The 57,671-nt window shown below is 62.1% G+C and carries 43 protein-coding genes and 2 pseudogenes (1 of these 45 running past the window's edge); 15 read left to right on the top strand and 30 right to left on the bottom strand.

Going from position 1 to position 57,671, the window contains the following annotated elements:
- Positions 1-27 precede the first annotated feature (27 nt).
- From cobJ to C480_RS16965, 6 genes are all read left to right on the top strand, one after another.
- On the top strand, positions 28-1,062 hold the full coding sequence (gene cobJ / locus C480_RS16940) for a precorrin-3B C(17)-methyltransferase (RefSeq protein ID WP_006666842.1): 1,035 nt from the start codon (positions 28-30) through the stop codon (positions 1,060-1,062).
- Positions 1,063-1,086: 24 nt separating this feature from the next.
- On the top strand, positions 1,087-1,398 hold the full coding sequence (locus tag C480_RS16945; RefSeq protein WP_006666843.1) for a ferredoxin: 312 nt from the start codon (positions 1,087-1,089) through the stop codon (positions 1,396-1,398).
- Positions 1,395-2,114 (top strand): hypothetical protein, encoded by a 720-nt coding sequence (locus C480_RS16950; protein WP_006666844.1) that lies wholly within the window; start codon positions 1,395-1,397, stop codon positions 2,112-2,114. The genes C480_RS16945 and C480_RS16950 overlap by 4 nt, the downstream gene beginning before the upstream one ends.
- A 68-nt stretch (positions 2,115-2,182) precedes the next feature.
- Positions 2,183-3,415 carry a CbiX/SirB N-terminal domain-containing protein gene (locus C480_RS16955; protein WP_006666845.1) on the top strand — a complete coding sequence of 411 codons (1,233 nt, stop codon included), beginning with the start codon at positions 2,183-2,185 and terminating at the stop codon, positions 3,413-3,415.
- Between the two features lie 34 nt (positions 3,416-3,449).
- The gene (locus C480_RS16960; RefSeq protein WP_006666846.1) at positions 3,450-3,818 is read left to right on the top strand and encodes a DUF3209 family protein; all 369 of its coding nucleotides are present in this window, start codon (positions 3,450-3,452) and stop codon (positions 3,816-3,818) included.
- A 71-nt stretch (positions 3,819-3,889) separates the two neighbouring features.
- Complete coding sequence (locus C480_RS16965) at positions 3,890-5,065, top strand: outer membrane protein assembly factor BamB family protein (protein WP_006666847.1); 1,176 nt, start codon at positions 3,890-3,892, stop codon at positions 5,063-5,065.
- Between the two features lie 66 nt (positions 5,066-5,131).
- On the opposite strand, the gene C480_RS16970 is transcribed toward C480_RS16965, so the two are convergent.
- The 5 genes from C480_RS16970 to C480_RS16990 all read right to left on the bottom strand — a co-directional run bounded on the left by C480_RS16970 (position 5,132) and on the right by C480_RS16990 (position 10,213).
- Positions 5,132-6,145, bottom strand: coding sequence for a C45 family autoproteolytic acyltransferase/hydolase (locus C480_RS16970; RefSeq protein WP_275040283.1), 1,014 nt, complete (start codon positions 6,143-6,145; stop codon positions 5,132-5,134).
- Positions 6,146-6,304: 159 nt separating this feature from the next.
- Positions 6,305-7,156 carry a VOC family protein gene (locus C480_RS16975; RefSeq protein WP_049903896.1) on the bottom strand — a complete coding sequence of 284 codons (852 nt, stop codon included), beginning with the start codon at positions 7,154-7,156 and terminating at the stop codon, positions 6,305-6,307.
- 118 nt (positions 7,157-7,274) lie between these two features.
- On the bottom strand, positions 7,275-8,417 hold the full coding sequence (locus tag C480_RS16980) for a CaiB/BaiF CoA transferase family protein (protein WP_006666850.1): 1,143 nt from the start codon (positions 8,415-8,417) through the stop codon (positions 7,275-7,277).
- 180 nt (positions 8,418-8,597) lie between these two features.
- Complete coding sequence (locus C480_RS16985) at positions 8,598-9,254, bottom strand: helix-turn-helix domain-containing protein (protein WP_006666851.1); 657 nt, start codon at positions 9,252-9,254, stop codon at positions 8,598-8,600.
- A gap of 248 nt (positions 9,255-9,502) precedes the next feature.
- Complete coding sequence (locus C480_RS16990) at positions 9,503-10,213, bottom strand: helix-turn-helix domain-containing protein (protein ID WP_455429541.1); 711 nt, start codon at positions 10,211-10,213, stop codon at positions 9,503-9,505.
- Between the two features lie 178 nt (positions 10,214-10,391).
- On the opposite strand from C480_RS16990, the gene C480_RS16995 reads away from it, so the two are divergent.
- Entirely contained in the window at positions 10,392-13,169 is a 2,778-nt protein-coding gene (locus C480_RS16995) for a PEP/pyruvate-binding domain-containing protein (RefSeq protein ID WP_006666853.1), read from the top strand.
- 181 nt (positions 13,170-13,350) lie between these two features.
- On the opposite strand, the gene C480_RS17000 is transcribed toward C480_RS16995, so the two are convergent.
- The 3 genes from C480_RS17000 to C480_RS17010 all read right to left on the bottom strand — a co-directional run bounded on the left by C480_RS17000 (position 13,351) and on the right by C480_RS17010 (position 15,683).
- Entirely contained in the window at positions 13,351-13,599 is a 249-nt protein-coding gene (locus C480_RS17000; RefSeq protein WP_006666854.1) for a hypothetical protein, read from the bottom strand.
- A gap of 478 nt (positions 13,600-14,077) precedes the next feature.
- On the bottom strand, positions 14,078-15,289 hold the full coding sequence (locus tag C480_RS17005) for a TIGR04347 family pseudo-SAM/SPASM protein (protein ID WP_006666855.1): 1,212 nt from the start codon (positions 15,287-15,289) through the stop codon (positions 14,078-14,080).
- Positions 15,290-15,296: 7 nt separating this feature from the next.
- A complete protein-coding gene (locus C480_RS17010; RefSeq protein WP_006666856.1) occupies positions 15,297-15,683 on the bottom strand; it encodes an Htur_1727 family rSAM-partnered candidate RiPP in 387 nt (128 codons plus the stop codon).
- A gap of 277 nt (positions 15,684-15,960) precedes the next feature.
- On the opposite strand from C480_RS17010, the gene C480_RS17015 reads away from it, so the two are divergent.
- A complete protein-coding gene (locus C480_RS17015) occupies positions 15,961-16,200 on the top strand; it encodes a DUF2249 domain-containing protein (RefSeq protein ID WP_006666857.1) in 240 nt (79 codons plus the stop codon).
- 96 nt (positions 16,201-16,296) lie between these two features.
- Here the strand turns inward: C480_RS17015 and C480_RS17020 are convergent, their stop codons facing one another.
- Together C480_RS17020 and C480_RS17025 are read right to left on the bottom strand one after the other, a co-directional pair.
- Entirely contained in the window at positions 16,297-17,388 is a 1,092-nt protein-coding gene (locus C480_RS17020) for a TIGR04053 family radical SAM/SPASM domain-containing protein (RefSeq protein ID WP_049903898.1), read from the bottom strand.
- A gap of 392 nt (positions 17,389-17,780) precedes the next feature.
- Positions 17,781-18,551, bottom strand: a complete 771-nt coding sequence (locus C480_RS17025; RefSeq protein WP_006666859.1) for an MOSC domain-containing protein — start codon at positions 18,549-18,551, stop codon at positions 17,781-17,783.
- Between the two features lie 246 nt (positions 18,552-18,797).
- Here C480_RS17025 and C480_RS17030 point away from each other — a divergent pair, with 246 nt between their 5' ends.
- On the top strand, positions 18,798-21,113 hold the full coding sequence (locus tag C480_RS17030; protein ID WP_006666860.1) for a nitric-oxide reductase large subunit: 2,316 nt from the start codon (positions 18,798-18,800) through the stop codon (positions 21,111-21,113).
- Positions 21,114-21,208: 95 nt separating this feature from the next.
- Here the strand turns inward: C480_RS17030 and C480_RS17035 are convergent, their stop codons facing one another.
- The 11 genes from C480_RS17035 to C480_RS17085 form a co-directional block, all read right to left on the bottom strand.
- Positions 21,209-22,180: a transcription initiation factor IIB gene (locus C480_RS17035; RefSeq protein WP_006666861.1), complete on the bottom strand. Its 972-nt coding sequence runs from the start codon at positions 22,178-22,180 to the stop codon at positions 21,209-21,211.
- 291 nt (positions 22,181-22,471) lie between these two features.
- Complete coding sequence (locus C480_RS17040; RefSeq protein WP_006666862.1) at positions 22,472-23,755, bottom strand: P-loop NTPase; 1,284 nt, start codon at positions 23,753-23,755, stop codon at positions 22,472-22,474.
- Position 23,756: 1 nt separating this feature from the next.
- On the bottom strand, positions 23,757-24,422 hold the full coding sequence (locus C480_RS17045) for a hypothetical protein (protein WP_006666863.1): 666 nt from the start codon (positions 24,420-24,422) through the stop codon (positions 23,757-23,759).
- Entirely contained in the window at positions 24,419-25,321 is a 903-nt protein-coding gene (locus tag C480_RS17050) for a HEAT repeat domain-containing protein (RefSeq protein WP_006666864.1), read from the bottom strand. The genes C480_RS17045 and C480_RS17050 overlap by 4 nt, the downstream gene beginning before the upstream one ends.
- Positions 25,318-26,358: an ethylbenzene dehydrogenase-related protein gene (locus tag C480_RS17055; protein ID WP_006666865.1), complete on the bottom strand. Its 1,041-nt coding sequence runs from the start codon at positions 26,356-26,358 to the stop codon at positions 25,318-25,320. Before C480_RS17055 ends, C480_RS17050 begins: the two co-directional genes overlap by 4 nt.
- Complete coding sequence (locus tag C480_RS17060; protein ID WP_006666866.1) at positions 26,355-27,053, bottom strand: TorD/DmsD family molecular chaperone; 699 nt, start codon at positions 27,051-27,053, stop codon at positions 26,355-26,357. The genes C480_RS17055 and C480_RS17060 overlap by 4 nt, the downstream gene beginning before the upstream one ends.
- A gap of 7 nt (positions 27,054-27,060) precedes the next feature.
- Positions 27,061-28,242: a 4Fe-4S dicluster domain-containing protein gene (locus C480_RS17065; protein ID WP_006666867.1), complete on the bottom strand. Its 1,182-nt coding sequence runs from the start codon at positions 28,240-28,242 to the stop codon at positions 27,061-27,063.
- Complete coding sequence (locus tag C480_RS17070; RefSeq protein ID WP_006666868.1) at positions 28,242-31,397, bottom strand: molybdopterin-containing oxidoreductase family protein; 3,156 nt, start codon at positions 31,395-31,397, stop codon at positions 28,242-28,244. Before C480_RS17070 ends, C480_RS17065 begins: the two co-directional genes overlap by 1 nt.
- 338 nt (positions 31,398-31,735) lie before the next feature.
- Complete coding sequence (gene hemL, locus C480_RS17075; RefSeq protein WP_006666869.1) at positions 31,736-33,100, bottom strand: glutamate-1-semialdehyde 2,1-aminomutase; 1,365 nt, start codon at positions 33,098-33,100, stop codon at positions 31,736-31,738.
- Between the two features lie 133 nt (positions 33,101-33,233).
- Positions 33,234-33,878, bottom strand: coding sequence for a hypothetical protein (locus tag C480_RS17080; protein ID WP_006666870.1), 645 nt, complete (start codon positions 33,876-33,878; stop codon positions 33,234-33,236).
- Positions 33,875-34,717, bottom strand: a complete 843-nt coding sequence (locus tag C480_RS17085) for a ParA family protein (protein ID WP_006666871.1) — start codon at positions 34,715-34,717, stop codon at positions 33,875-33,877. The genes C480_RS17080 and C480_RS17085 overlap by 4 nt, the downstream gene beginning before the upstream one ends.
- A gap of 1,040 nt (positions 34,718-35,757) precedes the next feature.
- Between C480_RS17085 and C480_RS17090 the strand changes: the two genes are divergently transcribed.
- Together C480_RS17090 and C480_RS17095 are read left to right on the top strand one after the other, a co-directional pair.
- On the top strand, positions 35,758-39,576 hold the full coding sequence (locus tag C480_RS17090) for a thermonuclease family protein (protein ID WP_241433853.1): 3,819 nt from the start codon (positions 35,758-35,760) through the stop codon (positions 39,574-39,576).
- Positions 39,573-40,922, top strand: coding sequence for a bactofilin family protein (locus C480_RS17095; protein ID WP_006666873.1), 1,350 nt, complete (start codon positions 39,573-39,575; stop codon positions 40,920-40,922). The genes C480_RS17090 and C480_RS17095 overlap by 4 nt, the downstream gene beginning before the upstream one ends.
- A 235-nt stretch (positions 40,923-41,157) precedes the next feature.
- Here C480_RS17095 and C480_RS17100 read toward each other — a convergent pair whose 3' ends face one another.
- On the bottom strand, positions 41,158-43,626 hold the full coding sequence (locus tag C480_RS17100) for a cbb3-type cytochrome c oxidase subunit I (protein ID WP_006666874.1): 2,469 nt from the start codon (positions 43,624-43,626) through the stop codon (positions 41,158-41,160).
- 2,500 nt (positions 43,627-46,126) lie between these two features.
- A complete protein-coding gene (locus tag C480_RS17120) occupies positions 46,127-46,600 on the bottom strand; it encodes a YbaK/EbsC family protein (RefSeq protein ID WP_006666879.1) in 474 nt (157 codons plus the stop codon).
- A 318-nt stretch (positions 46,601-46,918) separates the two neighbouring features.
- Between C480_RS17120 and C480_RS17125 the strand changes: the two are divergent.
- The 3 genes and pseudogenes from C480_RS17125 (at position 46,919) to C480_RS17135 (ending at position 49,891) form a co-directional block, all read left to right on the top strand.
- Positions 46,919-47,828 (top strand): annotated as a pseudogene (locus C480_RS17125) (transposase).
- A gap of 398 nt (positions 47,829-48,226) precedes the next feature.
- Positions 48,227-48,574 carry a hypothetical protein gene (locus tag C480_RS17130; protein ID WP_006666882.1) on the top strand — a complete coding sequence of 116 codons (348 nt, stop codon included), beginning with the start codon at positions 48,227-48,229 and terminating at the stop codon, positions 48,572-48,574.
- Between the two features lie 369 nt (positions 48,575-48,943).
- A complete protein-coding gene (locus C480_RS17135; RefSeq protein WP_006666883.1) occupies positions 48,944-49,891 on the top strand; it encodes a hypothetical protein in 948 nt (315 codons plus the stop codon).
- Between the two features lie 94 nt (positions 49,892-49,985).
- On the opposite strand, the gene C480_RS17140 is transcribed toward C480_RS17135, so the two are convergent.
- The 7 genes and pseudogenes from C480_RS17140 to C480_RS17170 form a co-directional block, all read right to left on the bottom strand.
- The gene (locus tag C480_RS17140) at positions 49,986-51,017 is read right to left on the bottom strand and encodes a phosphate signaling complex PhoU family protein (protein WP_006666884.1); all 1,032 of its coding nucleotides are present in this window, start codon (positions 51,015-51,017) and stop codon (positions 49,986-49,988) included.
- Between the two features lie 49 nt (positions 51,018-51,066).
- Positions 51,067-51,735 carry a phosphate signaling complex protein PhoU gene (gene phoU, locus C480_RS17145; RefSeq protein ID WP_006666885.1) on the bottom strand — a complete coding sequence of 223 codons (669 nt, stop codon included), beginning with the start codon at positions 51,733-51,735 and terminating at the stop codon, positions 51,067-51,069.
- 5 nt (positions 51,736-51,740) lie between these two features.
- On the bottom strand, positions 51,741-52,625 hold the full coding sequence (gene pstB, locus C480_RS17150; protein WP_006666886.1) for a phosphate ABC transporter ATP-binding protein PstB: 885 nt from the start codon (positions 52,623-52,625) through the stop codon (positions 51,741-51,743).
- Between the two features lie 32 nt (positions 52,626-52,657).
- Positions 52,658-54,226: a phosphate ABC transporter permease PstA gene (pstA, locus tag C480_RS17155; protein WP_006666887.1), complete on the bottom strand. Its 1,569-nt coding sequence runs from the start codon at positions 54,224-54,226 to the stop codon at positions 52,658-52,660.
- A complete protein-coding gene (gene pstC / locus C480_RS17160) occupies positions 54,226-55,359 on the bottom strand; it encodes a phosphate ABC transporter permease subunit PstC (protein WP_049903879.1) in 1,134 nt (377 codons plus the stop codon). The genes pstA and pstC overlap by 1 nt, the downstream gene beginning before the upstream one ends.
- 55 nt (positions 55,360-55,414) lie before the next feature.
- Complete coding sequence (locus tag C480_RS17165; protein WP_193787811.1) at positions 55,415-56,524, bottom strand: substrate-binding domain-containing protein; 1,110 nt, start codon at positions 56,522-56,524, stop codon at positions 55,415-55,417.
- Between the two features lie 194 nt (positions 56,525-56,718).
- Positions 56,719-56,877 (bottom strand): annotated as a pseudogene (locus tag C480_RS17170) (IS5/IS1182 family transposase); the annotation flags it as partial.
- Positions 56,878-57,003: 126 nt separating this feature from the next.
- Here C480_RS17170 and C480_RS17175 point away from each other — a divergent pair.
- On the top strand, positions 57,004-57,671 hold the 5' portion of the coding sequence (locus C480_RS17175; RefSeq protein ID WP_241433856.1) for a CPBP family intramembrane glutamic endopeptidase. 67 nt of this gene lie beyond the right edge of the window; only the first 668 of its 735 coding nucleotides appear in the window; the start codon lies at positions 57,004-57,006; the stop codon falls past the right edge of the window.

Genomic DNA, 57,671 nt, shown 5'->3' on the forward strand with positions numbered 1-57,671 from the left:
GACGTGGAGGATTTCTGATCGATACCAATGAGTTCAGAGACGAACGCGGACGCTGCGGAGGAATCGACATCGAAGTGTGGCGGCGTGACCGAGACGGAGTCCGCCTCGAGTTCGACGAGTTCGAGTTCGAACTGCGGTGCGTCGAGCGACGAGACGTCATCGAGCGATTCGGCGTGCGGGGCGTCGAGTTCCGATTCGAGTTCAGCATCGGAATCGTCGTGCGGTGCGTCGAGCGACGACGGCTCTACCGAACAGGAAGTCGGGGCGACGATCGAGGACTTCGACGCCGAACCCGGCCAACTGACGGCCGTCGGCCTCGGTCCCGGTCAGCCGGAGGGGATGACCGAACGCGCGAAGACGGCGCTGCTCGAGGCCGAGCACATCGTCGGGTACACGACCTACATCGACCTCATTCCGGACGAAATCACCGCCGCGGCCGACGAACTCTACGACACGCCGATGTGCGGCGAAGTTTCGCGGACGGAAGAGGCGATCGACCGCGCGCTGGCGGGCAACGACGTGGCGATCGTCGGCAGCGGCGATCCGAACGTCTACGCGCTGGCCGGTCTGGCGCTCGAGATTCTGGAGTCGAAGGGCGCGACTGCCTCGATGGTCGAGTTCGACGTGGTCCCGGGCGTCCCCGCGGCCCAGTCCTGTGCGGCCCGACTGGGTGCACCGCTGGTGAACGACACCGTCTCGGTCTCGCTGTCGGATCACCTCGTGCCGATGCCCGAGATCGAATCGCGCCTCCACGCGGTCGCCAGCGAGAACTTCACGATCACGATCTACAATCCATGGAGCCGCAAGCGCCGCGAAAACTTCCAGAAGTGCTGTGAAATTCTGCTGACCCACCGCGATCCCGAGACGCCGGTCGGCATCGTCCACGGTGCGGGTCGCGAGGACGAGCAGGTGATGATCACCGATCTCGCCGAACTCGAGGACCTTGGCGAAAGCGAGATCATCGATATGACGACGACGATCGTCGTCGGGACCGAAGATACCTACGTCTGGGACGACCGGATGGTCACCCCGCGCGGGTACGAGACGAAGTACGACTACTGAGCGGTGCGGTTCGATTCCACTACCATGCCACGATACGAAGTCACGATCGAAAAAGACGCCTGCGACGGCATCTTCGCCTGTCTGACCCGCGACCCGCGGTTCGTCGAAGGCGAGGACGGCCTCGCGACGGTCGATCCCGACGCGGACCCGGTCTACGACTGTGCGGGCGACGTTACCGACGCGGCCGACCGCGTCGTCGCGACGTTCGACGACGACCGGATCGACGAAGCCAAACAGGCTGCAGCGGCCTGTCCGACCGACGCCATCGTCGTCGAGGCTGTCGATGGAGCCGAGTCGTCTGAGCCGTCCGAATCGACCGAGGAGGTGGCCAAATGAGCGACGCGTCGGCCAATTCAGACGCCGCGTTCGACGCCGAGTTCGAACTCGAGATATCGTCCCCGGCGGACCCGCTCGCGGGCCATCCCGCGACGGCGTACTTCTGGGGGCACGTCGCCGGCAGCGGCGAGGTTACTTCCGACGGGATCGAGGTCGCCACCTCCGACGAGACGTCCGCACAGGTGCTCGCGGCCGTCGCGGGCGGCGATCTCGATCGCGAGACCACGACGCGCGAGTACGCCCACGACGCGTCGATCACCCGGACCGAAGAGGAGTTCACGCTCTCGATTCCCGCCGACGAGGGGACCATCCTCGGACGGGACAGCGTTCGTAGTCTTCCCGTCGACGGCCGGGGCAACTATCGCCTCGGCGCGTTCACGGGCGACGATCGAGAACTCCTCCGCGGGCTGCTCGAGGGCTGTGGCACGATCTGTTTCAAGTCCTCGAGCGGGACCGTCGGCGTCTCGTTCGTCCACGCGGATCGCGATCTGCTCGCGCTCGTTCGAGAACTGATCGCCGACTGTCCGGTCGACGCACCCGTCGGCGAACTCGGCGATACGTCCTCGGGCGGCTACTGGTTCGGGGTCGACGACGACGCTGCGTCCGCCTTCGGCACCTGGCTCTACGAGGACTGCGAGGAAACCGGCCTGTTCGCGCCGAGTCGGCGTCGAAAGCTCGAACGGAGCCTCGAACAGGCCACCGCGATCGACGACTAGGACCGCCACTACTGTTACAGCCACTGCCACTCGGTATCGAACCACCCGACGCAACGACACCAGCTACGATGAGCACACCCGACGAATCCCACATCGGCACGCCCCCATCCGTCGACGACGAGGCCATCCTCCTGATCGGCCACGGCTCCCGGCGCGAGAAGTCGAACGACCAGGTGCGAGACCTGGCTGCCGCCCTCGAATCACGCCTCGACATCCCCGTTGACGCCGCGTTCCTCGAACTCGCCGCACCGGCTATCGACGAGGCGCTTGCCGAACTCGCCACGGTCACCTCCCGAGTGACGGTCGTCCACTGCTCGCTGTTCGCCGCGAGCCACGTCAAAAACGACGTGCCACTCGCGCTCGAGCAGGCCCGCGCCGAACTCGATATCCGGATCGACAACGGCGCACACCTGGGGATTCATCCGGCGATCATCGACCTCCTCGACGACCGGGCCGCGGCCGTCGAATCTGAACTCGGCGCTGACCGGACGGAAGACGATGTCGCCGTCGTTCTCTGCGGTCGCGGCTCGAGCGATCCGGACGCCAACGGCGACGTGCACAAACTCGCACGATTGCTGTACGAGGGCCGCGAGTTCACCCGCGTCGAGGCGACGTTCATCGGCGTGACGGAGCCGACGATAGCGGAGACCCTACACGGCGTGGCAAAGCACCGGCCCGACGCGGTCGTTGTGTTGCCGTACATGCTCGGCGACGGCGTCCTTACCCAGCGCGTTCGGGACCGGGCGGCCGACTTCGACGCGGACTATCCGTACGTCGACGCACTGGCCGGCGATCCCCTGGGAACGGACTCGCGATTGCTCGACGTGTTCGCCGACCGCTGGCAGGAAGCCCGGACGGGCAGCGTCGAGATGTCCTGTGATACCTGCAAGTACAAGGTCGATCTCGAGGGCTACGAGGAGGACGTCGGCGGGGCGCGGGCCATGCTCCGCGCGCTGGCCCACCAGGAGGCACACGCCGACCGGGAGTCGGTCGCGGACGAGCCCCACACTCACGACGCGCCGGGGAAGCACGTCGCGGTCTGTACGAACCGGACCTGCGCCGAGATGGGGTCGCCGACGGTCCTCGAACGGCTCCGCCAGACGGCCCGCGACTCCGACCACTGCGACGCGCGTATCACCCGCTCGTCCTGTCTGGGTCGGTGCGGCGACGGCCCGATGGTCGCGGTTTATCCGGACGGCATCTGGTACGGCGATGTCGACGCCGCCGACGCTGACCGCATCGTTTCGTCCCACCTCGAACGGGACCGCATCGTGAGCGACCTCGTGGATCAGACGCTCTGAACGCGATTATACCATCCCAATACCACACCTGTCTATGAGCTGTTACGAAATCGAAGCACTGAAACTCGGATTGATGAACGTCCTCGGCAGCGAGGATCGAAGCGCCCGCGAACACGCGGAGGCGGATCTCGAAGGCCATCTCGAGGGCCCAATCAAAGCGCTCGCGGAGGCGGAGTCCCTCTCGGCGATCGAGCGCCACCTCGACGCGGCCCTGGTCGACCTCGAGGAAGAAATCGCCGCGATGGACCCTGACGACCCCGAATACGACTACACGCGCGGCCGACTGCTCGCCGTCCGAGACGCCGAACGCGCCGTGCATCGGCTGACCGCACAGGGACGGAGTATCGTCGACGGGATCGGCGATGCCCACGACCTCCTTCACGAAACGTTTCCGGAGGACTAACGGTGACAGCGCCTACTCACGGCTCCCGGCGCGTCCCCCTGGGCGAGATCGACAGCGCACGGAGCCGACACATGTGGACCCGGTCGAGCGTCCACCTGACCGCCGACCTCGTTCTCGCGGGTCAGTGGGACGGCCGGCTCACCGCCTTCGACCGTGATCGCGATTCCCTCGATCCCAGGTGGGGAATTATGCATCCGGGCCACCCCGTCACGCTGGGCTCGCTCGAGGATGAACTCGTCGTCGGCAGCCGCGGCGAGGACGGGACGATCGCAGCCTACGATCTCGCCACCGGCGAACAGCGGTGGGCCTACGAGACCGCAACGGATATCGGTCCTCCAGCAAAAGACGGGATCTTCGCGCTACCCTACGTCGTGGCTCTCGAAACGGACCCCGATCGAGGCACGGTCTATGCGGCGGCCCGCCGCTACGAACGCGACGGGGCGGACCGACGGTGGCGCAGTACCGTCTTCGCCTTCGACGCCGACGGCCGCGTTCGCTGGCGTTACGAAACCGACGCCTCACCGATCGCGATCGACGTAAACGAGACGGGCGACCGCCTCGCAGTCGGCTACAATCGGTGCATGGGTTCCCACGATGTCGGTCTCGTCGTCCTCGATACCGACTCCGGCGAGACGCGATGGGACTGGGACCCCGGAACCGACGGCGACCGCCGCGTCGGTGACGTGTCCTTCGACGGACCGCATCTCGCGGTGGCGAGTCACGGCGACAAGCGCGGCTACCTGCTCGGCCCGGGTGGCGAGGAACGCTGGCGTCTCGATCTCGCGGTCGAAACTGAACTCGGCGACGAGACGCTGTACGCCTACCCGAACCACGTCTCCGCGATCGACGGTCGCGTCGCGTTCGCCACCGGGAATACGTACGCCAAAGAGAGCCGCGACACCGACTCGCTCCACCCGAACGAACACCAACTTACCGTCGTCGACGCGGCGGGCGATCCGCTCTGGACCGCCTCCCTCGACGGCTTCGCACACGAACTCACCACCGCGGACGACACCCTCGTCGTCCCCTGCGCACAGCACTTCCGAACGCGCGATTCGGCGGCCCACGGCGTTCGCCGATTCGACGCGGAAAATGGCCCTCTCGAGGACATTCCCACCGACGGTATCGCAACGGCGGTCGCGGCAGACGAACGCACGATCGCCGCCGTCGAGGAACCCGTCGCGTATCACGACGAAACCCGGGTTCGCGGCGAGTACGCGCTCCATACCATCCCGATCGATCGGTAATCACTCTCACTGCTTTCACTGCGAACGGAACGCGTGATCGTGGTGTCCGCCGACCGGAACTCGGCGTCACTCCGTGCCGATTTCGATCGGTTCGTACGGCGTCTCGACGGGCGAATCAGCCGCTAGATAGCCGCTGGCCTCGGCGGGATCGATCACCCACGACCAGATGGTCGAACGCGGATCGCCATCGTCGCCGACGGGCCAACACATACCGTCGTCCGGGTCGCCCATCGCCGTTTGGAGGTCGGCGGGTGAGACGGGTCTCTCTTGGTCGGCGAACCACGCCGCAACCGTCTGCCTGCGCGCGCAGTCGGCGGGCGTCCGATCCGTCGATTGGTACGCCTCGCGCATCGACTCGGTGTGGAACTCCCGCGTCACGGAGACCAGATCGTCGGCCGGCCGGGTCGTTGTCACTCGATTCGGGCTCGCCTCCACGAGCGCGATGTCCCCGGTCGCGTCGGCGGCGAGGAAATTGACGTTCGTCGCGTGCGGGATCGATTCGAGGAAGCCGACGGCGTCCTCAGTGCTTCGGCACGTATCGAGCACCGCACGAATAGCGAGTTGCCACGGTATCCCCGGTTCGAACTCGTGGGGCGGCACTTCCGCGAAACCGATCGCCAGTCCGGCCTCGTTCACGCCGTCACAGCGGCCGACGTACACGCAGGAACACCCGATGCTGGCTATCCCGTCCGCGGGCGCTGTCCGGTACAGCGTCGCGAAGTCCCGGAAGGACGGAAAGAAGTCGTGATTACGGCCGAAAAGCGGCGCGCCGGTAGTGGTACGCTCGCCCGAAACGGCGACGAGCGAACACCCGGCCTCGGCGTCTAGCGCCAGCGGAACGGTCGCGACGAGTTCAGCGTCGATACCGGTTGCGTCGGCGATGCCGCGAAGTTCGTCGAGGAGGAACGGGGCATGTTCTTCGACGTGGGTCGCACAGTCGCGTGCGAGCGCGCGCCGTTCTTCGGACGGATCGAGCGTCTCCGTTGCTGCGTCCGCGAGTGAACGGCCGTCGTCCGTGAGCTGGGCCGCGTACTGTCGCCCCATCGCTTCGTGCGGTCCGGATAAGCGGTGATGATGCATGTCGGGTTTGTTCCTTCTCGGCCTTGGTGGGTAGCGCCATCTCTCACGTTTGCGGCCTTTTATAAACTGCACGCCGCCGGCGTCGATGTCCCACAGCCAGTTGCGCCCGTATGCTGCTGCCCATCTCGAGAAGGGGACGCCTCGACGACTGCACCCTCGCTAGCGCGATCGAAACCGAACGGTGATGCCGTCCGGATCGGCGACCGCGATACCGTCCTCGCTGTCGAGTTCAGTAACCGAGCGATCGGTCTCGGCGAGTCGATGTCTGACCGCTTCGACTGTAGCCGGGTTCGGGAGACTGAACTCGAACCATGCTACCCCGCGGTGACGGTTGGTTGCTGGCTGCGTTCGCTCGTTCCACGTGTTGACGCCGAGGTGGTGGTGATAGTCGCCCGCAGCGAGAAACAGTGCGGATTCCATTGCGGTCTGAACGCGGAGGCCGAGCGTCTCGCCGTAAAACGCTCGGGTTGCCGGCAGCGACGAGACCTCCAGGTGGACGTGGCCGATCGACGTTTCCGGCGGCGCGCTCGCCGCGCCGTTCGACGCGGCGGCAACCTCGTCGAGTTCGAGCGGTACCGTCCCGATGGCTATCGTCCCGTCGTCGTTGCGCGGCCACTCGGTCCGCGGCTTGTCCCAGTAGATTTCGACGCCGTTGTCCTCGGGATCGCGGCAATAGAGCGCCTCGCTCACGTAGTGGTCCGACGCGCCGGTCAGCGTCCATCGATCCCGGAGCCGATCGAACGCCGCGCCGAGCGCTTCGCGCGTCGGAACCCTGAACGCAGTGTGAAAGAGCCCCGCTTCGTCTCGCTGCCGCGGCGGCGCGTCCTCGTTTTCCTCCAGTACGAGTAGCGCCGCGTCGTCGGTTCCGAGAGTTGCCGTCGTCTCCGTTCGCGTGCGGACTGCGAGTCCGACCACGTCACGATAGAACTCGACCATCGCCTCGAGATCGGCCACGTTCAGCGCGGCGCGGCCGATCCGCGCGGTATTCGGAACGGGTGGGTCGTCCGTCATTGTGTCTGCTGGGGCCTCCATGATCTTCACGGTTGCCTGCGAAGCCGATTCGTCGGTGATCGTCTCGCTGTGATGTGCGTTCCGTGCCGACGATTCGATCAAGCGCGTCGGTATTCGTCTACGCCTCTGGGATCGCTCCCGACTCCCGGAGCCGTTCGATTTCGGTCGCGTCGAGCCCAGCCTCGCGAAGGAGGGATGCAGTGTCAGCGCCATGGTCGGCGACTGCCGTTGCCGGCTCGTCGTGGTCGATATCGCTTCCGCGCGCCGGAAAGCCGATAAACGGCGGCCCATCCGACGAGCGATGAACGTAGCCGCGAGCCTCAATCTGGGGATGGTCGACCGTTTCGGCCGGCGTGTAGACACCGCCGACGGCCGTATCGATTCCGTCGAAGAACTCGACCCACTCGTCCCGCGTTCGCTCGGCGAACAGGATTTCGAGCTCTTCGCGGAGCGCCTGGCGTTCGGCCGGATCGTCCGTCGCGTGGAGTTCGATCCACTCCTCGCGGCCGACGGCGTCGCAGAAGGCCATCCAGAAGTGGGGTTCTAACGCGGCGAGCGTCACGTAGCCTTCCTCAGCCGCGTAGCTGTCGTACCAGGGGTACCGACCGGTAAGCGGCGTTTCGCCCGGCCGCGGATTTGCGCCGCCGAGCGCCCGCGGCGCGACGGCCTGCGAGAAGGACACGGCGGCATCGGTCAGGGAGATGTCGATGTATTCGCCGTCGGTAGCTCCGAGCTCTCGGGAGAGGACGGCACTGACGATGGCGAGTGCGCCGAACAGTCCGCCGCCGATATCCGCGACCTGATAGCCCGGTATCCGAGGGGCTTCGGCGTCGGATTCGCGAGTCATATCCAGCAACCCGGCGAGACCGACGTAATTTAAGTCGTGTCCGACGCGGTCGCTGTACGGGCCGTTCTGCCCATATCCCGACAGCGAACAGTAGACGATTTCGGGATTGAACTCGCGAACGTCCTCGTAGCCGATCCCCAGCCGATCCACGACGCCCGGCCGAAACTGTTCGACGACGACATCGGCGGTCGTCGCGAGTTCGAGGAAGGCGTCGCGACCGCCGTCGCGTTTCAGATCCAGCGCGACGCGTCGTTTGCCGCGGTTGATCGCTTCGAGTTCCGGTCCCGCTTCGTCGTCGTCCCCGGGCCGTTCGATCCGAACGACCTCTGCACCCATGTCTGCAAGCAGTTGCGTTCCGTACGGTCCGGGGAGCAACCGACTCAGATCGAGCACGCGGAGTCCGTCGAGGTGCATGCCGAGACCAATACTGCGAACGCGTATAATTGACCGCCCTAGGCCGCTCGTCGCGACCATCTATCGTTCGGTCGTTATCTCGAGGATCGAGGAATCGTCTTTGTCGTCACGGTTCGTTTTCGAACTCGCCGGTGGCGAGAATGCGATTGACCCGTGGTGTCGGTGTCCCCGCGTTCGCGTTCAGGGATCGAGAATCGCGTCCATGAGCTTCGTCTGCGTGGCGGCGAGGTGTTCGGTGAACGTCGAGCGGGCGATACCGAGTTCGTCGGCGACTTCGGTGGCGTTCGCACCCTTTGGGTACGCGAAGTATCCCATCTCGTGGGCCGTTTCGATGATTTCTCGCTGTCGAGCCGTCAGCACGTCGCGATCGACGATGGTCGGATTTCCCGCCGCTTCTCCGTGATCCTGGGCGAGATCCTCGACGAGCACGCCGTCGAACCGAGCCCGCAGTTCGTCGACGATTTCGACCACGCTCTCGAGTTCGAGGGTGCGAAACGACAGCAGTAATGAGCCGTCCTGGGCTCGGACCGACGAGATCGGCGTGCCGGTGTCTTCGATGACTTCGCACGCGCAGTTGACCTCCGACTCGCGTTCGAACCGATAGATTGCGGTACAGTCGGTCTCCTGGACCGGCGTTAGCTCGCGGTCCGAACGCAGGTCGTCGTTCTCGATGGTCGCGCCGGCGTCGATTCCGAACTCTTCGGTGACGGTCCCGTCGGTTCGCTTCGAGCGCGTCCGCGTCACCGAACTGATGGGCTCGTCGACGGTTTCGGACACCTCGGCGACCGGGCACCTCGCAGGAGCGTGGACGACGACGGTCGCTCGAAACCCTGGCATATGCGGGACTACATTCTTGGGGTGAATAACCGGTTCCCGCGATTCCCGCCGAGTGAAAACACGCCTCGGTAGTGTCCGGCGGTATTCGACCGCGTTGGTCGATACGTGCCGGGCGTTTGCACTGGTGGGTTTTTCGAGAGTCTTTCGCCGATAAGTGGGTCCACCGCGCCGTGAGACGCTGGTGCAGTTCTCCGTCGGCGCGTTTCGGATTTCGAACTCGGAAGTCGTATTCGACGCTCTGTTCACCGCTATTGCTGTTCGAACGTCGTACTCAAGACCTCGGTTACGATCTTCTTCTCGGCCTTCTGGAGGTGGTCCGATACGGTGTTTGGCGCGCATCCGAGTCGATCGGCTATCTCTCGGTGGGTGGTCTCGCGCGGCCGCTCGTAGTATCCGAGGTCGAACGCCGCGAGCATCGCTTCCCGCTGACGGTCGCTGAGCAGCGAGAGGGGCGTTTCGTACCCTCGATCGAACTCGCCGATTGCGTCGATCTCCACCGTGATATCCTCCGGGAACCGACCGATCGCCCGCTGCAACGCGGCCGAAGTACCGACTATACGCGCCCGAACACGCTCATCGCGGTAGACAATTGGTTTCACGACGACGAGTTGCTCCTGGGTGATCGCCTCGAAGGCTTCCCGTTGCAGGGGGGCCGTTGACGGGGCGAGCGTGACGAGGAGATTGAATCTGCCGTTCGTTACGGGTGCCGTCTCGATCGCGTGGACACCCTCCGAATCAGCCAGCGCAGCGTGAATTCGATCCGCGTTTCCGTCCACCTCGAAGAGTTCAGTCGGTCTCCCGTGTGGGTCGGTATTCAGCGCGACGAGACGTGCTTCGGTCACGTGTGAAGACCCCGCCAGCACGCGGAAGGATTCGGGGACGGTTTCGGAATCCGGTGTCGCGGTTAGGTGGACGCATTTCACGGACGACGGTGTGCGATACCGTAACTTAAATACCACGACTATACCCGCCAGTAGCGCTTCCCATGTGCGGGTCGAACGCCTTCGTATGGCGATGGCCGAATCGAGGGTCGTTGTGTTGACCGGTGCCGAGAGAATCTCCGAGACGAAATCGATTGCAAACCGTGAACGGTCGGGCGGACGAACGCAATCAGCGTTCCCAAGCCAGGTGAGCTGAATGGAGGCGATTCGAACCGACGCGACTACCGCGGCGTACACCGTCTCGTTCGAGGACGACGCCGCGACGGACCCGTCCGTAACTGGGGGTAAAGGAGCAAATCTCGCCCTGCTGGTCGATCTGGACTTCGCCGTTCCGTCCGGGTTTTGTGTGACGACGGCTGCGTATCGAGCGCTCGTTGACGATGCCGACGTTCGACGGGCGATCGCGGCGGTAGCGGACCTCGATCTGGCGGACGCAGACGGCATCAGTGATCGGTGTGCCACAGTTAGAGAGCGGATTACGAACGCACAATTCCCCGACCCGGTAAGACGAGCAATCGAAGAAACGCTGGCGGAGCGGTCGACGGATGCGGTTGCGATACGATCGAGCGCAACGGCCGAGGATTTACCGACCGCGTCGTTTGCGGGACAACACGAGACGTTCCTCGGCGTGCACGATCGCAAGGCGATTTTCGACCGGATCCGTGACTGCATGGCGAGCCTGTTTACCGAACGCGCCGTCTCGTACCGGCTCGAGAACGATATCTCTCACACTACTGTCGCGATGGCGGTGGTCGTCCAAGCGGTCGTGGAACCGGAGGCGGCCGGCGTTCTCTTCACCGCCGATCCCGTCTCTGGCAATCGCCGCGTCGCATCGGTCGATGCGAACTACGGTATCGGGGACACGGTCGTTTCCGGCGACGTCTCGCCCGATAACGCCCGCGTTGATCGACGAACCGGTGACATACTCGAGTACGAAATCGGTGACAAGCGCAACACCCTTCATCTGCGCGCGGATCGAGACGGGACCGAGTCGGTAGCGACCGAACCGGATCGACGGAACTCACGCGTTCTTTCGGACGCGCAACTGCGTGAACTTGTTGAACTCGGGGATCGAGTCACCGACGTGTTCGATAGTCAGCAGGACATCGAATGGGCGATCGTCGACACCGAAATCCTCTTACTCCAGTCACGCCCGATCACGTCGCTGTACCCGCTGCCGTCGCCGGTTCCGGATGACGACCGAATCCACCTCTATTTCAGCATCGGACACCAGCAAGCGATGGCAGAGGCGCTCCCACCGCTCGTCGTCGACTGGGTGCGGGAGATGCTCGAGAACTCCGCAGCCCGTCTTCGCTCCGGGGATTCTACCGCTCCGTTTACGGCGGCGGCCGGACATCGGGTGTACATCGATCTCAATCCCCTGCTCGACAACGGCCTCTCACGACCGGTCGCCGTTTGCCTCCTCGGTGCGATGAGCGAGCCAGCGGCGACGACAGTTGAGGACTGTCTTGCGGAACGGCGAGAACGAGAGACCGCCGAGAAACGGAACCGACTCGACGGCGCGGTATCGGTTGGTCGTGCACTCCGCCGTCTCGTTCCGGTCATCGGTCCGGCCGCACCGACGGTGCTCGGCCGCTTCATCCGGCCGTTCGTCTGCGGTCCGCCGGACCCCGAACACGTACGCCACCGCGTCGAACTGCAAGGCGAGCGGATGGCGGACCGGATTACGCAACCGTCCTCACAGGCGGCCCGCGTTCGACACGCGTTCGACGCGGTCGACCACGGGACGCTCGTCGCAACCGTCGGCAGCCAGTCGATGCCGCTACTCCTCGCCGGACTCCTCTCCGGCGCGATTCTCGAGCGGCTCTTTCCGGACGCGGAGGACGAACTCGACGCCCTCGGAAAGGGATTCGACGACGAGATCGCAACCCAGATCAACCAGCGGCTGAACGACGTGACCGATATCGCTCGCACCCATCCCGACGTGGCCGACGCGCTCACCGCCGGAGACTCGCTATCCGAAATAGAACGCGTCGATGGCGGGGACGAGTTCACAGCCGCGTTCACCGCGTTTCTCGACGACTTCGGCTCCCGAGCGAGCAGCGAAATAGACCTCAGCCGCCCCCGCTGGAAGGACGATCCCGAGTTGCTTCGCAAAACGATCCGCAGTTCCCTCTCGGGAAGCGACGACCTCGACCACCGCGAGCACCTTGCGCAGTTGAAAGCGGATGCCGAGCGCGCGGCCGCCGAACTCGAAGCACGCGCTGGACGCGGCCTTCTGGGTCCGATCCGAAAGCCCGTCGTGTCACGACTGCTCCGAGTCTATCGTGGCGGGATCCAACTTCGGGAACATCACAAGCACGGCGTCACTCGCTTTCTCACCGCCGCTCGCGATGTCTTCACCGAGGCGGGGGACTCGCTCGCCGCAGACGGTCAGATAGACCAGCCTGATGATGTCTGGTTCCTTCGCAAAGACGAACTCCTCGCCGCGCTCGAAGACGATTCCCCAATCGATGTCGATATCGAAAAGCGACGCCGTGCGTACAATCGGGACGCGTCTCTGACTGCTCCGCCGATTCTCACCAGCGACGGGGAAACTCCGGCGGTGACGGCGGCGATCGAACCGACGGGGCACGAACTCGTCGGAACGCCGGTTTCGTCTGGCATCGTCGAGGGTCCCGCTCGAGTGGTGACCGATCCGTCCGAGGAGTCCCTCGAAAACGGCGACATTCTCGTCGCTCCGTCGACCGATGTGGGGTGGACGCCGCTGTTCCAGAACGCGGCCGGGCTCGTGATGGAAGTCGGCGGCCGGATGACACACGGTGCGCTGGTCGCCCGAGAATACGGGATTCCCGCTGTCGTTTCGGTTTCGGACGTAACGGCCGAAATTCAGAGCGGGGAGCGAGTTCGCATTGATGGGAGTCGGGGAACGGTTGAACTCCTCGATCGGACTGATGCCGACGATCCGACGACGGCTGCTCGCTCCAGCGGTCCCAGTGACCCCCGGCGCTAATCTCGGTGTCGGTGTCTGTGTCCGTCGCTCGGAAGTCGCGATTACGGGCCGAGTTGCGGCGGTGATCGTGGTGGTTTGCTCCGATGATACCGGTGGTCGTGGTGGTCGTCTCGACACTCGCCGGCAACTCGGCTGACCGCCGCGATCCGAGTTCAGTCCGGTGAACTCGTCTCGCAGGGGATCAATTCGGCCGGTCTCGTTCGGTGCGGGTGGCGGTGCCGGGATCGGAATCGGGAGAAGGATCCGGCGGAGCGACGCGACAGCCGCAGGGACCGGCGATGGCTTTGCCGGGGCCGATCATGGTTTTCCGCGCGATTGGCGTCCCGCAGCGAGGACAGCGCGGGAGGGTACACTGGTCGAATCGGTCGGACTGGCCAGGGTCGTCCCCGCCGTCACTACCATCGACGGTGTTGTCAGCGCCGTCGCTCATCTCAACTGACACCTCGTCACTCTCGTAATTCGGCAGGAGATACCTGCTGCTGATTGAATTGAGCGATGCATCAGTCGTGCGGGATGTTTATATTCCGTGAGAATGTACGCAATCATGGCTGCAAGCCTACTCGGCTGGAAGCCACGTCTCGGATGTCTCCAGCATCCGGGGCATTTCATGCCCGTTTAACGGCTTCCGTCCTAATTGTTGATTGGTAGTGACTTATATCTACCGCCGAGCGACGGGAAGGAGAGCGCTCTCGAAGCAGTCAGCTGTCGTGGAATCGGTACACGGCAGGGAAGATCGCCTCGGGATTTCGATCAGTAGCGGGTTGATCCGCTCGTCACTCACCGCATGGGACAGTGCGATACGAGCGGGCGAATGCCCCGTGTCGCGACCGTGGCTGCGACGAGGATACCGAACTCAGCCGATCCGATAACGTATGCGATGATTTCGCTCGGGAGGGGCCGGCGGTTCGTCAATCCGCGGATCCGCCGGCGAACGCATCCCCGGGCGCAATTTCTCCCTCCGTCAGGTAACACTGGGGATCGGGAGCGAAGAGGTCGTCCTCGACCGCGAGCGCGCGCAACCGGGACGCCCCGCGACAGATCGATCGATACCGGCACTCGGAACATCGTCCAGTAAGATGGGTCTCGCGCTCGCGAAGCGCTCGCAACAGCGGGTTCGTCTCGTCCTCCCAGAGTTCACCGAACGGCCGATCCCGGACGTTTCCGAGGCTGTACCCCTGCCAGAACTGCGTCAGGTGTACGTTGCCACAGTAGTCGACGTCCGCGATCCGCTCGCCGGTGGGGTCGCCGCCGTTGCGTTCGAGATAGTCGCGGACCGTTCGCGCTCGCGCGTCGCCGAAGCGCTCGCTCGCGTACTCGACGAGGAACGCCGCATCCGCGTAGTTACCGACGAGTAGCGTCTCGATCTCTTCGCCGTCGTCGTGGTACTCGAGGGTGAGCTCGCAGAGTCGCTCGATAGCCGCCCGCCGCTCGGTCGGCGTGAGGTCGGCGTCGACGAGTTCAGCGCCGCGGCCGCCGTAGTCGAGGTGATAGAAGCAAAACCGATCGAGACCCACGTCTACGAGCAAGTCGATGACGGCCTCGAGATCTCCCGCGTTAGCGCTGGTGATCGTGTATCGAAGCCCGGTTTTGAGACCCGCGTCGAGACAGTGCTCGATGCCGCGGACGGCGGCGTCGAACGCCCCTTCCCTTCCGCGAAAGCTATCGTTTCGTTCGGGACGCCCGTCGACCGAGATACCCGCGTACTGCAGGCCTGCGTCTCGAAGCGCAGCCGCACGTTCGGCCGTGATCAGCGTTCCGTTCGTCGAGAGCACGGGCCGGAGCCCCGCGTCGGCCGCGTACGCGACGAGTTCCTCGAGGTCGTCGCGAACCAGCGGTTCGCCGCCGGAAAACAACACCACCGGGACGCCGTAGTCGGCGAGCTGGTCGAGAAACGCTTTGCCCTCGGCCGTGGTGAGCTCGCCGGGTGCGGGTTCGTCCTCGGCCGCCGCATAACAGTGCGAGCAATAGAGGTTGCACTGCCGGGTGGTGTTCCAGACGACGACCGGCCGTCGCTGCCTTCGCTTGGTGATCTGGTGCGTATTCGACTCGTCGGCCGCGTCGTACCGCAGTCCGTCACCCTCGGCGTCGAGGTCACAGAGGAGTTTGCTTATCGAGATCATACGTCGTTCACCGGGGTTCGCCGATGGTTTCCTCGTAACTGCGCGGTTCTCCCTCGGCGATCCTTCGGCCGTTCGTCTCCGTATCTATCTCTGTTTCCGCCCCTGACTCGCGCTCCGCATCGGTTTCCTCCGTCACGTCCCCCTCGTCCGTCGCAGGGAACGCACTCGTTGTGAAGCGTTCGACGGCGTCGGCCGGGCAGAGCCACACGTCGACGGCATACCAGCCGAACAAGCGGGTGGCGTGTTCGTGCGCCTCGGCTGCGCTGTGGGCTGCAACGCTCCCGACGTGGCGAAGCGGATCCGTCTCCGAATCGCGGACGAACACCTCCCACTGCGGAACCGGAGATCCACGGTCAGTTCGTTCGACTCGCTCTCGTCTCGCTTTCGCTACCATATGCGATCCTTTCGCAGTTTATCGAAGGCTGTTCTGCCGACTCCCACACCGTGAGAAATTCGTGAACTCGTTCGGCGATTCGTTCATATACCCGGCGCGCTCTAGTCGCTAGTTCCGTCCGATTCGGAACCCTTCGAACGCCCGTATCCCGTCTGAACCGGACAGCCGAGCGTGAGCGCGACCTCGGCGAACTGTCACCCGACCAGTAGCTAACCAGCAGTCGAGACGGACCGCACTAGCCAGATTGAATAGCGGCGTTCAGCGTAGTCTACATGCTATGACGACGCTCGACGTTAGAGAGTTACCGCCGGCGGACCGCCATCCGAAAATCCACGCGGTGTTCGACGAACTCGATCCGGGAGAGTCCCTCACGCTCGTCAACGACCACGAGCCGAAACCGCTGTTTTACGAGTTCAAGGCGGAAGTCGATGCGTTCGATGCCGACGGCTATACCGTCGAACGGGTCGATGCGGAGCAGTTCGTCGCCGAGTTTCCAAAGCGGGCGGATTGCGACTAGCGCCGCCACGGGGACCGGCGGGGAACGTCTTCTTGGTTACGTCCCGAGTCGCGCGAGCCACGTTCGAGTGGGTCGCCCCGGGAGAGGCGTCGGCGATCAGGTGGAAAACGTTTGCTCGGGAAGGGGTCCGTCGTACCCGTCCGGAACGTACGCACAGAGCGGGTCGCTGGCGAGTGCGTCGCCGGTGTACGCGAACGCCCGCGAGCGGCTGCCGCCACAAACGTGGCTGAACTCGCAGCTGCCGCACTTCCCGGTGAGCGCGTCCGGATCCCGGAGTCGTTGGAAGCGGTCTCCCCGCCTGTAGACGTCGACGAGAGACTCGTTTCTGACGTTTCCGGCGGCTGCCGGCAGGAACCCGGACGGATAGACTTCTCCCGTGTGGCTCACGAACGCGAATCCGTCACCGGCGGTAATGCCGGTCCGGCGACCGATGGAATCGGCCGACGATTCCGCCGTCGACAATCGGCGTCGTTGGAGCGCAACGCGCCGATAGTGCGGTGCCTCCGTCGTCTTGACGCCGAACGACGCCGCCGACGCAACATCGACGAGCCACTCCATCACGCGTTCCGCGCGCGCCGGCGAGAGCGGATCGAGAACTCGTCCGCGTCCGATCGGGACCAGGAAGAACACCGACCAGAGCACGGCATCGAGTTCGGATACGAGGTCGCGAACGGCCGGGAGCTGGTCGACGGTCTCGGCGCAGACGGTCGTGTTGATCTGGAGCGGGAGATCGGCCCGTCGGGCGGCCCGCGCGGCCGTGAGCGTCCGTTCGAAACTGCCCCGTTCGTTCCGAAATCCGTCGTGGGAGGCGGCGGAGCCGCCGTCGATGCTCAGCGCGATCCGGCGGAGCCCCGTTTCGGCGAGTGTTCGGATGTGCGCTTCCGTCAGGGAGGCGGTCCCGCTGGGCGTCATCGTCATCCTGAGCCCTTTCTCGATCCCGTATTCGACTAACTCGAGCGTATCCGTGCGATACAACGGATCGCCACCCGACAGGACGACGAGCTGTCCCGATCCGAAGCGACGAGCGTCGTCGAGGAGCCGTTTCCCTTCTTCGGTCGTGAGCTCGTCCGGATGGCGACACGGCGTCGCTTCCGCCCGGCAGTGCTTACAGGCCAGCTCGCACGCCTGGGTTACCTCCCAGATGAGAACGAACGGACGCCGGCTCGTGTCTACGTCCGCCGGTCGCATCCGTCCTCCCTCGACGAGATGGAGCTCCGTCGGCGCGTTGCCGTCGCGTCCGGCGCTCGGACGCGAGATTCCGCTTGCGGCACACGCCGCGATTCCCGGTCGAGTGTGCATCGTCTCGGCGAGCGGCGATCGCCGCGACTGTCCGCGATACTCCGTCCGTAAACTGTGTCGCCGGCCACCTTACGGTCGCGATACCGGTCGGCCGGACCGCGATGGGTCACGTCTCGGTCGTCCATCACGTACTATCCTGGAGAGGTACTCACAAAGACGTATTCGCGAACGTATTCGGAGCGTGCACTGGCATCCGTCGGTCGATTCGACAACCGACCGTCCTCACCGTCGCTCATTTTGCGACTCTCGGACGGCCCGGATCGAGAAATCGGCCGAACGGATCACTCGATCGTTTCGACCGGATCGCCGACACGAAGCGTCTTCCCTCGATCGACCTCGGGTACCCGAGTGATGATCATCAGCGCGTAGTAGTGATCGAAGGCGTCCTCGTCGACCCATTCCGGAAACTGTTCTCGGCGGTTTCGGACGAATCGCGTCCGAAATTCCTGGATCGATTCACCGGTGTCGGGATCGCGCCGGGGTACGATGCACCGACCACACGGCTTGACGCCCTCGAAGCGGCTGTCGCCGACCTCGAGCGCCGGAGCGCCGTCGCCGACGAACCGGTCCTCCCAGAACGGCGGAACGCCCGAAACCTCCACGTTCGCCCGCATACGGCGTCGCGCTCCCTCGACCGTCATCTCGTCGAACCACGAGGAGACCGTCCGAAGCGTGGCCGTGCTGATAAGCGACGGCCCCATCTCGCGGCGGTCGACGAACCCCAGTGACTCGTCCCGTTCCAGAACGAGTTCCGTCCCGAAATAGTCGCTGAACCATTCCTCAACCCGTTCGCGCTCGCTCTCGAGATCGAACCGTCGTTCGTCGCCGTCGGCCGTTTCGACCGTCATCTTCCTCGCCGCCGGATCGAAATCGGTCTCGAGTTCGTGGACGCGATCGGTCCGTTTGCCGTTGATCACGTCCCCATCGGTGTCGACCAAGGCGAACTCGCGGTCGTACTGTAGCGTTCCGCCGTCGAGAACGGATGCCGAGTCGAGATCGATCCCATCGAGTCCTTTCACCGGAAACACGGTGAGTCGCTCGAGCGTTGCCATTAATTGGTATCTCCCGCCGAACCCAATATTCGTTTCTGTGACGTGCGTGTAGCGGCGACCGACGATGAAAGAGCACGTCGTTTCCGTTGAAACTAAAACGATGTGTTGGTCGGCAAGCGGCTGCAAGACGGTGTGAATACGAGTGCCGTCTCCCTCACGATTTACGCGAACATATTTGGGTACTTTTCCAACCTACAGGAATCCGCGGTCCGTTTGACGGCGCGATAGATTCGAGTTCCGGTTGTCATGCAGCTATCGAGACGACAACTCGCTACGTTCCTCGCGGCGATCTTCGTCGTGAATCTCGTCGTTATGGGCGGCGGGGCGTGGCTTTCGTACGCGAACGAACCGGCAATTCCCGATACGATTGTCGGTCCCGACGGCGACCCGGTTGCGACGAGCGACGACGTGCAGTCCGGGAAGCTGGTTTTCCAAGAGAACGGTCTGATGAACCAGGGCTCGATCCTGGGTCGCGGCAGTTACTACGACACCGACTACACCGCCGAGACGCTCGAGTTGAAGACCGAGCACATGCGCGAGTACTACGCGCAGGATCGCCACAACGAAACCTACGCGGCGCTTTCCGCGTCGGTGCAGGCCGGGATCGATCGGGACGTCCGCGATGAACTCCAGTCGAGCCGCTACGACGCGGAGACCGTCGAATACTCCGCGGCGGAGGCCTACGCCCACCGGCAAGTTCGTCAGGAGTACGTCGAACGCTACTACGAGGGCGACCGCCAGCGCGGCGTTCCGGCGGGGCAGATACAGAGTGTGGCGGCGGCGGAACGGTTCGCCGACTTCGCGCTGTGGACTGCCTGGATTTCACACACCGATCGTCCCGATTCGACGGTGTCGTTCACCAACGATTGGCCGTACTCCCCCGCGGCGGGTAACGACGCCGGCGGTCCGGTGATGACGTGGAGCGTCATCGCGATGGTGATACTCGTCGGTGGTGCGGGTGCGGCGATCTGGCTCTACCGGGCCGTCGAAATCCCCGAACCCGATACCGCGGGCGTTTCGATTCCCCAGCCGGCGGATATCGAGTTGACGCCGAGTCAACTGGTGAGCACTGGGTTCATTCTTTTCGGCGCATTCCTGTTTGCCGTCCAGACGTTCCTCGGCGGCTTGCTCGCGCACTACTACGTCGAACGAGACGGGTTCTTCGGCCTTCAGGAAGTGACCGGATTCGACATCCTTCAGTGGCTCCCCTGGTCGATCGTCCGAACTTGGCACGTCGATCTCGGCATCCTCTGGATCACCACGATATGGCTCGGTGCGGGGCTCTTCCTCGCGCCGTTGCTGACCGGCCGTGAACCACCCAAACAGGCACTGTACGTCAAGGGGCTGATCGGTGCGTTACTCGTCGTCGCCATCGGTGGCGTGGCCGGTATCTGGTTCGGCATTCACAATTTCTTCGGCGGTCGACTCTGGTGGCTGCTCGGCAACGAGGGTCTCGAGTACCTCGAGATCGGACGGGTGTGGCAGTTCGGTCTTTTGGTCGGCTTCCTCGGTTGGACCGCTCTCGTCGCCCGCGGGTTCAAGCCGCTCCTCGACCGGGAGCCCCGCTATGGGCTGGCCCACATGATCGTCTACGCCGGCGGCTCGATCGGCGCGTTGTTCATCGCGGGGTTCCTCTACACGCCGACGACGAACATCGTTACGACGGAATTCTGGCGCTGGTGGGTCGTTCACATGTGGGTCGAGGGCGTGTTCGAGTTCTTCATCGTCGTCGTCATCGCCCTGACGCTGGTCTCGATGAATCTGCTCTCGAAGGCGGCCGCCGAGAAGGCCGTCGTCTTCCAGGCCGCACTGGTGATGGGAAGCGGCATCATCGGCGTCTCGCACCACTACTGGTGGGCCGGGCTTCCCGAGGTGTGGCTTCCCATCGGGAGCGTCTTTTCCACGCTCGAGTTCGTGCCGCTGCTTTTCATCCTGTACGAGGCGCTCGGACAATATCGTGCGATGGACACCGCCGGGCCGGATTTTCCCTATCGAACGGCGTTTTACTTCATCGTGGCCTCGTCCGTCTGGAACTTCCTCGGAGCCGGCGTGATCGGCTTCTTCATCAATCTCCCGCTGATCAGCTACTACCAGACCGGCACGTACCTCACCGTCGCACACGCACACGGAGCGATGTTCGGTGCCTTCGGCCTGCTCGCGATGGGAATGGCCGTCTACATCCTCCGGCTGACGACTCGAGACGCCGGGTGGACCAGCCGCCGCTTGCGGTGGTCGTTCTGGCTCTGCAACGTCGGATTGGCGCTGATGATCGTGCTGTCCTTGCTCCCCATTGGCTTCCTCCAACTCGAGACCTCGTTCACCCACGGGTACGCTGCTGGACGTAGCCTCGAGTTCTACAACGACGGGCTGATTCAGACGCTGTTTTGGCTTCGTTTCCCGGGTGATACGCTGTTGATCTTCGGTGCGGCGCTTTTCGCCTGGGAGGTAGCTGCAAAATTACTCTTCCGGCGGAAGAAAGCTACCGAGGGGACGACCGATCACGGTATCGCCGATCGAATCGTCGGCGGCCACGAGTCCGCTGATCGGGCCAGTGACGATTAGCTGATCACTCACGCGTGGGAGATCCACCGTTTCTGCCGGCGGCGTTTTCTGCTACCCTCACTTGATACTTGAACGGCGGCGATCAACGTTGAACGTTAGTTCGGAAGTCCCATCGCGCTGATCTGTTCCTGGTATCGGTTCCGAATGGTGACCTCAGTCACTTGGGCAACGTCGGCGACCTCTTTCTGCGTCTTTTTCTCGTTACAAAGCAGCGCGCTCGCATAGATTGCAGCCGCGGCGTATCCAGTCGGGGATTTTCCGGACAACATCCCCTGTTCGGCCGTCGTATCGATGATTTCGTTGGCTTTCGCCTGTACCTCTTCTGGGAGGTCGAGTTCGGAACAGAACCGCGGCACGTATTTTTTCGGGTTTACGGGTTCCATCTCGAGACCGAGTTCTTGTGAGATGTACCGATACGTGCGGCCGATTTCCATGCGATTAACGCGCGACACTGCAGCGACTTCGTCCAGCGATCGCGGTATCCCTTCCATTCGGCAGGCTGCGTACAACGTGCTCGTGGCAACGCCCTCGATCGACCGGCCGCGGATGAGATCCTCGTCGAGCGCGCGTCGGTAAAGAACGCTCGCGACCTCTCGAACGGAGCGCGGGACGCCCAGTGCGGAGGCCATCCGGTCGGTTTCGGAAAGGGCGAACTGCAGGTTTCGTTCGCCGGCGTCTTTCGTCCGGATCCGCTCTTGCCATTTTCGCAGCCGGTTCATCTGCGAGCGCTTGTCCGAGGACAGCGAGCGGCCGTAGGCGTCCTTGTTTTTCCAGTCGATCGTGGTCGTCAACCCCTTATCGTGCATCGTCTGGGTCGTCGGGGCACCGACGCGGGATTTACTGTCTCGTTCCGCCGCGTTGAACGCTCGCCATTCCGGCCCGCGGTCGATCACCTCTTCCTCGATAATCAATCCGCAGGCCTCGCAACTGATTTCGCTCTCGTCCGGACTCCGCGTGAGTGAACTCGACTCGCATTCGGGACAGGTCCGAGTTCCCTCTTGCCCGGTCGTCTCGCGTTCCGGTTCCGGTTCCGTTTCCTGTTCTTTCTGACGGGCTAAGCGTTTCACTACGCGTACAAAAGCCCTCACGAGGGTTAAACACTGGGGGTACTCTCCGGACGGAGAATGTCACGGCTGAACGTCCGCGTTGAAATCAGCGTGCAAGCGGAGCCCCGAGACGGTAGCGCGGGCTGAATCCGAACGCGATGTGGCGATTCGGTTGTCACCCGGATCGGAACTGATCGGGCGTCTCGGACTGCGATGTAAGGAGCTCTTCTGCGACGATTGCCACGAGAAAGAGTCGGACGAGATACGGACGGTCAGCCGACTGCTGCTCGAGAAAACTCTCACCGCTTCACGTTACCGAACGACGGCCATCACCCACTCGTTCGGCGCCCGTCTGCGCACGACGGACCGCTCGAACGCATCGCCCGATGCGTCATCGGCACCGACCGCCGTCGCGAGTTCAGTCTCGAGCGACGACGGGTCGGCGTCGGTGAGCAGATACGTGGTCTCTCCGGGTTCGGTCGCGCGGAACTCTTCGATCACCTGCTCGCGGCGGATCGGTCGGGGGAGGCCGCGGAGATCGAGGGCGTGAGCGGGCACAGAGAGATCCACAATTTCGTCCAACCGGTCGCGGACGGCGTCGGCCAGGGTAACGATCTCGGCCGGAACGTCGCCGCCGAAGTCCCGAATCCGCTCCTCGAAAGGCAGTTCACACAGCACCGGCTGCTCGAGTGCTTGCTCGATGTTCGCGTCGGGAAAGAGGTCGTGGTCGCGGCCGCACTCGCACGCGAACTCGCGCATGTTGACCACCGTTCCCAGGAGGGGGATTCCGTTTTCTTCGAACAGCGTCGCGCTCCGTGACGTATCGTCCACGCTTGTCGGGTGCGGAGTAGTGACCAGCACCGCGCCGTCGATCGGCAGTGATTGTAGCGCCGTCAGCACGATGTCGCCGGTCCCCGGCGGGAGGTCGACGACCAGCGTCTCGAGTTCACCCCACGCGGTGTCCTCGAAGAGTTCGCTGACGGCTTCGTGGGCCATTGCCCCGCGCCAGGCCAGGGGCTCGTCGTTCGCGATGAGGCCGACGCTCATCGTGACGAGCTCGCCGGCGGTGATCGGTTCGGCGCGCCCCTCGGCGGTGGCAGATACGGGGCCGTCGAGATCCAGCAGATCGGGGACGTTCGGCCCGTACAGATCGGCGTCGAAGAGACCGACATCGCGATCGGTTCCGGTCGCCAGCGCCCGAGCGAGTTGCGTCGCAACCGTCGTCTTTCCGACACCACCTTTGGCGCTCGCGACGGCGATTACGGTGTCAACGTTCGCCGGTCCGTCGACGCGCTCAGCCGCAGTCTCGTCGGGGCTCTGGACCTCTCCCTCGATCGTCGCCTGTTCGACTCCGGGGGTCGAAAGCGCCGTTCTACGGAGCGCCTCTGCGATGTCATCCGCAATCGGTTCCTCGAGTTCGGCAAGGGAAGCGGATACGTGCACCGTTCGCTCGTCGACCGAAACCTGGGTAACCAGTCCGGATTCGAGCACGTTACCACCCGAAACCGGGTCCTCGATGGCGCACAGTCCGTCCTGGACGCGATCTGCGAGCCCGTCGATCGATACCTCGTCGGGGACCAGGCTATCCTTCGCCATCTCACATGACCTCGAATTCGTCGGGCGCCCCGGACTCGGTTTCTATCTCGGTCTCGGTCATCAGCGTCCCACCGTAGGGGCGGAATTCGACGTTGTACGCGCTGGAAACGGCGTCCAGCGCGTCCTCGCGCTCGGCGATCGTGGCGGTATCGAATCCGAACGCCTCGACCGCTGCGACCAGTTCGTCGTCGCTCACCCGACCCTCGGCGTAACCGGCTGCGATCCCGTCCCGGAGGATATCCGCATTCCGCCGCAACCGTTTCGCATCCGAAACCCGCTCGTAGCGGTCATCGTCTAGCCCGTCTCGATCCAGCGGAATCTCCTCGAGTAACGCGGTCGCCTTGGCGTCGAACTCGTCGGCTAGTGTCAACAGTTCGACGACCTGATCCCGCGTAGAGAGCGACTGCCAGGCGCCGCGAGCGTCGGCAGGGATGGCGGCGTCGACGGCCTCCGTCCACTCGGTCGATCGCTCGACATCCTCGAACGCCTGCGCGACGAACGCGCCGACGTGAGCCTCAGGAATCGCAATCCCGAGTGACTCCTCGGGCGGCGATCCGTCACCCGCGACGCCAGCGCGGCTTTCGGCGGTACGGGCACCGTCCGGGTCGTCTTCGTGTTTCGCGTGCGATCCGTCCGTGTCGGCCGTGGTGTCGCGTTCATCGGTCATCGTCGATCACGTTGTCCCTGTGTCAGTCCGTCGATCGAGCCGGCTGGTCCCCGTCTCGTCTCCCGGTGGTTCCGTTCTCGCTCTCGCCGGGATCCCGGTCCGCCGCCGGGTGCAGCATCGTCGTTCAGTTCGACGTCGAGCCGTTCCGGGTCGACGCCGCGGGCCGACGCAAGCGCTCGCTTGGCAGATCGGCGGACGTCGTCGCTCCGATCGGTCAGTCCGTGCTGTTCGAGGGCCTCCTCGGCCCGGTCGGTGCCGAGAGTTCCGAGGCTGGTCGCGGCCTTCGCTCGGACGAACGCCTCCGGATCGCGGACCATGACTGCCGCGAGGATTCGGACAGTCTCGTCGACGTCCTCGGAGAACTCGCAAAGATAGGTCGCCGCGTACTCTCGAACGCCGGAGTGCGGATCGTTCGTGAGTCGTTCGACGAGCAACTCCTGAGACGCCGCCCCCGTCTTTGAGAGGGCGATAACGGCGTTGCGACGCACCCAGCCGCTGTCGTCCGTGAGGGCCGCCCGAATCGGCTCCTCGGCTTCCGGTGCGATCCGAGACTGCGCGACGACGGCCTCTGCGCGGACCCACTCGTGATCGTCGGTCAGTGCCGTTCGAATCGCCGCGGCAGCCACCGCTTCGCCGTCAGATTCGGGAGCAGTGTCCGTAGCGAGGCCGGACGCTTCGACAGCGAACTGTCGTACGTCCGCGGAGTCGTCGTCGGACACCAACTCGGCGAGCTGTACGATCGTTTCCGATGTTAGCCCGCCGTTGGCGGCTATCTCAACCAGTCCGAGCGCGGCGCGTCGGCGATCGCGTTCGCGAGCGGATCCGAGTCGGGATCGAAGCGTTGCTTCGTCGCCGGTGGGTGCCCGTCCCCGGGCACTTCGATTCGCGTAATCGGTCATTCTCGTATCCTCCAGTAACTGATGAGCCATGCAGCGCCCGTCGCGAGGACAATCGCAGCGGGCCAGTTCGTCGCCGCTCTCGTCGCCCAGCGCGCCGATGTCGTCGCGCTAGCTACGACACCGCTATCATTGGTGTCTGTCTCGTTGGCGCCCTCATCGTCGGCGGAATCGGTTTCACTGAGCGTTCCGTCGCCGGGATCCAGGGTGAGAAACTGGTACGAGAGCGATTTCTCACCGTTTGCCTCATCTGCGCTCCCGTTCCAGATGGCGTACGTGAGGTACATCTGCTCGCCGTCTTCGAATACGGCGTCGTAGTCGCCGGCAGTCTCGTGTTCGCGCTGAAACACGAGCGCCCACCCGTCGTCGGTCCGCTGACCGTTTGCCGCGACGGGCTGGGTCTCAGCGTTGGTCAGCGAGCCGAAGCCGGTGGCGTAGTAGTTCTGCCCGTACTGGTTGTGCGTCGACTGTGAGAGCGGGTTCCCGGCGACCGTTCCTGGCTTCGTCTCGCTATCCGGGTGCGGGTAGGCGTACATATCGCCGCCCGGATCGGCGTCCGAATGCTGCCAGCTCGAGCGCCAGTACCAGATGTTGACCGGGTCGCCGTTCGCTCCCATGGTAACCGGCGGCTTGCTTCCGCTGCGGAGCATGATCGCCGCCGCGTCGCTGTAGGCGTCGGGCTCGTCGATCTCCGTATCCGCCGTCGGATCCTCCCACTCCAGCCGGAAGGCGACGTGCGTATCGTTCGTGACTGCCTGTACCGTCACGTTATCGACGCTCCCGCCGCCGTAGGGGGTCGTCATCTGTTGCCTGTCGAGCGAGAGCGTTTCGCTCGGCGCACCGTCCCACGCTTGGGCGTCCGGCTCGGCTGGCACCTCGGTGACCGATTGCAGCGGATGCGGACCGAGCGTGAAGACGGCGACGATCACCACCTGTACGGCCATTACCAGACATAGCACGACCGCGGCCAGTTTCGTCGCGCGGCGCGCAGCGTTCCGATCGATCTCCACCGGTCCGAGGCCCCACCGTTCGGAACTCACGGAGACCCACCTCCGTTCCCCGCTGACGCGTTCGGATCCGGGTGCTTTCCGTTATCGTACGTCACCAGCGCCTCGACGAGATCGGCGGCGGCGACATACGCATCTTCACCGGTTGCCCGGCGCAGGTCGTGGGCTACGGCCGGCACGAACTCGACGAGGTGCTCTTCGAGCACCGTCGCCTCGGCCCGACCGACGCGCTCGGCGGCCGCGTGATCGCCCGACTCGAGCGCGACGGCTCGTTGGCCGGCCAGCACCTGCATCAATTCGAGTTCGGCGGCGACGTGGTCCTGTCGCTCGTCGAACTCGTCGCTCGGCTCGAGACCGAACTCGTTCATCAGGCCGACGACTGTCGCGATCCGGCGCTGTTCGCTGCTTATCTCGTCGCGAGTCGTGTAGTGGGCCTCGTACGGAACCACGGCGTAGGTTCCGTCGTCGCTTGGGAGTCCGAACAGTTCGTTGTACGCTGATTCGAGGCCCGAAACGGGTGTCTCCACGATGGTTTCGAGTAGCGTGGTCGCCTCCGCGGAGAGATCGAGTCGCTCGGCGGCGCGTTCGATTCCCTCGCGGGCCTCGGGGTCGAGAAGGTCGCGAACGGTGACCTCGGTGGGATAGGTAAACGCCGCGGCAGTGACACAGTACAACGTGGCCCGCGCGGCGTGATACTCGAAATCGGCTGTGGTAGTATTCGGTGTCATCGATCTGTTAGGGCTGGTTGGTCCACATCTCTCCCTCGCGGATCTCCATTTCCTCCTCGAAGGGGATGTCGACGACCTTGTCCCCCTTGCGGTCCCACCCCTTCACGCGGTGTTCTTTGACCGTGTAGGTCTCGATGAGGCGGGTCGTCGCGCCGAACAATTGGAGGATACCGAGCGTGTGGTGACTCGGATTCCGAACGCGGTCCTGAACGATCTTGATTGATTCTTCGAAGGTGCTTCCGGGCCAGTCGTTTCGCTTCTCGTTGGTGTTCGGCGTGAACATCTGGGTAAGGAACTCTGGTGGCACGTGGTAGGGAGGCATGTAGAACACCTGCGGCTGGGTGCCGAACTGCGGATATAGCGGGAGCGCAGCCTTCTCGTCGCTCTTTGCCAGGTAGTTTACCGGACTGCGGCCGGCCGCCGCCGACGTGTTCCCGTTAGGGTGGCCAGCATCTGGGCCCCGGTTGATGTTGCCGTGCAGTCGCGTCTTCCCGATACAGGAGGAGACACAGCGGGGAACGTTGCCTTCCTCGATGCGCGGGAAGCAACCGACCGGTTTCTCCGAGACGCCGGTCTCGGGATTGTACATCGGCTTGTGGTATGGACACGACTTCACGCACTTGCGGTATCCTCGACAGCGCTCCTGATCGAGGAGAACAATACCGTCCTCCTCGCGTTTGTAGATCGCCTTTCGCGGGCACGCGGCGAGGCAAGCGGGGTTCTTGCAGTGGTTACAGAGCCGCGGCAGGTAGAACTGCCACATGTCGTGGTACTCGTCGTTCTCGAGGTCGCTCTCGACGACATCGCCGGCGGGGTACTCGCCGTGGGCCTGATCGTCGCCGAGTGCGGGGTACTCCCAATCTTCCTTCTGGGCGATGTATCCCGCGGCTTGCTCGCCGTCCTCGGCAGCTTCGAAGATCGTTTCTCCCTCCTCCAGGTCGTCGAGCAGTCGCATGTCCCACCCCATCGGGTAGCCGCCATAGGGCTCGGTTTCGACGTTCATCCACCACATGTACTCCTCACCTTTCCCGCTCGTCCAGGTGGACTTGCAGGCGAACGAACAGGTGTTGCAGTTGATACACCGGTTGATGTTGATGATCATTCCCCAGTGCCAGTCGCGCTCCTCCTCCCGGTGCTCGTACGGGTAGCTGTGCTCACGACCGAGTTGGGGGTTGTAGGTTTCCGGCATCAGCTGTCACCTTCCTGTATCGAACCGCTTACGTAATCCTGGAATAGCTCGTCCTTCCGGGCGTCACCGGGTCGCCAGTCCGCTTCCTCGTACTTCTCGACTTTCACCAGCGTATCGCGCTCGACGCCGGTCGGTGCCCAGACCTGTTCTTCGTAGCCTTGCGCGAACGCCGCTCCGTGCCAGGACACATCCTCGTCGACGATGTCGCTCACGTTCGGGTCGCCGAACGTCGGTTTGTGCACCACGTCGTCAGTCTCGAGCAGCGGGTCGAGCCAAATGTTCGTCGCGACGTTGTAGCCGACGACATCGCTGGTTTCGTCCTCGTCCGGGAACTGCTGTTCCCACCAGCCGTGCCAGATCGTTAGCTGGCCGATATCGCCCGCATCGCTCGGTCGCTGACGTTCACTGACGAGCACACGGATCACCAGGTCACCGCGATCACCGGTTATTTTCACGTAATCGCCGTTCTTGACGCCGATATCTTCAGCGTCATTCGGATGCATCTCGACGAATGCCTCACCGAGCGGTGGAACGTCCTCGGTCTCGCCGTCTCCCTGTGGAAATGAGAAGTCGTCGACGAGGCGCTCAGTTCCCTCCGGATCGGCGTTGGTCGATCCGAAGTCTCGCGCCGACCAGATCAAGTTCCAATCGGTCATCCCCCACGATGAGTGGGTCCGATACTTCGGATGAGGCGTGTTGTAGTGGAACCGGTAGCCGTCCTCGTAGAGTTCGTTCGTCTCGTCACCGCCTTCCTTCCACGTTTTCCCGCGGCCGTAGGGCGTTCCCTCGGGGCTCTCAAAGTGCTGGATATCGTCGCGGTTGAGTTCGAGGAAGCGATCCTCTTCCTTGTGAAACTCCATACGACCTGTCTTCGTGTAGAACGGTCGATCTTCGTGAATCTGCGAGTAGAAGGGGATCCGCGGATACGTCTTCAGTTGGAGGCGCTCCGGTCCGTTCTCGAGATCCTCAACATCGATATCTCGTGTCGTGATGCCGGAATCGAACGCTTCCTGAATGTAGGTGCGGACGTCGCCGTCTTCCTCTAAGAACTCAGCGAAGTACTCCCGGTAGGAGTTCACATTTCGCTCCTCCGGCGGAATCTTTTCGTCTAGCTTCTCGGCTACTCGGGCGACAATCTCGCCGTCTTGTTTGGTGTCGTAGATCGGATCCATCACGCCGTGGTCCATCTGGACGAACGGATTCTCCGGGCCGACCGTGATATCCGGATACTCACACTCGAGCCAGGAGTGGACAGGGAAGACGATGTCCGCGTGGCGTGCGGAATAAGTCATGTGCATGTCCGAGACGACGAGCAGTTCGTTCGCCGTCTCGGGGTGTTTCACGAAGTTCTCGATGACGTGCTCCTGATGTTTGGTCTGATTCAGGAGGTTACAGTTCATCGTCCAGAGGATCTCCGGCTTTTTCATCGTGTACGACTCCGTCCCCTCCGGAAGCACCGGTTCGTCACTGTCCTCGTGTGCGACGAGTTCGAGTTCACGGTCGTAGTCGCCGTGAATCGCGTGCGGATCTAACCGCTCGCCGCCGAAGAAGGCCAACGCGTGGCCCGGGTACATTCCGCGGGCGGAGTGGCCGTCCGGGTTCACGTACGTCGGGTAGCCGTCCAGTAACTCGATCTTGTACTGGCCGGAGTAGTTGTAGTAGCCACAGCCGCGTTCACCGATGTTCCCGAGCATCGCCTGAACGAGGAAGATACCCCGCTGGCACTCACTAGCCCCGTGGAACCAGTGGTTGATCCCCTCACCGGTGAACCACTGGGCCTTCTCCGCGGCCGCGAACTCGCGGGCGGTCTGGCGGAGCTTCTCGGCCGGGATCGTCGTGATCTCCGCGACCTTCGACGGCGAGTAGTCGTTCAGAATCGTCTCCTTCTGCCGGGCGAAGTCTGTCCGGATGCTCACTGCAGAGCCGTCAGTTAGGGTTACCTCCGTCTCGTCCTCGAGGCGAGGTGTAACCGGCGTCTCCTCGCCGACCTCCTCGCGCGAGACGCGATGAAGGTCGCCATCCTCGCCGAGGACGACGAACTCGCCCCAGTCGCCCTCGACGTGGTGGCCGTGTTCCCCGTCGATTCCGTGGTCCGGCGGCTCGACATCCTCGAACACGTCGTGTGCTCGAAGGTACTTTCCGTCGTCCTCGCGGACGAGTAGCGGCAGGCTGGTGTAGCTCCGCATGAACTCTTCGTCGTAGCGCTCTTCGTCGATGATGACGTGAGCGATTCCGAGCGGCAGTGCCGGATCGCTGCCCGGTCGAATCGGAAGCCAGCGGTCGCACTTCTGGACGGTCGGCGAGTAGTCCGGGTAAACACCGACGATCGTGCCGCCGCGTTCGCGACTCTCCTGGAACCAGTGGTTGTCCGCGAGTTTGTTGTGGATCAGGTTCTTCCCCTGGATAATAGTGTAGTCGGCCTGTCGCCAGGCGGACGCATCCGCGTCGCTCGTCTGGTAGCCGGTCGTCATCACGTGCCCCGGCGGTAGATCGGCGTACCAGTCGTACTCCGTCCACTCGCAGCCGCCGAAGATCGAGGCCAGTCGCCGGGCCGAGCCGTGGCGGGTGAACAGCCCGTCGGCCTTGATGGCATTGAAGACGTGAAAGTGCTGGGTGTCCTCGAGATTCGCCATCTTCTCGGCCAGGAGATCGATCGCCTCCGACCAGGAGACACGCTCGAACTCGTCCTCGCCACGACCTTCGGGGTTTGGATCGTCCGGGCTCCAGCCCTTCCGGACCATAGGGTACTTGATCCGCGTCGGTTCGAACGTCCGCCGGTGGACCGTCAACCCTTTCATGCAACCTCGCGGATTCCAGTGCTGGCTCACACCGGCGTCTTCGTATCCGCTCGGCCCGACGCTCGGCTCCTCGTTGTGATACACCTGCTCGGCGCGGATCGGCACGCCATCTTTCATGTAGAAGTTCAGCGCGCACGACTGCGTACAATTGGGGTGACAGACCGTCCAGTCGACCTCGTCGTACGCGTAAATGTCGTGATAGACCTCTTCCCAGTCTCGGTTGGGATAGGACGTGAGCGGGTTGTCGACCTGCGTGACGGAATCGACCGTCTGCGTCGCACCCCACGTGATACCGATGAGGGCACCGACCGCCCCCGTCCCGGCTGCTGCCATGAAATCGCGCCGCGAGAGGGTCATCGTCGACCACCTCCCGTGGTGAGGCGTTCTGGTGGCATACAGAACGACGTTGGTCGTCCACGCTTTAACTAAATCTCCCAATTCCCGTGTTCTGGGGCATCTACCGCCGAAATCCGTCTAATGGTGGGTTTTCATATGGGGGCACGTGTTCGGGGACGGTTCGATCGGCGACTCAGCCATACTCTTCCCGAGTCGACTCCACTGCTGTATCGTCCCTAGATCGTGCGTACGTGTCGGTGGCGAGTTGCTTCGATCTGCCTGTGAACCGTTCGTATTGCTCTCCGTCTTCGTCCCATCGACGCAGTCGTTCCGATGTGGTCTGAGATACTGCCGCTCCGTCACCCTGACTGCGAAAGAACGCGCTGGTACGTCTCGAGCGTCCGATCGATGTCGGCAGCGGTGTGAGCGTAACTGATGAACTGGCTCTCGAATTGGTTCGGCGTGAGTAACACGTCCCGTTCGGCCATGGCCGGCCAGAAGGTTCGCTTCCATCGATCGGTCTCGCCAGTTTCGACGTCTGCGCCCGTTTTCGGGCAGCGTTCGAATCGCGGACAGTCCAACTGCTGTTTGCAGCCGGCGGTACAGTTGTCGGTTGTCGCTTCGGACCCGCTCCGCGTAAACAGAACCTTGAACATCGAATCGGTTCCTGCGACGGTGTATTCGGGAGCGTGATCTTCGACGATATCCTGCAGCCCCGCCCGGATCCGCTCACCGAGTTCGTTCACGTGCGTGTAGACATCGTGTTTCTTCGCGAATCGAAGCGTCTCGAGACCGGCGGCCATCGTCACCGGATGCCCGTTGAAGGTACCGGATTCGAAGACCTCTCCCGTCGGTGTGAACGCCTGCATGATCCCTGCCCGGCCGCCGATCGCTCCAACTGGGAACCCGCCGCCGATAATCTTCGCGAACGTCGTGAGATCCGGTTCGATGTCGTATTTCCCCTGCGCACACTCCAGACCGCCGACTCGAAAGCCGGTAATCACCTCGTCGAAGATCAACAGCGATCCGTAGTCGTCACAGAGATTTCGGAGCGATTCGTGATATCCCTCGACTGGGTGGACGATTCCGTGGTTTCCAAGCAGCGGTTCGGTGAGCACGGCCGCGATGTCGGATCCGTGGCGTTCGAACGCTTCTCTAACGGCCGTTTCGTCGTTGAACGGGACCGGTATCGTTTCGTCGGCGAACGGCTTCGGAACGCCGGCACTACTCGGTTTTCGATCCGCCGCCGTCCCCTCGACGAGGAACGATTCGTGACCGCCGTGATACCCCCCTTGCATGACGACGATCTTGTCGCGACCGGTATACCCGCGAGCGAGCCGAACGGCCGCGGCGGTCGCCTCCGTGCCGGAATTGACGAACCGCAGTCGGTCGACGCTCTCCACGTGATCGATAACGAACTCGGCGAGTTCGATCTCGATATCGGTCGGGATACCGTACATCGGGCCATCGGCGACCGCCTTCGTGATCGCCTCGCGAACGCGATCGGGGAGATCGTGACCGAGCAAGAGCGGTCCGTATCCCATGATATAGTCGAGATATCGATTGTCATCTACGTCGACCACGTGGGCGCCGTCACCGTGGTCGACGAACGCCGGCGTCGGCCGTGGATCTGCTCTGACGGGCGAGTTGACGCCGCCGACAAGTGACTTGAGCGCTCGGTCGTATAATCGGTACGAGCAATCGGAGCCGAAGCTGGCAGTCATCCGCCTTATTATTTTTCTTCGAACTATAACTCGTTGATGGTACTGGCGACAGAACCGATAGCGCCATCGAACCGATTTGCCGTTCGATCCCTGGTACGAAGGCGTCCAAGCCGCAATAACAAATACACCTCGGTCAGTCTCTCGACTCGAATCCCCAGGCTTCCAGTCGCTCGACCACGTCCTCGACGTTGTACATCGCAGCCTCGTACGCTGCCTCTCGAACGTCGGTCTTCGAGACATCCGTCCCGAGTTCGTCGCTCACCGCGTCGACGAACTCGTCTTCCGCATCGACCATGTAGTCCCGGAGGTAGAACTGGACCATCTCCCGGTCCTGCTTGACGTTATCACGAACGTACACCCAGGGTACGCCCCCATCGGCGGCCCCCGCCTGCGGCGGCTCATCGACGATCGCGTTTTGGGATCGCGATTGCGTTTGCGCGCCGGTCTCAGTCTCCGACGAGTTCTGCTCCGATTCAACGCTGGCTTCTCTCTCGGACGACTGTTGACCCGACGCCGTTGCCTTCGAATCGTCCGTGGACGCCGTTTCGTCGAACGTCGTCTCGAGTTCGGCGCTTTCCGTCTCTGCATCCTCGTCTTCGTCCGGCCGTGCGTTCGAATTCGTTTCAGCGTCGCGTTTTCCGGGTTCGTCGCGGTGGGTCCCTTCGGTTTCGCTGTCGGTTTCGTCCTCATCCTCGCCCTCGTTCTCGTTCGTGTCGGGTTCCGGTTCGGACGCTGGTTCGGACTCGGCAAACGGATCGCTGCCGGACCCTTTCTTCATAGTCCGCCCACCTCCTCGATTCGTCCTGCCAACTGGTCGATCTTCTCGAGCGTCTCCATCTCGTGATCCCGCGTGCGAGATCGGTGCGTCTCGACGTAGTGGGCCGGCGTGCATTGCTGATCCCAACAGCCTTCGAAGAGCGACGATCGTTCCCGGAGTGCAACGGGCGCGGGATAGCCGCGCTCTCGAACTTCCTCCAGATACCGTTCCTGGTCGGTCGTTCGTCCCACGCCGTTCGGAACTGCGGAGAGGACGCCGATCTCGGCTTCGAGTCGTTCCTCGAGCCCGTCGACGAGTTCTTCGAGTCCGATGACGCTTTGCATGCCCTTCCCGGTCGGCTCGACCGGGATAACCAGACTTCGGGTCGCCGAGACGGCGTTGTAGAGGTGCGGGCCGGCGGTCGCCGGCGGGTCGATGACGATCACGTCGTATTCCTGTGGAATCCCGGCGTCCATGAGCACCTGGCGGAGCCGATCGTACGGATCGAACTCGTCGCCTTCACCGAGATCGTCGGCCATCCGCTGTGCGCGATTGAGCAAGTCCTCGAGGTTCTCGAGCATGTTGTGACTCGGCAGGAGGTCGAACCCGTGCTCCGTCTCGAACACGAGGTCCTCCAGCGACCCCTTCGGTCGATCGATCAGGTGTCGAACGATGTTATCGGCCTGGCTGTCGTCTCGGGGTGCATCGACATCGAGGAGGTAGGTGAGCGAGCCGTTTTGCTGGTCCATGTCGATCGCGAGCACGTCGAGCCCGTGGGCCGCGTGGGCCTCGAGCAGGGCCGCACCCACTGTCGTCTTGCCGACGCCGCCGGCCTCCGAGTAGGTCGTATAGGTGAGCATACGAACCAGTTAGTCTCCCCGACTATAATTCTCCGGTATATGATTTAGTTAGGCCATTCGGTTAGCATAACTAGTTGGTCTAATCAGGCATCAGCCGAGAACTGTGCTGCAGCGCGGCTCGCGGACGAGACGGCTCGTCTCGGCCGACGGACATCGGTGTTGGATTCGTTAGGCTAATGGGTTAGGCTGTCCAGTTGGCTTACTCGGTAGTCCCACATGGATAATCTACCGTGCTATCTCTGCCAGTATGGTGTACCGGGCCTCTTTACGAACGCGCCCGCTCTTCAAGAACTGTCTGGATAGGGCAACCGGCTTGGCTGGTGAAGTATCCTGCTAAACTGACTCACTGAGTTAGTCCTATCGGTTAGTCCTATTGATTATGTCTATCGGTTAGGCTACTTCGATGCCCTTACTGAAAAACCGTTTCGGCTGAAATAGTGGGTACTCCTTGCCAGCTCGATTCGTTGGTTATCTTTCCGGACAACGCACGCTCCTCGTGGCCAACCGGGGGGTGATGGCGGTATGGCTGACTGACCGATCTTGCCGGTCGATACGATCGGTGTTCTCTGCCGGTTAGGCTTTTTAGATAGTCTAATCAGTAGGCCCTTCCGGTTAACTGCGTACAGACGGCAGTAAAACCGAACGGTCGCTCCGGAGAACGCCACCAAGTAGCGTTCTTGCCAGTAGGTGTTTCGAATAGAATCGTTCGACGGCCGCTTGGATGGTGTCCGGTCGAGTTCGTCTTCTGCGTCGTCTCGTCGCGTCCGTTGACGGCTTTGTGTATTGGACCTTCTAGAGAAGTTTGTTAGTTAGCCTATCTGATTGGTCTAACCAACAAATCCGTCTGATTAGGTCGCTTGTTCAGTCTTGCGATACGCTGGCGACTGCGACCGCCGACCTGAATCTCTCGAACGAGTTCAGTTGGCCTATCGGAGAAGTCGCACGCTGTGAAATCCCAGTCCATCTGTGACCTATTCTCTGACGAGCGGTATATAGTAGAAATATACACACTTAACTACTGGAAATAGTCGTCACTTGTCATGGGAGAAAACCCCACGGAGCGACGATCCACGGTCGGGCGTCGCAACTTTATGGCGGTAACTGGAACGGCGGTCGGCACGGCCCTCACCGGGATCGGCACTCGGCCTGCTGTCGGGACATCGACCGCCGAACCGGGTATCGAGGCGCTGTCGTTTTACTCTGCAGCGAGTCAGATCGCACCGGACGGCGAGAGCGAACTCAGCGACGACGAGACTGTTGTCGTCTGGGCGGAGCCGACCGCGTACAACTTCGAGACGACGGACGATGGCCCGTCGACAGTCGTCTACGAGACCAACGATATTCCGCTCGTCTCCGAAGACGGCTCCGTCGTCGGGCTCGGTACGGTCGAGTTCATCAGCGACGATCAGGGCGGTTTCGACGTTGGGAACGAGGAGTTCATGCTCAATCTTTTCGACGCCAAAATCGGCGGCGAGGGGACGGTCCTGTGGGACGAGGGCCACGATCAGTTTCACGAACTCGCCCTCGAGCACTACCACTCCTTCGAGCAGTACGCCGCAAACGCGGGCTACGAGTTGCGCTCGACGACCGATATTCTGGGCGGCGCGCAACTGCTGTTTCCCTCGACGGCGAGTCAGGTCGCCGCGGGCGGCGGGCCGCTCACCGACCCCGCTCACGTGCTCGTCTGGGCGGAGCCGACTGCGGAGAACGTCGACGACGAGGGCGATTCGGCATCGTACCTCTACGGGGAGGACGAAGCGATTCCGCTCGTTTCCCGAGACGAGGCCGTCGTCGGATTCGGGACGCCGGAACTGCTCCAGGACGGTGATCTCACCGAGTCCAACGAGCAGTTCGTGCGCAACTTGCTGTCCGAGACGATCGGCGAGAGCGGCACGATTCTGTGGGATGACGCCCACGACAGCTACTACGATTCCTCCTCGTTCGGCGAGTTCGCGGCCGCCATCGAGGACGACGGCTATGACTTCGAGGCGACCGAGGACTTGCTCGGAAGCGACGGCGGCGGGATCGACGAACTCGAGTTCTTCTCGACGGCGAGCCTGCTCGATGCGGACGGTGAGTCGCTCACCGACGACTCGCTCGTCGCCGTCTGGGCCGAGTCGACCGCGGAGAACGTCGACGAAAACGACGACGGATTCGTCAGCTACGCCGGCGTCGATGCGGACGTTCCGCTGGTTGCGGTCGACGGGACCGTCGTCGGTATCGGTGCGCCCCTCGCCACCGACGAGAGCGACGTCGACGCCACCCGCGAGTTCCTCGTGACCGCCTGGGAGGATCGACTCGACGGGCCGGGGACCGTCTACTACGACGAGAGTCACGGGCAGGCGCTGGCGCTCGACGACTACGCCGAACTCGAGGCGCTCGCGTCGAACCGCGGCTTCGACGTGGGAGCGACCGACGACCTCGCGGCCGACCTCGACGATGCGGATCTCGTGATGATTACATCGCCCGGGGAGGCGTTTTCGGCGGCCGAACGCGACGCGCTCGAGGCATTCGTCGCCGATGGCGGTGCCGTATTCATCCACGACGAGGCCGATTACGACGGTCACGCGACCGATACCCTGAACGTCCTCGCGGCGGCGCTCGACCTCGACTTTCGGTTCAATTCGGACCAAGTCGTCGACGAAGAACACAGCGATTGGGCCCCGTTCGTGCTCCGGACGACGAACGTCAACGACGCGTTCGAGTTCTTCGACGGATCGGCGGATGGCGCGACCATCGACGCCGCCGATGCGGTTGTCGTTCCCTCGCCTGGCGAGGAATACACCGAACCTGAACTCGACGCGCTCTCGGCTCACGTCGCCGGCGGCGGCGCGGTGTTCCTCCTGGACGAATCGGAGTTCACCAACGAGGAGACGGCGACGCTCAACGCCATCGCTGCAGAACTCGACATCGCCTTCCGGTTCAACGCCGACCAGGTCGAGGACGAGACGCACAACGACGGCGTCGCGTTCGTTCCCACGACCGCGAACTTCAACGACGGGTTCGACGTGTTCGACGGCGTGGGCGCACCCGGTCTCGACGAGGCAGACGGACTGGTCGTCTCCTCGCCGTCGACCGCGTTCTCACAGACCGAACTCGACGAACTCGAGGCGTTCGTCGCCGACGGCGGCGCGCTCTTCTTGTTCGACGAGTCCGACTTCGGCGGCCAGGGCAATTCCGAAACCGGCTTCGACGAAACGGCAAACCTGAACGCCATCGCGGACGCGCTCGACCTCGATTTCCGGTTCAACTCGGACCAGGTGAACGACGGCGACGGCGAGTTCGACATCGAGACGACGAATCTCAACACCGCGTTCGACTACTTCGCGGAGCGCGAGGAGTCGATCGGCATCGAGTTCGATCCGGGCGAGGAGTACTACGGTCGCGTCGTGCGCGTGTTCGACGGCGACACCGTCGAGGTGGAGTTCGACAGCGAGTACGACTACCGGGACGTGGTTCGCCACCTCGGGTTCGATACGGCCGAGACGGGGGACGTTTCCAACGAAATCCACGAGTGGTTCGGCGTCGAGGATATCGAGCACTTAAACGAGTGGGGTGAGAACGCGACCGCGTTCGCCCTCGACGTGATGACGCCCGACGGCACCGACGCGGGCGACACCGACGTCGAGGGACGGCGGATCAAGCTCACCTTCGACGACGTCGAGCCGATCCGGGGCAACTACGGACGGCTGCTCGGATACATGCACTACGACCCGGACGATTTCGACGCCGATCCCGGGACGGGCGACTACTCGGTCGAGTACAACCGGCAGATGGTCGCGGAGGGATACGCCCGCGTCTACTCGTCCGGATTCGGCCGCCACGACGAGTTCGCGGCCGTCGAGGAGGCCGCGCTCGCCGACGGGCGCGGCGTCTGGTCCGCGGCCGACTTCGACGCGGTCCTCGAGCACCGCAACGATCCCGTCGAGGAGGTGTACGTCCCGCGAGCGTCCAGCATCACGACCGACTCCGGGCCGCTCGCGGCCGACCGCGTTCCCGTCGCAGCCGGTCCGGATGCCGATCAGGAACCGCTCTCCGGCAGCAGCGTCGACGCGTACGACGAAGCGCCCCTGATCGGGGTCGATCACGACAATCGCGTCGCGATGGCCGGCGGACTGCTGTTCAACGAGGCCTACGAGGAACTGGAGGGATTCCCGGTCGACACCGGCGGCTACGGCAACTTCCCGCTGGTCACGAACCTCGCGCGATACCTCTCGCACAACGACGGCGACTTCCTCGTCGAGGGCGGACACGCTCAGTTCGATGTCTCGGGGTCGCTCTCGCTGGAGCGGATGCAGTACTACCTCCGCTTCGTCGAAGGCATCGGCGGTCGGCTCAGGCAGTTCAACGACGTCGCGACCACCCTCCCCGAGGCGGACGAGCCAACCGCCGTGTTCCTCACCGCACCGGGACGGGCCTACACCGAGGCTGAACTCGGCACACTCCGCGAGTTCCGCGACGACGGCGGTGCGGTGATCCTCGTCGGCTCGACGGCGGCGAGCGCCGACCACCGCGCAAACCTCGACGCCGTCGCCGCCGGCCTCGGCTCCGACCTCCGACTCAACGACGACCGAATCGTCGACACCGTCAACAATCTCGCCGGCGAGGCGGTACTGCCGGTGACGAGCACGTTCAATCGCTCGTACCCGCTGTTCTCGCCGGTCGGCGACGACGCCTTCGGCCATCTCGATCCCCAACAGCGGGCGTATCTCGAACTGCTCGCCAATGACGAGGGATTCATCATTCGCCCCGCAGTCGACGGGGCTATCGAGGACTGGTCCGCCGGCCGCATCGACCGCGAGACGCTCGACGCTGCCGTACTTGCGTGGGAACGGGAACATCGGGTGATCGCACCATGAGCGCGCAACGCCGCTGGACGTTCGCAGCCCTCCTCGTCCTGATCGCTGGCACCGTCGCCGTCGCACCCGTCGTTCCGGCAGTTCTCGCTACCGGCGCGAGTTCACCTGCGCCCGACACCGCGGACCCGACACCCGTCGGATCGTCCGCCGATGCGGGACCCGCCCTCGCCGCAACGATCCTCGACGGCGATGGCGGTGGCGCACTCGCGGAGACGACCGTCGTCGCTGAACTCGACGGCCCGACGGACACAGTTGAACTCGTGACGACCGACGCCGCGGGCACCGCTTCGATCCCCGTTCCCGAACCGGGGACGTATACCGTCACCGTGACGGCGACAGACGGCGCGACGGCGACCGAACGCGTGGATATCGCGGCTCGCGAGAGCGAGGCCGAAGCGACGTTCGAAGTCGAGTCGGCGGCGACGGGCGCAATCGATGCGCTCGTCACGGACGACACCGGCGAACCGCTTCCGGAAGGGACGTGGGTGACCGTAACCGGCGACGACGCGTTCGGACCCGACCGAACGGGGCTGGTCGGTGCCGACGGCTCGGTCTCGATCGACGGCGTGGAACCGGGCACCTACGATCTCCGCGCGCTCACTAGCAACGGCACCGAAACCGAGACGACGACGGTAACCGTGGCGGCCAACGAGACGGTCGCTACCGAGTTCACGACGAACTCGTCCGATTCCGAGATCCCCGAAGACCGCGGTGAGGATGTCAACGAGCTTCGGTTCCGGAGCGAGGCCGTCGACGATGACGTTGTCGTCTACGGCGATGTCGAAGACGAGATCGTCCTCGCCGGCGATACGCGGATCGACGGCGACGTTCTCATCGCGGGTGATGTCGGCGGTGACGTGGTCGTTCGCGGCGCAGCCACCGTCGATCGGATCCTCGTCGGTGGCGACGTTCGCGGTGACATCGCACTCCGAGGCAGCGGGACCACTGAAGCCGTGGCCGTCGACTCCGCCGAGACGCTCACGGTTCGAGGGAACGCGGCCGTCGACGGCAGCGTCGAGGCGGCCGACATCGGCGACGTAACGGTTGCCGGCTCCGGCTCGATCGGTGAACTTGCCGTCGAGAACACCGCGTCTTGGATCGAACTCACCGGCGGCTCGACCGTCGGCACCGTGACGGGCGGCACTGAACTCGAAACGTTCGAGGCCCGCGGCGGGGCAACTGTTGACGGGACGGTAGCACTTTCGACTGCAGAGACGGTTCGACTCACCGGCGGCGCGACCGTCGGCGGCGATCTCGTCGGCGACGCCGTCACCCAAACGTTCGCCGTCCCGGACCGCCTGGTCGAGGGTGACGTTTCGATCGACGACCTGCCTTCCGGTGCGTGATACGGTCTGTTGTAACGATTTACCCGCACAACCGCAGGACGGGCGCGGTTGCGCCGGAAATGACTTACAGCAGTCCGTATGAGGGGCCGAAGCCGAAACCGGAGCCGATTCGAGCGACCCAGCCGGCTCGCAGTCGCTACTGACTCCGGTTTGAGCGCGGCTCGCGGCCGACCCGTTTCCGTTTCGTTTTGGTGTGGTGAACCTGCGACTCAGTCCGCAAATTCGACCCGAAATCCTACATGAGATAGAATAACGGAAAGAGGACCACCCAGACGATATCGACGAAGTGCCAGTAGATGCCGAAGTACTCCACCGGCCGGTGATCCTCGAGATAGGCACCGAGCGTCACGATGCGGTAGATCATGAACCCCGCGATGAGGAGGCCGAGGATCACGTGGAACGCGTGGAGGCCGGTCGTCACGAAGTAAATCGAGTACTGGAGTTCGGAGAACCAATAGATCCCGTGGGCGAACTCTTGTCCCCACTCGTACCCCTTGATACTGAGGAACGTAAGCCCGAGCAGTACCGTCCCTCCCAATGCGGCCAGTAATCCGCGTTCGTTTTTTCTCCCGGCCATCTCCAGTGCGAGGACGACAGTAAAGCTCGAGGTGAGCAGGATGTAGGTGTTGAGCAGCCCGATAGTTGCGGAGGGCGGGACCGTTTCGAACTCGTTCCAGCCGGCGTGTAGCCGCATAAAGATATACGCCCCGATGACAGCGCCGAAGACGAGAACGTCCGATGCGATGAAGAACCAGACGCCGAGTTTCGTCGTCCCGATGCCCTCGACCGGCCATCGTTCGGCAATAGCCATCTCGGGCGCGTCGAACTGCTCGCGTCCGTATTCGAAGAGCGTGTATCCCAAGATCCCGATACCAACGAGTACGAGCACTGGATGGATGAAGTCCGGCGAGCCGATTTCGGAAATATCTGCGCCGCGCGCGGTGGCGAAATCGACGACCCACGGCGTGAGCCCCGAGACTCCGAGGAACGTCACGAACATCCCCGCTCCGATTCCGAACGGCCAAATGCTTCCGTGATCGGCGTGCTCCGACTCGAGCGAGTCGGCCTGTTCGACCGCGCCGCCGTCAGATACTGTGCCGCCGTCCGATGTAGTCGTTGTATCGTCGACGAACTCGAGGGACCCACTGCTGTAACTGGGTCGGTTCGGCCAGTTTTCGAGCGGCGGCGGAGAGGTCGTCGCCCACTCCGCTGTCCGCGAGAACGTCCACGGATTGCCGGGCGCATCCGGACCGGTGAGCAGGCTTTTACCGAGCGTGTAGAAGATGATGAGATAGGACGCACCGAGGATCAGTGCCCCCACGGTCGCCACTCGATGATAGACCGTAAACGCCGTATTAAATTCGAAGACGCGCCGTGGCGTCTCCCACACGAGAAACATCGGGAAGTAGAGTACGTTAAAACCGATAAAGTAGACTACGAAGCTAAGTTTTCCTAGCGTTTCGTCGTACATCTTTCCGGTGATCTTCGGCCACCAGTAGAAGATTCCGCCGATCAGCGCGGTAATTCCGGCGACCATCACGTAGTGAAAGTGAGCAACAACCCAGTAGGTTCCCCGGAACTGGTAATCGAGTACGACCGCACCGAGGAAGACCCCCGTAATCCCTCCGAGGATGAACAGGACTAGTGCACCGAGATTAAACAGGAACGGCGTCGTAAACCGAACTCGTCCCTTGATCATCGTATAAATGAGTGAGAAGACGATCAAGTCGAACGGGAGTGAGATCCCAATACTCGTCGCCATATACAGCGTCTTGATTTCGAGGTTGATCGTCGTCAGAAACATGTGGTGCATCCAGACCAGGAAGGACTGGACGGCCACCAGGACCATCGCGATGATGATCCATTTCCGTCCGACGAGGCGACGCCCGGTGAACGTCTGAAACGTTTCGAGCATGATGCCCAATGCAGGGAAGAAGACGATATACACCTCCGGATGGCCGAAAAACCAGAATAGATGTGCCCATAATAGGCTCGATCCCTGGTTCGTCGCGAAGTATTGGGTGAGGAAAATACGGTCGCTAATCAAGAGCAAGAGTGCAGCAAGCAGTGATGCAAAGGCGAACAGCATCATCCATACGGTCAGTAGCGTCGCCCACGTGAACAGCGGCATATTCCACAATCCCATTCCTTCGGCGCGGCACCGATGAATAGTTGTAAGAAAGTTCACTGATCCGAGCGTGACCGACATAACGAACAGCGTCAGCGCGAGGACCGCTGCGGTCCCGCCCGCAGTCATCTCCTGGGCCGGATTGTAAATCGGTACATTGAGCGGTGCGTACATATACCACCCGCTGGACCACGTTGCATCCTGAAAGAACGAGAGAATGAGCAGTAGTGCCGAAAACGCATAAAACCAGTAACTCAGCGCGTTCAACCGTGGAAACGCAAGGTCCTGAGTACCGATCTGCAACGGGACGACGTAGTTTGCGAACGCGATACCGAGGGGGGAGATAACCCAGAAGATCATCACGAGCCCGTGGACGGACACCGCCTGATTAAACTGGGTTGGATCAAGCAGACCGATCCCGCCCGATTCCCACATCTGGATGCGGAATAGTATCGCGAGCACGCCGCCGACGACGATCAAGAACAAGGACGTTATGAGGTAGAGAATCCCGATATCTTTGTGGTTGGTCGTGACCAGCCATCGCTTGATGGTCGTCCGCGGCGGGAGTTCACTCATCGACACCCCCTCGCTCGGCTCTCATTCCGGTGCCCCTCCCAGCGGTTCGCTTTGGACCACACACGAGCACGGGTCATCACCAACATACCCGCGATAGAGAGCCATATAACACCCCGTTGGGCACTCAAGGATGGCACAGTCGGCGCTTCGAAACTGCCGTCACTCGGCGGCAAAACAAGGCATTCGAACTGCTACAGGATCCGTTGTAGTGAGCCTGAGTGGGGGTGCTCGGGATATCCTTTTTCCGTTGACAGTGGTGGCAATGGCTCACGAGCAAGCGGTCAAGTCGACGCTTGGTCATAGTGATATTGATGGACAGCTTCGTGAGTGGATGCTGCTAAATATTACTGCTACGCCATCAGATGGAGAGCGTGAGACGCTTGCCGTAGTCGACACTACTGGACCAGATNCGTGAGTGGATGCTGCTAAATATTACTGCTACGCCATCAGATGGAGAGCGTGAGACGCTTGCCGTAGTCGACACTACTGGACCAGATGTGTCAGTCCCCACACTTACAAATCAGCGAGAGACAGCTAAGAGTTCGGTCACACGGCACGTAAACACATTAGGGGCCGACGGATTACTAACATCACAGATGAAGGACCGAACCAAGCACGTTTCAATCACACTCGCGGGTCGACTCTCTCTCTTGCGAGGACTGAGTTAGAATAGGATTACCATCCCAAACTAATTTCTTAATAAATTCACCGGGAACGAAGCCCGTGATCCGACGGGTCGGCGGATCGATCAGTCGTCGTCGTGTCCGTGGTCGTCGTCTTCCTCGTGATCATGGTCGTGATCGTGGTCCTCGTCGTCATGATCGTGATTNGTGATTCTCATCACCATGTTCGTCGTAGTCCGAAGACACGCCCTCGACCGGGCGCCCATCGATCACGACAATCTCGTTGGGGTCGAAGTCGAACTCGCCGGTGGTGATCACATCGCCCTCGTTCAGATCCACCAGGTGGATCTCCTGGCTGTTCGGGTCAGTGACGTAAAGGTGATCACCATTGGCGCGGATAGCCGGGCGGGGCTCCTGCCACTCCTCGGGCTCAGTCCACTCATCGATCACATCGATGTGCTCGAGGTCCTCGCCCGTCTCCGGGTCGATGATGTGGAGCTGACCGTCCTCGGTGAGCACGAGGGCCTCCCCGTCAGGTCCGCGCTGGAGGTTGCGGAAGTTGTAGGGAGAGCCCACGTCGGTTGTGGTGATCTCGCCGGTCTTAGCGTTGANGCACGAGGGCCTCCCCGTCAGGTCCGCGCTGGAGGTTGCGGAAGTTGTAGGGAGAGCCCACGTCGGTTGTGGTGATCTCGCCGGTCTTAGCGTTGATCAGGGCCACCTCGGTCATCGGCTCCTCGGCCTCCTCGTCCGTGCGGTAGTCGCCCAGAAAGATGGGAGAGCCCTCAGAGGGGAAGAGGTTGCCGATGCGGGAGAATTCCTCACCGGTATCGTGCTTCTCGAAGCTGTCGCCGTCCCAAACCAGGACCCCGTCCTCACAGCCGACTGCAATGATGCCGTCTGGCCCTGCAGCTTCGCCGTGGACGCCGGGGCAGTCCTCATTGCGGTCCACTTCCTCGCCGTCAGCGTCCAGGAAGCGAGCGCCGGAACGGTCCTCGAGCGTTTCCAATCGCGAACCGTCCTCGAGCACCACAGCGACNCTTCCTCGCCGTCAGCGTCCAGGAAGCGAGCGCCGGAACGGTCCTCGAGCGTTTCCAATCGCGAACCGTCCTCGAGCACCACAGCGACGCCATGGTGGGGGCCCTCAGTTTCGAAGCTTTCGGTCTTGATACTGTCTGCCTCGACGTCGAGGTCGGCAAGATCCAGGGAGTGGTACTCACCCGTACCGTCGAAGAATAGGGTACCGATGCCGTCATGAGAGACCACGTGACCTGGAGTGTCCCCATCAACCGTCACATCTGAGAGGTATGGGTCGGTGGTGTAGTAGTGGTTGTGGTCACCGTGGGGCTCTCCCCACGTGCCGACGTCCAGGAGGCGGAAGCTGCTGCCCTCCGTGAGGAAGGCGTGCCGGCCATCCCCGGCCTCATTGATGCGGACGAACCCCTCGGCGTCGAATTCATCGAGCACCTCCAGGCTGTCGCCGTCAAGCACAGCGACACCGCCGTCATAGGTGACGGCTACGCGCGGCTCGGCTCCTCCGACTTCGTTCTGCTCCCGCTCAGAAGGGTCAATGTCGTCCTCNCCGCCGTCATAGGTGACGGCTACGCGCGGCTCGGCTCCTCCGACTTCGTTCTGCTCCCGCTCAGAAGGGTCAATGTCGTCCTCACCCTCGTCCTCGGGTTCGTCCTCGTCGTCCCCCTCCTCGCCGCCGTCGGTACAGCCGGCGACCGCCGCGGCGACCATCACTCCCCCACTCAGCTTCAACAGTTCTCGGCGTGTACGTGCCATATCTCCCACAAACGGGAACGGGGACAAAAGCATTATCATCTACACCACAGTAATTAATAAAATGTCGTATCGTACTAGTCGGTGTTAATAATCTACGAGGGGGCGGTGGTGACCGGGTGCTCCTCGGCGTCCGCGAGGCACGCCTCCGACGTTCCCGCGCCCGCCCAGACCGTGTCGAACTGCCCTAGAATGGGGTCGAACAGCACGGGTACGTCGGAATCGTGGCAGATCGGCGGGACGCCGCCGATCGACCAGCCGAGCAGCTCTTTGATCCGGTCAGCGTCGGCCATTCCGACCGAGTCGGCACCCATCGCCTCGGCGACCCGGTCCTCGTCGACGCGGTTCGCACCGCTGGTGACGACCATGACGGGCTCGCCATCGGCCTCGAAGACGAGACTGCTTGCGATCTGGGAGACGAGACTGCTCGCGATCTGGGCGACGTCACAGCCGACGGCGGCGGCGGCCGCGGCTGCCGTCTTCGTCCCCTCCGAGAACTCTTCGATCTCGATTCCCAGTCCGTACTCCTCGGCCACGCGCTCGCGGAACTCGGCCGCGCGTGGGTGCATGTCGCCGGCTGCGTGGCACGCGGGCAAAAGCGTGCTCACTCGCCGGTCGGGGTCTCGGCGCGAAACTGCTCGACGTAATCCGTGTGGTCCTACATCTGTATATTCGCGACTACTCATTCCACACCGGTTTCGATATGGACAGAACTCACACTCTCACTCGAACTCCGGTTTCTGCGGTGGGAACCTCAGTACCTCATAAAGCATCGCCGGTTAGCCTGACCTAAGCCACCTGTTCTGTTGTGATGGTTCTATTGAATCCACGGACGGCATCGGGGTAAGTCGTCAGAACGATTGAGGTGAAGCGGAAGAGGCGTCTTTGTGCAGAAGATTTTCTTCCGCTTCGTCAAACGGGCTGTCTCGATAGCACGAAAACGTATTGATGCAGCAGTGATGCAGACCTGCCATCCTGCCGGCAACGGAGTTGCCGGCTGGAAGCACGCCGTCTTGCACTTTCTTCGGGTTCACATGGAAGCGACACTCGTCGAAGTCCTCGATTGGGCCGAGGAGATGGAGCGGTCCGAGCCGCGCTCGAGAACGAGCGCGGCGAGTTCCCTGGTCCATCCGCACTGTGCAAGTCGTTTGATCGAGCACCGATGCGGATCTGGAGAGAGCTGCTCCGGCTCTCGTCGGAGCTGCTCGATCAGTCCGGTCACGCCGCCATCGACGCCACCTATTTCGACCGCCAACAGGCGTCGAACCACTACCTCAAACGGTGCGACCGAGACGTACGGACGATACAGGCGACGTTTCTCGTCGATACCGCGCAGGGCGCGGTGATCGACGTACACTGTAGTGCGAAATGGCCAAACGGGACGAAGATTGGCCCGTAGGTCGTCCGGCGGAACGCCGGCGACCTGCTCGCACTCGCCGCTGACAAAGGCTATGACGATATGAGATTCCGCGAAGAACTCCGTTCTNGCGGAACGCCGGCGACCTGCTCGCACTCGCCGCTGACAAAGGCTATGACGATATGAGATTCCGCGAAGAACTCCGTTCTGACGGCGTGAAACCGCTGATTAAACACCACATCTTCGCACCCTACGATCACGCGCACAACGTGCGGATTGACGACGATCTCTACAACGAGCGGTCGATCTGTGAGACCGTGAACTCGGTGATCAAGCGCTCGTACGACTCTGCCGTCCGAGCGCGAGCATGGTACCGTCAGTTTCGTGAGATCGCTCTCACTGCTGCCGTTTACAACGTCGAACAAGCCGTCAAACAGTGAAACCCCCTGCCCTCTGCGGATTCAATGAAGTCCTTCGAGGGGAATAGTTTTATTCGGTTTTATTTCACGAGATACCTGCTCCATTTATTGGCTGTGGTTGATGCTTTCTGGTGATTTAACACAGATCGCTGGTGATGAAATGCCCATCTTCTTGCCGATCAACGGTAGATATAAGTCGTTACCGTTCAACAATTAGAACGGAAGCCATTAAATGGACACGAAAGTGTCCCGGATGTTGCACCATCCGAGACGTGGCTTCCAAACCCGTCGGGGTTTGCAAGCATGTTTGCGTACATTCTCACGGGATATAAACATCCCGAACGACTGATGCATCGCACTATTCAAGCAGTAACACAACTCTCCTGCGGTATTGAAGGGTCTCTGAGGTATCACTCAGTATGACCGACGGTACCGGTCCCGAGTACAGTACGAACACGGCAGGTGGGACCGAGAAGAGTCGCAATGACACTGTCAGTACCGATGCTGCTCGGACAGCAGTGACGTTCGAAACGAACGACTCGGCGGACGGTGATCAGGGATCTCAGCTGGAACACGACACCGTCGATGACAGACGGGTACCCACTGACGGCCTTCACGAAGCACTCCGTAACGCCGAACGTGACCTCAGAGAGATCGACGAACAACTCCCCAGTCCACTGACGTTCAACGACTCGCTCACTGAACTCCGCGCCACCGCAGACGCGTACGCTCGGCTCGAGCCTTCCCACTGCAACAGCGGGGACTAGGTCACCGGAATAGCGCAGGTGCTCATCGGCGGTAAACCCCTGTCTTTCTCGGGGGTTATGTTCACTTTTGCACTTCTGCAGACGGACGACTGACCCTGAACATGCGCCGCACAAACGCAGTATTGTGAGGATCAAAGAGAACCTGTAGGGCCTTGTGACGGATGAGGCTAGTATCGATAACCGACCACAGGATCGGATATCTGCGAGCGCACGCAGAACCGCTCGCACCGAAAGATGAAGCGACCATCACCTGCTGGCTGTCTCGTCTCGAAGGCACAGACCAGTTATCCAGGGAGCAAGACCGAGTTCAGTCGACAATGAAACACACGAACCGAACGACTAACGGATTATCGGTCGTAACGACCGAATATGGACAGACGCGAGATCCGTGAGGCGCGTGCGGGCCTCGACGGACTATCGCTGGAGGCGGCGGTCACTGTCGTCGACGAGCCGGCGGAGTCAGACACGATCCGTGAGACGCTTGCTATCGTCGCCGAGGACGGTATTATCCGCCGAACAGCCGTTGACGATGCACTGGCGACCGCTTCGAAAGTAGTAACGACCGCAGAGACGCGCACAGAACTGGCGGCCACCTCGCTCGAACATGTCCGCGACACCGCCGAACCTGTTTCGGATTTAGATCTCGTCACGAACCGTCTCAACCCCTTTGAGACGCGTCTAGAGATCATCGAGGATCGAACGACCGATCTCGGAGATCGCATTCAGATAATCATCAATCACAAGAACGATGGCGATCTCTACGACCTCGCCCGGGAAATCCGGCGGGTTACAGCTACAGCCAATGAAATCCAGCGCGCCGCCGACAACCTTCAGCTCGAACTAGAGACCTTCGAAGAGTGGCTCGAAGACCCCGACCACCGGGTCGCAGAACTCGTTGACGATATCGATGCATTCGAGCAGTCGCTAGACGAACTCGACAGCGTCGCCACCGATCTGGCAGCCGACGATACTGAACTCGAGGACGACGCTGCGGTTGTGTGGGTACAGGGGACGATCCAACACCGCGTTACTGCACTAATGGTAGATGACATACAATATGAGCTGGCAACGCTCCGAGAGTGGGCTGATCGTGAGGGGGCCGATCGACCGGCGGGCGTCGACCAGCGACTCGACGACCTGGAGACGCATCACGATGCGCTGGGCGAGCGGTTCGCCAACTGTGCCGAGTCTCCGTGGTACGAGCGCTTTGGTGACCGGGTGGAAGATATCGACGATGCGCTGGGCGAGATGGAGCCACCAGTTGCGTGGAATGAAGTCGAGGCTGTCATCAAGGAGCACCAACCCAGTGGCGAGTAGCGACGCTATCGCCGGCGACAGTGGGAAGGAAAACCGATGACAGAAGGAGCAGCCAACTGACAGCGACTGGAAGTCTGGGATAGCTGTTAGCGCGTCAAGCTCGGTTGTCAAGATTCTCAGCACGGATCGCGGCCTGAACGGCGATCCTGGCGATAGCGTGGCCGTGATCGGCGGTCCTGCGGAGGTGGTCGAGTGCGCTGGTCAGCGCGACCGCCGCGGGAACGGACTCCACGCGCGAGCCGTCGAACAGCGTCTGTTCGAGCGTATCGACCGCCGTGACGGCATCGTCGCGGTACTTTATCGCCTCGTGAGCCGTACTAACACCGTCTTCGTCCTCGAGGATAGCGGCCACCGCAGTATCAACGGCGTTTCTGGCGTCTTCGGCAGCCGAACGTACGTCCCCAGCGATCTCTTCGGAGAGCGGTTCAGGAAGTTTCTCGGCGATGCGGGCGATCCGGACTGCCCGGTTGGCGACGGCGCTGAGCCGGTGTGCGGTTGCGTAGTAGTCGAACAGGTCCGGCCGCGAAACGCCCAGTCGGTCGAGTTCATCGAGCGAAATTAGCGACCGCGAGAAGTGTCGGGTAATCAACTGTGCAAAGCGGGCGACCCTGTCGGCGCGCTCATCGACGTGAGCGCGGGCGTCGTCGGCGTTGACAAACGCCACTGTCGCGTCTTCGTGTAACAACAGCGCGGCGTACTGGATTTGGACAAGCGATTGGCAAATCGAGACGTTCGAGGGGTCCATGAGGTGCTTGACCGTGATTTCTGTCTCGGACTCGGCAAGGACGTCCGTTCCGACTAAGTTTCGCACCGCCGACCGCGCACCTCGGCGTCCAGCGTCGGTGAACAACTGTCTCGGTGTCAGCGTTACGGTTTCGAAGCCGCCCGTGTGGGCCATCTGGATTGCCCGTCGGATCCTTTTAGGATCGTCACCGTCAACCTCGACGGTCGCCTCGGCCAGTTGTTCGACATCCTCGGCCGAGGAACGGATGACGATCGATCCGTCGAGATGGGTATACAGTTGCAGTTCCATGCCCGGCTCCAGCCGGTGCTCAGTCACCCATTTCTTGGGAATCGAGACAGTATGGGTATAGCCGCCGGCCTCCTGTAGTTTTCTCGTTTCCATAGATGTCGTCATATCCTCGGCAACACGAGTTGGATCATCAGTATCAGTATCAGTAGATCAATTCTGGGTCATTCTCAACCATGTAATGGGTACGCGCGGCGATGTTGACGGCATGGTCGCCGATCCGCTCCAAGTCACGAATCGTCAGCAGCACCCGCGAGACATCGTCCAGTAATTGTTCGACACCCCAGGCGCTAGCCTCGCGGGCGATGAGTTCGCGTACGACCGCCTCGCTGGCGCGCTGACACAGCGCATCGATTTCGTCGTCGCGGGTGTTGATCGTCCGACAGGCGTCGGTGTCGTCCGCGACGTAGGCATCGATAGCTGCCTGGACTTGATTGTGAACTTCATCGCCGATCCTGTGAATATCGATCTTGGAGAACGCTCCTGACGCATCGGCCAGCGCATAGCGAGCGAGGTTTGTCGCCAGGTCGCCGATCCGTTCGAGGTCGGTGAGGATCTTGAAGGAGGCGGCGACGAACCGCAAGTCCGAGGCGACGGGCTGCTGGAGTGCTAGTAACTGTATGCAGTCGCCCTCGAGGTCGAGGTACCGTTCGTTGACGGCCCCATCGGTGTCGATCACCTCGTGGGCTACCATCTCATCGCCGTCTTCGAGCGATGTTAGTGCTCGCCGGAGCTGGGTCAGTACCGTCTTGGCCATCGATTCGACGCCGTCACGTAACTCGGTGAGCGACTCACGGTAGTCCTCTCGAGCCATGCGTATTATCCGAATTTCCCGCTGATATAGTCCTCAACGCGCTGGCTTTCAGGATCCTCGAAAATCTTTTCGGTGTTGTCGTACTCGACGAGTTCACCACCGGTCAGGAAGACTGCCGTCTGATCAGAGACTCGGGCGGCTTGTTGCATGCTGTGAGTGACGACGACGACCGTGTAGTCTTGTGCGAGGTCTTCGATGAGATCCTCGATCTTCGAGGTAGCGATCGGGTCGAGCGCTGAGGCTGGCTCGTCCATCAGGATGATTTCTGGATCGACTGCTAGACACCGGGCGATACAGAGCCGCTGTTGCTGGCCGCCCGACAGACCTAGCGCGTTGTCTTCCAGTCGGTCACTGACCTCTTCCCAAAGCGCGGCTCGCTCGAGTGAGCGCTTGACGAGTTCCTCCTCGCTCTCGGGATCGGCGCGACCGGTCAGCCGTGCGAGTAATCCTGTCTCGATATCACCGTGTTTTCGCGGCCCGTAGGAGACGTTCGCTCGAATCGATTTCGGGAAGGGATTCGGGCTCTGGAATACCATACCCACGCGCTTGCGTAACTCGACGAGGTCGATCCCATCCTGGTAGATGTCCTCACTGTCGAGTTCGACCGTCCCGTTGATGCTGGCGCTCCGGATGCGGTCGTTCATCCGATTGAGACAGCGCAGGAACGTCGACTTGCCACAACCAGACGGTCCGATGAGTGCTGTCACGCTCTGTTCGGGGATATCCATTGAGACATCCTTCAGGGCGTGGTCGTCACCGTAGTAGACGTCCAGATTCTTGATTGCGAGTTTCGTCTCGCCGCCGGTATCGTAGTCGACCCACTCCGAACGTGTTTCCTCGGCGGTTTCGCCGTCGGTCGTCGATATCGTCTGTTCGGCTGTACGGTTCATCTCATCAGTCGCGTCGATAGGGTCTGTTTGACTCATTGGTGGAGTTTCTTTCTGAAGTAGTATCGCGTTGCGATACCGATCGCATAGAACACCAACACGACGAGCAACAGTGTCAGTGCCAGTCCCCACGCAAACTGCTGGGGAGCCTCGATGTTTCCGCTGAGCCCCGCCGTGATCAATGCATACAACTGGTAGGGCAGCGCGCTAGTTGCCTCGAGTAGTGACGGGTTGGTGACGAAGGGTGGCGAGGCGCTCAACTGGAAGCCGCCGAGGACGCTGGGAGCGGCTGACTTACCGGGCAACACCCCCCCGCCGGTCGTCAGCAGGATGGGTGCCGTTTCCCCGGCGATGCGGCCGACCCCCAAGATGACGCCTGTCGTAATCCCTGGGACCGCCGCGGGCAGGACAACACTGCGGATTGTTTTCCACTTAGAGACGCCCAGCGCAGCGCTGGCGTCGCGGTACTCGTCGGGGACTGCCAGAATCGCCTCGCGGCTCGTGATCAGCACTAGCGGCAACAGCATGAACCCGAGCGTCAGCATGCCAGCGATCAGCGACTTGTTGTTGCCAAAGCGAGGAATGAGGAAGGCAGCGCCGAAGAGCCCGAAGACGATGCTGGGCGTGCTCCAGAGACCGTTTGTTGCGACTTCGACGACCTGTGTGAACCGGCCCTGCTCGGCATACTCGCTGAGGAATACCGCTGCGCCAACACCGGTCGGGACCGCGAAAAGGACGGCACCGATGACCAACCAGACCGTGCCGACCAGTGCGGGAAACACACCTGCAACGTCGGCCAGCAACGACGCACCGTTAGTCAGGAACGGCCAGCTGATCACTTGTTCGCCACCGATAGAGAAACCATGGAACAAGCCAGGTGACCCTTTGACCACGACGAATGCAACAAGTCCAACCAGAACTGCAAGAATCGAAAGGACAATCAAGTATATTAAGACGTACGCGCCGACGTTGCGCCCGCGGGTACCGAATCCGCCGTAGGCCTTGGCGGCCGCCCAGCCGGTTAGAAGCGATGCAAACATCACGACGACTGGGACGGCGGTGTCACCGAACAGCGTCGCGTTGTAGCTGACGAGCACCCACTCCCAACCGGGGCCGATGACGCCGATTGTGAGCGCCACTCCGCCGAGGACGGCCACGCTCCCGGCTGGCAGTGTCGATCCAATATCTTCGCGGGGGAACGCAGTCACAGCAAATGCGACCGCCCCTGCGACCAGTCCGACGGCCATCCAACTGACCGTTCCGAGACCGATCGCGCCAGCGACGAGCGCACCGATCGCGAACCAGACGCCCGTGAACGCGATCGCGGCGACGATGCCTGCACTGGGTTGAGGACGGGTATCAACGTAGTCCAGCCGTGAGGCGAGACCGAAGCTGATGATTCCCACTCCGAGCGAGAGCAGCACGATTCCCATCGCTGTCGATAACTGGACGCCTGCGACGGGGGTGGTGATTTCGAGGACATCGACAAGCGTACCCAATCCGACAGCAAACATCACTCCGGAGAGGCCGATTGCGGTGGCGGCAGCACCCTCATAGCTGCTGCGCCCTTCTCGAACGAGTGCGGTTTCGGTCGTACGGCTCATCACTCGGCCCCCCCAAGGCGTCGACGCATACGCGCCTCGATGTACTGCGAAGCGATACTGAGGCACAATACGGTCACGAACAGGACGATGCCTGCAGCGAAGAGAGCACTTTCGTGGACGCCAGTGGAAGAGCCGTAGCCTCGAGCGATCAGCGACGTAAGCGTCTCGTAGCCGTAGAAGACGTTGGTCACCGGGTCAGGAATTGCCTGGGTTCCTGCGAGCATTACAGTCGCTGCCATCGTCTCGCCGATGGCTCGACCGACACCGAGCAGGACGGCTGCCGAGACGCCCGAAAACGCTGCTGGGAGCGTTATTGATGTCATCGACTGCCAATCCGTCGCGCCGAGAGCGAGCGCTCCATCCTTCATCGAGTCGGGGACGCTTGTCAGTGCGTCTTCAGCGACAGAGACGACCGTCGGTAGCGCCATCAACCCGACAACTAACCCAACGAACAGGTACGTCGACCCGCCGTTGAGTGCGAACTCCGTGCTCGTCCACGGGTTGATTACCGTAAAGCCGATGAAACCGTAGACGATCGAGGGAATGCCCGCGAGTATCTCGATACCGGGTTTGACGAGTTCTCGAACGGTTGGCGGCGCGATTTCGGCGATGAACAGCGCCGCTGCGACTCCTAATGGGGCCGCCACGAGGGTCGCAATAGCCGTCACCATTACAGTTCCGTGGATCATCGGCAGCAGCGAGTAGCGAACGGGTTCAGTGACCGCATCCCATCGCGTTTGGGTGAACATCCCCAGTCCAGGCACAGAGACGCCGAAGACGGTCGCACTCTCGTACTGGAACGCCGGAATTGCCTCGTAGAAGATGAAAACGACAATCAGTCCCAGTGTGACGATAGTCACGGTCGTCATGGCGAACGTGACAGTCCGTGCAATGAGGGCCTGATGTCGAATCCAACCGTAGCCGGTCGAAACGAGAAACGTGGCGAAGGGAATGGCTGTCCACGATGACGCCAACAGAAACCCCCCGAATGCGGTCAGAAGCGACCCGATCGACAGGATGACTATCGCGAGCGCAGCCGGCTCCGTCTCGGTGACGAACTCTCGAGTCCGCTGAAGCCGCTGCTCAACATGTTTCCTCCAATCCTGAATCCCCAAACCAGTGTGTGAACTCATAGTATCATAGTATTTGTGTATATTGCCGTGAATCGTGCCAAAACGGTCGGTTAGCTTACTCCTGATCGGGGAGTTTTTCCTTTTCAGCTTCCAGATCGGCGGTCGGCAACGTGATGTAGTTCTGATCTTCGACGAATAACTGCTGGCCGAATTCGGTCAGGAACATGTTGAGGAACGCGGCTTCACGCTTGTCCGTCCCGTCGGGAGTGTCGTCGGTGATCCGAGTGTACATATGCAGGTCGCGGTTTAACGGGTACTCAGCGTCGAAGATGGTATTCTCGGCGTCGGGATCTGGCTCGTAGACCGTTCCATCAAAGTCGATGGCAATTGCCTGAATGCCCGACCCTGAGAACGCCAGTGCCATGTAGCCGATCGCGTTGTCGTTGTCCTGAAGGACTTGCTGAACCTGCTGGTTCTGTCCGCGGCGAGTATCAACATCCATCTCCGCCTCAGCGTCGCCGAGCATGTTCATTCGGAAAGTGGTGTCAGTCCCCGATCCTTCGGCGCGACCGACCACATAGATTTCCTGATCGGGGCCGCCGACCTCGCTCCAGTTAGATATCTCTCCCTGGTAGATTCCCCGAATCTCTTCGCCAGTGAGCTGCTCGACGCCACTATCGTACACCTCCTGACTGACGAAAACGGGCTGACCGTCGCGGCCAACGACGTGATCGACGTAGTTCTCGTCGCGCTCCTCCTCGCTGATATCGAGCTCTGCGGTGATCGGTCCCGAGGAGTTACCGATGTCGACGAGGCCGTCGCGGACGGCCTCACAGCCAGTTCCGGAGTGGCTCAATGCGACCTGCGTGCTGAACGGCGGGTTCGACCGTTCGCCGGTCTCCTCGAAGCCGTACAGACCCGCGAAATAGTCCGCAATGTTCTTATCGGTCTCGATCTGATCCCATCCGGGAACCGACGACTCGTCATTCGCCCCCCAGTACTCGCCGTCGTCCGGCGGCGAGTTGGAGTTCCAGTAGGAACTACCGGTGTTTGATATGGGATACACCGTCGACGATCCCTCGGCGGTCAGTGTGTCTGAAGACTCAGAGTCGGAGTCCCCGCTACCGAGACATCCAGCCACTCCAGCTGCTCCCACGCTAGCAGATGCAAGCAGGTATTTTCGTCGTGATACCCAGTCAGCCTGGCGCTCCGCATCCCGTGACATCACCTGATCCGAAGCATGAGTATAGTAAACCGGTTTATAATAGTGATATAGCCGGATATCTATTTCTCCGTGACAATAGTTGGTAATACTATCTCTGGATAGGGGTATGTTCGGCTATATATTGACATAGAGAAGAAGATACTGCTATAAAGAGAAATGGGTCGTGGTGAATCGCCATACAGCCTTGGATTTGCCTAGCTCACAGCACGCTTGATGTTGTAGACGGCACACATCAGGATGAGTTCACGGAACTCTCGATACCAGCTTCGCGCACGCATGGCGTCGCCGAGCGTGCGCTTGATTACGGAGGAGATGGTCTCAGACAGAGCCCTCTGGCCATAGAGAGTCCCATCGGAGTCGAACGCGACTGCGTCAACGGTATCGGGATCGAACGGCATCACGTTGGTATCCGCTTCGAATGCGGAAATAGCTACACCCGACAGAGATATCATCTAGACACGATAATGTTCAAAAGTATAATGAGTAACACTCGACAAGCAGACGAATTGAGCGGATCTCCCGCACAAACGGGCTGGCGTAATAGGGTGCGTGCGCTTGTAATCGGTCTTGGATTGGTCGTCGCCGCCCTCCTGATCGGAACGGTTCTTTCGATCCCCCTATTTGCGCTGGGTGGGACCAGTCTCGCTGCGCTCACCGCAGCAATCATTCTGTCGGAAGCGGGCTACGCCATCGCCGGATGGCTCTACTTCCGACGATGGGTCAGTGAGTCGGTGCCGATAACGCTGCCGACACCGCGACAGGGAGTGTGGATGATTGCCAGCACACTTCTTATGCTCGGGATTGCAACCGGAGTTAGTGCACTCGGCACCGTGTTCGACGTTCAACTCGGCCGTTTGGATCAGGATCTCATAGCGGGCAAGCCGACGATGATGCTCGTGATGGCAGCACTGTCGTTCGTGCTCATCGCGCCAGCGGAGGAGTACCTGTTCCGCGGTGTGATTCAGCAACGACTGATGCGGAGTATGCGACCCAGTGCTGCCATCGTCGCCACTGCATTTCTGTTCGTTATTCCCCACGCCATCGGCTATCTCGGCAGGGCAGAGGGTGTGCTCCTTCTCAGCACCGTCCCGTTCTCTCTCGCGGTCGTAATGGGTGTTCTCTACGAACGAGTCAATAACCTGTCCGT

Origin of the sequence: Natrialba aegyptia DSM 13077, assembly GCF_000337535.1 — an archaeon.
Classification (GTDB): domain Archaea; phylum Halobacteriota; class Halobacteria; order Halobacteriales; family Natrialbaceae; genus Natrialba; species Natrialba aegyptia.

Coding starts and splice junctions, on each gene's coding strand:
- cobJ (WP_006666842.1), top strand. CDS start 28: ATGAGTTCAGAGACGAACGCGGACGCTGCGGAGGAATCGACATCGAAG.
- C480_RS16945 (WP_006666843.1), top strand. CDS start 1,087: ATGCCACGATACGAAGTCACGATCGAAAAAGACGCCTGCGACGGCATC.
- C480_RS16950 (WP_006666844.1), top strand. CDS start 1,395: ATGAGCGACGCGTCGGCCAATTCAGACGCCGCGTTCGACGCCGAGTTC.
- C480_RS16955 (WP_006666845.1), top strand. CDS start 2,183: ATGAGCACACCCGACGAATCCCACATCGGCACGCCCCCATCCGTCGAC.
- C480_RS16960 (WP_006666846.1), top strand. CDS start 3,450: ATGAGCTGTTACGAAATCGAAGCACTGAAACTCGGATTGATGAACGTC.
- C480_RS16965 (WP_006666847.1), top strand. CDS start 3,890: ATGTGGACCCGGTCGAGCGTCCACCTGACCGCCGACCTCGTTCTCGCG.
- C480_RS16970 (WP_275040283.1), bottom strand. CDS start 6,145: ATGCATCATCACCGCTTATCCGGACCGCACGAAGCGATGGGGCGACAG.
- C480_RS16975 (WP_049903896.1), bottom strand. CDS start 7,156: ATGACGGACGACCCACCCGTTCCGAATACCGCGCGGATCGGCCGCGCC.
- C480_RS16980 (WP_006666850.1), bottom strand. CDS start 8,417: ATGCACCTCGACGGACTCCGCGTGCTCGATCTGAGTCGGTTGCTCCCC.
- C480_RS16985 (WP_006666851.1), bottom strand. CDS start 9,254: ATGCCAGGGTTTCGAGCGACCGTCGTCGTCCACGCTCCTGCGAGGTGC.
- C480_RS16995 (WP_006666853.1), top strand. CDS start 10,392: ATGGAGGCGATTCGAACCGACGCGACTACCGCGGCGTACACCGTCTCG.
- C480_RS17000 (WP_006666854.1), bottom strand. CDS start 13,599: ATGAGCGACGGCGCTGACAACACCGTCGATGGTAGTGACGGCGGGGAC.
- C480_RS17005 (WP_006666855.1), bottom strand. CDS start 15,289: ATGATCTCGATAAGCAAACTCCTCTGTGACCTCGACGCCGAGGGTGAC.
- C480_RS17010 (WP_006666856.1), bottom strand. CDS start 15,683: ATGGTAGCGAAAGCGAGACGAGAGCGAGTCGAACGAACTGACCGTGGA.
- C480_RS17015 (WP_006666857.1), top strand. CDS start 15,961: ATGACGACGCTCGACGTTAGAGAGTTACCGCCGGCGGACCGCCATCCG.
- C480_RS17020 (WP_049903898.1), bottom strand. CDS start 17,388: ATGCGACCGGCGGACGTAGACACGAGCCGGCGTCCGTTCGTTCTCATC.
- C480_RS17025 (WP_006666859.1), bottom strand. CDS start 18,551: ATGGCAACGCTCGAGCGACTCACCGTGTTTCCGGTGAAAGGACTCGAT.
- C480_RS17030 (WP_006666860.1), top strand. CDS start 18,798: ATGCAGCTATCGAGACGACAACTCGCTACGTTCCTCGCGGCGATCTTC.
- C480_RS17040 (WP_006666862.1), bottom strand. CDS start 23,755: ATGGCGAAGGATAGCCTGGTCCCCGACGAGGTATCGATCGACGGGCTC.
- C480_RS17045 (WP_006666863.1), bottom strand. CDS start 24,422: ATGACCGATGAACGCGACACCACGGCCGACACGGACGGATCGCACGCG.
- C480_RS17050 (WP_006666864.1), bottom strand. CDS start 25,321: ATGACCGATTACGCGAATCGAAGTGCCCGGGGACGGGCACCCACCGGC.
- C480_RS17060 (WP_006666866.1), bottom strand. CDS start 27,053: ATGACACCGAATACTACCACAGCCGATTTCGAGTATCACGCCGCGCGG.
- C480_RS17065 (WP_006666867.1), bottom strand. CDS start 28,242: ATGCCGGAAACCTACAACCCCCAACTCGGTCGTGAGCACAGCTACCCG.
- C480_RS17070 (WP_006666868.1), bottom strand. CDS start 31,397: ATGACCCTCTCGCGGCGCGATTTCATGGCAGCAGCCGGGACGGGGGCG.
- hemL (WP_006666869.1), bottom strand. CDS start 33,100: ATGACTGCCAGCTTCGGCTCCGATTGCTCGTACCGATTATACGACCGA.
- C480_RS17080 (WP_006666870.1), bottom strand. CDS start 33,878: ATGAAGAAAGGGTCCGGCAGCGATCCGTTTGCCGAGTCCGAACCAGCG.
- C480_RS17085 (WP_006666871.1), bottom strand. CDS start 34,717: ATGCTCACCTATACGACCTACTCGGAGGCCGGCGGCGTCGGCAAGACG.
- C480_RS17090 (WP_241433853.1), top strand. CDS start 35,758: ATGGGAGAAAACCCCACGGAGCGACGATCCACGGTCGGGCGTCGCAAC.
- C480_RS17095 (WP_006666873.1), top strand. CDS start 39,573: ATGAGCGCGCAACGCCGCTGGACGTTCGCAGCCCTCCTCGTCCTGATC.
- C480_RS17100 (WP_006666874.1), bottom strand. CDS start 43,626: ATGAGTGAACTCCCGCCGCGGACGACCATCAAGCGATGGCTGGTCACG.
- C480_RS17120 (WP_006666879.1), bottom strand. CDS start 46,600: ATGCACCCACGCGCGGCCGAGTTCCGCGAGCGCGTGGCCGAGGAGTAC.
- C480_RS17130 (WP_006666882.1), top strand. CDS start 48,227: ATGACCGACGGTACCGGTCCCGAGTACAGTACGAACACGGCAGGTGGG.
- C480_RS17135 (WP_006666883.1), top strand. CDS start 48,944: ATGGACAGACGCGAGATCCGTGAGGCGCGTGCGGGCCTCGACGGACTA.
- C480_RS17140 (WP_006666884.1), bottom strand. CDS start 51,017: ATGGAAACGAGAAAACTACAGGAGGCCGGCGGCTATACCCATACTGTC.
- phoU (WP_006666885.1), bottom strand. CDS start 51,735: ATGGCTCGAGAGGACTACCGTGAGTCGCTCACCGAGTTACGTGACGGC.
- pstB (WP_006666886.1), bottom strand. CDS start 52,625: ATGAACCGTACAGCCGAACAGACGATATCGACGACCGACGGCGAAACC.
- pstA (WP_006666887.1), bottom strand. CDS start 54,226: ATGAGCCGTACGACCGAAACCGCACTCGTTCGAGAAGGGCGCAGCAGC.
- pstC (WP_049903879.1), bottom strand. CDS start 55,359: ATGAGTTCACACACTGGTTTGGGGATTCAGGATTGGAGGAAACATGTT.
- C480_RS17165 (WP_193787811.1), bottom strand. CDS start 56,524: ATGTCACGGGATGCGGAGCGCCAGGCTGACTGGGTATCACGACGAAAA.